A 57671-nucleotide genomic window follows, 5' to 3' on the forward strand; every position below is an offset into this window, starting at 1 on the left:
CGGTACAACACCGCCATAAGCACGGTGAATCTCGATCTGGCTGGAGATGATGCTCGACAGCACCTCGCAGCCATCTTTTATAACGGCTACTGCCGTCTCATCACAGCTGGTTTCTATGGCTAATATAAGTACAGATTGTGCTGTACCTGCTTCTGTCTTCATTTCAAGTCCACGCTTCCTTCCATGATGCTCTACTCTCCGTAAGCCGGCAGATCTGCCCACATAATGAGCGCGTCCTCGCGGTTGTCGGAATAATACCCTTTGCGAGTGCCAGCAGAGCGGAAGCCTTTTTTGCGGTATAAATTCTGGGCTATCTCGTTAGATGCCCGTACTTCTAGCGTAATGGAGATCATGCCTAAAAAAGCGGCTGTCTTCATCAGCTCGTCCAGCAGCCGATCTCCCCATTTGCGTCCCCGATAAGCCTCCAGCAAGGCGATGTTCGTCACATGTGCTTCGTCAACAATAGCCCACATTCCGGCATAGCCGATAATGTGATTTGACAGCTCCATGACCATATATTTGGCAAAGTGATTATGGGTCAACTCGTTGCGGAAAGCCTCCTCCGTCCAGGGCATCGTAAAAGCTTCCCGTTCAATTACGAGAATCTCCGGAATATCCTCCACCTTCATCAGACGAAAAATAGGCTCAACTTCCTGCTCTCTTACCGGCTCCGATTCCGTCATCGTTTGTTTAAGCTCCCTTCGCTGCTTCGGCGTAAATTGGCTTCCGCTTCTGACAGCTGCGTATAATTGGGGATTAGGGTATGTATATCGTCGCTGCCTACCTGCAGGCGTTCCTCGCCAAGAAATCCAGTCCAACGTCCCTCAAGCTCATAGGCTACAACGAGAATGTTGCTAAGTTCCTGCAGTGGTTGAAGCGATTCCGCGCTGCCGTGCAGTCCAGTGTCCCCGACAAACCAGATCAAGCGCGGACTTAACCCATCCGCTTGGGCCTGAGCAAGACGTGCCGCTAAGTGTTCGACCCAATCCGCCATCAAGCGGATGGCATCTGGCTCAAGACGGCTGGGACTGCCTGTCCCATCCGCGCAGAATAATGCTGTGTAGGCTTGGCCCCGGCGTGCATCCAGCAATGGAATTATCCAGTCCGGACCCACCCCTTCGACCTGTTCATTTAAAGTCAGGACAGCCTCAGTCTGGCTCACAAGGCCCGCAAGACGCCCACCCCAAGCTAGCGCCTGTAGCGTAGATATGCCCGCTACGGGTACATTCCAGGCCCAAGCCAGCGTCTTGGCAGCCGTAACTGCGATGCGTGTCCCCGTATAAGAGCCGGGTCCGACACCCACAGAAATCCCACCCAGCATAGCAGCGGTTGTTCCGGTTGCTTGCAGCACCTGCTCAATAATGGGCAACAGATGTACCGAATGATTCCGCTCACCGGAAGCATTGATCTCGTGCAGCAATCGCCCATTCTCTGTTATGGCTACACCAAGTGTAGCCGTAGATGTATCCAGCGCCAAAAACCGCTTGCGCGGCTCTTTATTTTCATTCGTCATCTTTCTTAACCCCACTTCTGGCTTAAGTCCCGGCAAAGTTCGCCATAAGGCTCGCCGATTCCGGTTACCGTAATGATTCGTTCATCCAATCCGGTCGTTTCCATGTGTATGTGCATATGCCGCGGCGGCATCAACTCTTGTATAATACTGCTCCACTCCACCAGACAGACACCCTGTCCATAGAAATACTCATCTAGTCCAAGCTCGTCCGCTTCCTGAAAGGATATCCGATATACATCCATATGGTATAGCGGCAAACGGCCTTTATACTCTTTAATAATTGTAAATGTAGGACTGCTAACGATATCCTCAACCCCTAAATAGCGGGCATAGCCTTGCGAGAATGCCGTTTTCCCTGCCCCCAGATCACCGTCCAAACCAATCACCAAACCTGCTGTGGATACAGCCGCAATCGCAGCCGCAAGCTGTTCGGTATCCTGCGGACTGTATGATCGGTAAGTGAAAACCGTTTCGACGTTATTGTCCAACACCAACTACCACCTTTTAAACAAAATACCTGCAAAATTATAATACATTTAATTATATCGGTATGATTCCCTCACCGCAACAACTGTCCTTACTCAGTAATTCAAGCTGAAGGAGGAGATATCCTGCTCTTCAATCTTGCGTCAGCAGATGCTTTGGTTCCTGAACGTTGAGAAAGTAGACTGTGCAGGATCATCCCTAGAATAATCACAGCAATTCCTACCCACGACAACAAGGAAGGCCGTGATGTTGATAGAATCAGCATCTCGCCTGCTAATGCAAATAGAACCTCCAGCGACTGAGTGGCTTCCACTGCCGCCAAGCCGCTCATGCTGCTGCGGACCATATCGGTGGCACGAAAAAACAGGACAGTTGCTATTACTCCTGAAGATATGGCGACAATAACGGACTGCCCCACCTGACCCGCGGAAGGCAGACCTACATCAGCAAGACCGTAAATCCCGAGCAGAAGCCAGAACGGAAGACTCGCTAAGGTCATGCCAAGGATGCGCTGAAAGACATCCAGCCTGTCTCCGCAGAGTTCCATCATTTTACGGTTTCCAAGCGGATAAGCGAAGGACGCCACCAACACAGGCAGGACACCCAGTAGAACCTGAGTCATTGCCAGATGTTGTGCATGCTCTACTTGGAGCAGCGCCACTCCGGCTAGAATAATTAAAGACATACCTAACCCGCGAATAGGGATTCTGCCACGTATGTAAATTGGACCTTTCGGCCCCGTCATCCATTGCCCGAACAAGGGTGCGAGCAAAGACCCAGAGATAATGGTGATCTGCCATGTTCCTGCTGTCAGCCAGCCCGGAGCATAGGCTGCAGCATAACACAGCGGTGCATAGAATAAACCAAAACCTACTGTCCCCCATAATAGCCAGGCAGTCGGACGCTCTGCCATAACCAGCAGCAAGGGCTTCAGCCTGCGCCGTCCGGCCACGATAGCAATCAGGAAGGGTAAGGTGAATAAATAGCGCAGCGAGGCGCTCCAGGCCCAGCTTCCACCCGACAGCTCCATCCGTCGATTAAGCACAAAAGATACTGCGAAGAACAGCGCAGCGCACACGCCGAGCAATAGGGGACGCACACAATCATCTCTTTTCATTCCATATTTCTTTAATGTTATGGGTTTATATCTAACACCGTCAATCTTTGTTTCACCTATAGCTGCTTATAGCAAAAGGGGCTGACCCAAACGCCATGAAATGGCTACTTGTGCCAACCCTTGTTGTTTTTGAGTAGGATCAACGTTAACTCACATTTCCCACTAGTGCCCTTGTTCCTCCAGCCGTTCTACGCCAACTGTATGCGTATTGGTCGGGCTGGAGCCCAACTGTACCGTTGCCATTCCATTGTCCACATCCACATGCTCAATCCAGACCGGCTTTCCGTCCAAATGAACAGATATCATTTCTTTGGATGCATAAATATCCTGTGCCCGCTGTATATTCATTCCTGCACCTCCTCCATATATGGCGACTCCCCGATCATTTCCTCCGCATCCAGTTTTTCTGAATCGGCATCGAACTCGTCCTCCGGAACAGCTATGATGCTCTCCCAATCTACAACTTCAGCGGGAATATCCTGTTCCTTCAACACATCGCTCCAAATGTTCAACCGTTGTTCCATACAATCCCTCCGTTGCTCGCCCAATTAGTATGGGTACTTAGCTTATAAGCCCAAGTTTATTTTTTCCCATGCTTCTCAAAAAATGCATCAGGCTAGAAAAACCTTCTCCACCTCATACTAAGCCATAGTAGCCATTCTTATAATCTGGAGGAGATCTCATGCATACCGTTTGGAAAGGGGCTATCAGCTTCGGGCTTGTACATGTTCCGGTCAAAATGTTCTCCGCTACGGAGGATAAAGATATTTCCTTGCGTTACATTCATAAGGAATGCGGGAGTCCACTGTCTTATGTACGCAAATGTCCCGTATGTGACAAGGAAGTGGCTTGGGAAGAAATCGGCAAGGGTTATGAGTATGAGAAGGGCAAGTTTGTATTGTTTGATAAAGAGGAGCTGGACCAGCTTACGGAGGAAAGCAGCAAGAGTATTTCGATCCTTGATTTCGTGGATTTGACGGAGATCGACCCCATTTATTTTCAAAAAACATATTATTTGGCTCCTGACCAAGCAGGTGCTAATGCTTATCGTCTCTTGATGGAGGCCATGCGGCAGACAGGTAGAATAGGCATCGCCAAAATTTCGCTTCGTTCCAAGAGCAGCCTCGCAGCCATCCGTGTGCTGGAGAATTGTCTGGCCATCGAAACGATCTATTATCCGGACGAAGTCCGACCAGCTTCACAGGTTCCTAATCTGCCTGAAGCTGGAGTAGTGAATGATAAAGAGCTTGAGATGGCAAAAATGCTTATCTCCCAATTATCCACTCCTTTTGACGCGGCTAAATATACCGATGACTACCGCCAGCGGATGCTTGATTTGATCTCCCATAAAGTTGCAGGTGAGGAGTTCCATATTGCTCCAACGCGACAAGAGAATAATGTGATCGACCTAATGGCTGCCCTTCAGGCTAGTATAGAGGCGGTTCAGCATATCCCTTCTGAACCAGGGCCCTCAATATCCAGCAATACAAGCACCAAGCTACAGACAGCCACTGGTAAAAAGAAACCGGCTAAAGCCAAAGCAGCAGCATCTTCCGATGCGCAACGCACTACTCCAGCCGTTGCGGAACCTGTGGTGGAGCCTGCTGCGGAGGCGAAATTTAACAATGCCACCGGCCCGATCCCGGTTATTGCACCCAAGCCGAAACGTCGCAGTGCCAAAAGCAAAGAAACGGTGTCCTAGGAGGTCCGCTAAATGAAGCTTTCGCCAGTTACCCCCTTTGAACCCGTCTTGGCTGGTCAGTTGCCGGTTGGCAATCAGTGGATCGCCCAGATCAAATGGGATGGTGTGCGTATGCTCTCCTATTATGACGGGGATGGGACTGAGCTCATCAATCGGCGTGGAAACCGCCGTACAGGGCAATACCCCGAGCTTAATGATGCTCGTGCCTACAGCAAAGCCGATTCGATCATTCTTGATGGTGAAGTGATTGCACTTCTTAAAGGCACACCCTCATTTCATGAGGTGATGCGGCGGGACAGCTTAAAGAATGAGGCGGCGATTCAGGCCACCAAACATCAGGTTCCTGTCGTTTATATGGTGTTTGATATTCTGTATTGCAATGGCCTATGGCTGTTTGATCAATCTTTATCTCTGCGGCAGCAGCGCCTAAGCGAGATGCTGCTGCCGCATCCCCATGTTCAACTGGTCCCGAGCTATAGCGATCCTGCCGAGCTGTTTACTGCTGCACAAAGTAAAGGTCTGGAAGGAATCGTATGCAAGGATATTATGAGTACTTATGCACCAGGTGGTAAAGACAAACGCTGGCAGAAACGTAAGATCATTTCCGATATTACAGCGGTAGCTGGAGGGGTTACTTTTCGTGACGGTACGGTAAATGCCCTATTGCTGGGCTTATATGATGATGCTGGCAAGCTGCATTATATCGGGCATGCCGGTGCAGGCCGTCTGACCGTGGAGGATTGGCGGAGCCTTACCGTACAGGCAATCAGCTTAGCCAGTGAACAAATGCCCTTTGCTACTATTCCGCAGCGAAGCAAGGGCGCTTACTGGATCAAACCCCAGCTCGTATTCAAGATTCATTTTCTGGAATGGAACCGTTCAGGAACCCTCCGTCAGCCAGTTATTCAAGCTAGGGTCGATATCCCTGCACAGGCTTGTCGTATAGAGCAACGCATCACAGGAATTCCGCAATGAATCCCCAAGAAAGGAGGAGCATATTATGCCAGCAGCCATTAAAGGCTCCATTACCGTGAATGGACAAGCGATCGCTATTACGAACCCGGACAAGCTTTTATGGCCGGAAATGGGCATTACGAAAAAAATCTATCTGCAAAAGCTCGCTGCACTCTCGCCTTACCTCCTGCGCTATTGTCAGAACCGCCTGCTCACGGTTATCCGCTATCCGCATGGCGTGCCTGGTATGTCCTTTTATCAGAAAAATGCCCCGGAGCCGCTCCCTTCGTTTGTGAAGACGGCGACTCACGAGAATATTACCTATATTATGCTGCAAGGTTTACCCGAGTTGCTCTGGTTGGGCAATCTCGCCGCCTTGGAGTTTCATCCTTCGCTGCATTATGCAGGAAGTGAACTGCCCTGTGAATGGATGATTGATCTGGACCCCTCCCGCGAGGTTGAACCGCGCATCATGGAGGCCACCGCCATTGTTGGTGATGTACTGAGATCACTTGGATTGCACTCCGTCCCCAAGACCTCCGGTGCCACTGGAGTCCAGATTATTGTACCCATTCATCCAGGAGTCACCTTTGACGGCCTGCGCCGAATAGGTCACTTTGTCGGCCGCTTCGTGACCGAGAAACATCCTGAGCTGTTTACTCTAGAGCGCTTGAAGAAAAATCGTGGTGACAGAATCTATTTTGACTATCTTCAGCACTACGGTGGTAAGACCCTAGCCGCTCCATATACACCTCGCGCACGACCGCTTGCGACGGTATCCACGCCCTTGTTGTGGAGAGAGGTTGAACAGAATGTATCACCGACTGACTTCCATTTGCTGAACATCGAGGAACGCCTTGGCAGCAAAGGTGATCTTATTCAAAAAGTGCCTGCGCAGCCGGTGGAGGATATTATCTCGCAGTTGTCTTGAAGCTGCCAGGTGCAGGGATCAATACACGCAATAAGCCCGCAGCATCAGAATCATGCTGCGGGCTTATCAGACAACCAACTTAATGGACAGAAGGTATTATATGTGAGAATACGGCACAACGAAATTCCTTCACCGTATTTATTGCTCTATCGTTCGTAAATATATACCTTCTTTTATAAAAGCTCAGAAATGACTTCGCTAATGAATGGATTTTTTCTTGAATCGTCCACCCTTAACATCATGAATATTACCAATCGCGACGAATGCATCAGAATCCCAATCCTCAACTATAGATTTGAGTTTTGCCTCTTCCAAACGTGTGATGACCACAAAAATCACTTTCTTGTTATCACCGGAGAATCCGCCTTCTCCTTCCAGATAAGTAACACCGCGTCCAAGACGCTCAGTCAGCGCTTCTCCGATATCCCGGAATTTATCGCTGATAATCCATACTGACTTCGATTGATCGAGACCCTCAAGCGTAACGTCAATCATCTTAAAAGCAATGTAATACGCAATAAGTGAGAACATGGCATTATTCCAGCCAAACACAAAGCCTGCTCCAGAAAGAATAAACAGGTTAAAGAACATCACAACCTCACCAACTGAGAACGGAAGCTTTTTAGCTACAAGAATAGCCACGATTTCCGTCCCATCCAGTGATCCACCGTATCTTACGACTAAGCCTACTCCTACACCAAGAATCACGCCTCCAAATACTGCGGCAAGCAGCGGTTCAACGGTAATAGGCTTTACAGGATGCAGCAGTTGAGTACCAATAGACATAAGAATTACAGCATATAATGTGGATAAGGCAAAGGTCTTACCAATTTGCTTATAACCAACAACGAGGAATGGAAGGTTTAGCAGTGTTAACAAAATACCGAGAGGAATGTTGAAAATGTGAGACAGCATAATAGAGATACCGGTAATTCCACCATCAATCAAACTGTTGGGAACGAGGAATATCTCAAGTGCAACGGACATCATAGACGCGCCAATGGTAATCATAATAATTCGCTGTGCTAGCTTCGCCGTTTTAAAGGCACCCGACTTATGCGGCTTCTGACGATCCCCATTCGCAAAGACTTCTTGGCTTACAGTCATAGAACTCCCCCTAGAGTAACAAATAGTTTAGAAACTTACAGAAGTATAATTATCAGCCATACTTAAGCAAATTTCATTTTATACAATCTATTATATCATAAACGAACCCAAAAAATGAATGTAGAGGTGAATAACCTTCGAAAAGATGCTGTTTTATCACTTATCCTGTCATAATAGCGGTGATAACAGCTGACACAAGCCCTCAACACGCTTGACAAAATAACTCCTGCTCCTAAACTGAAGTGGATCTATATAATCACTGTGCTTTAGATCCTGTTCAAAGCCGGAAGCAAGGGAGGATATTACCGCCGGACTCAACAGCACCGCCGACAACTCAAAGTTAGAATAGAAGCTGCGCATGTCCAGATTGGCACTCCCTACCGAGGCTAACAGCTCATCCACAACCATGACTTTGGCATGCATGAAACCTTTGGTATAGCGATAAAATTTCACTCCTGCTTCCTGTAAATTCTCCAGATAAGATAACGTGGCATAATAAACAAGTCTGTTATCGGGCTTGGCTGGGATTATAATCCTGACGTCCACTCCACGAAGCACAGCACTCTTTAGCGCCCGGCAAATTGCCGGATCGGGTATAAAATAGGGAGAGGTAATCCAGATTCGCTGTTTAGCCGAGCACATCGCTGCAAAATACATCTCCTGGGAAGCATCCATATCTCCATCAGGTCCGCTCCCGACAATCTGTACTGCCTCCCTCTCCTCACAGGAATGTTTTGGAAACAAGCGGGGATGGCTCATTCCATCATTGGTGGCCAGTCTCCAGTCCTTCAAGAAAATATACTGGATATAATAGACAGAATCCCCTTCAAGACGCAGATGCGTGTCACGCCAGAAGCCCATTTTGGGACTCTTCCCTAAATAATCATCACCCACATTCATTCCACCAGTAAAACCAACGAGTCCGTCTACAACCAGAATTTTGCGGTGATTGCGATAATTAAAACGACGATCCAGCAAAGAGGTCAGCGGGGGCAGAAAAAAATGAAACTCAACTCCGGCCTTTCTTAATGTCCGTATGAATCTGCCGCTCAACTTGTGACTGCCCAGACCATCGCATAACAGACGCACCTTAATTCCCTGACGCGCCTTGCGGATCAGAAGATCCTGAAACTGTTCTCCAATCTCATCATCCCGAAAAATATAAAATTCCATATGGATATGCTCCCGAGCGCCTTCCATCGCTTCCAGCATGGAGTCGTAGGCCTCCCGCGCATTTTCCAATACCTGGATTCTGTTATGGCCCGTAATCGGGCTTTCTGACAGCCTGGAGAGCAGGGTTAACAATTCCTCATTGTGCTCAAACTGTGAATTACCGCATTCTGCTGTACTTCTCACCGCGAAGCTTTTACCAGAGACATGATTGCGAATTTCACGAAACAGCGAAATACATCTGCGGTTGATTCTGCGACTTTGTCGGTAATCACGACCCAGGAAGTAATAGAAAGCTAGCCCCAGCGGAGGACAACAGAGGGTAATAAACACCCAGGCCACAGCTCTTTGTGGACGTCGGAACTCAAGAAACACAATTACAGCAATTTGAATAATAAAAAGACCGAGAATTATCACGAGTATTTTCATACTAGTCACCCCTCTTCTAGTACAGGTTTTGCCGTAACTCTCTTTCTTTATTCAAACAAACCGTTGTCATGTTCACGAAAGACACGGAATACATAGAGTAGTAGGACAATTCGGATGAGCCTGAGAAAGATCTTAAGCTACAGGGCGGCTGATAGGCCGCAGGAAGGAGAAGCCATGAAGAGTCAGCCAGATCATAACCGGATTACGCTGCTCGTTGTCCAGGATGCAGGGCGTCCAGTCAGACAGCTTCAGCTATCAAGACCGCTGGCGTTAGCCCTGCCGGCTGCGGCCGTGCTGTCCATCTCTAGTCTGGTCACCTCCATGCATTATCATGCCTCACAATCCATCTCCCAGTTGGAAGCAGAAGCAGCAGCACTCACACTGACCAATCTCCGTATGGAAATGAAAGTCGCCGATAAGGATCAGACATTGCTGCAGCTGCGCAGCCAAGTGACCGAGCTCTCTGAGGAAGCGGAGAATATCAAAGGCAAGCTTAAAGGTGTGAGTGAGCTGGAACAACAGCTGCAATCACTGATTAACAAAGGCAAGGCTTCTACCTCTGGCACAACCTCCGGTACAAAGGGATTATCCAACGAGACGACCTCATCAGCACCCTCCGGGGCTACCTTTGGGATTCCGCCTGCCACTCCCTTTTCTTCTCTGAGCGCAGTCAGCTTTCGGCTTGGAGCGATCAGCGCTGCACTTGGCAGTATAGTCACCCCTCAGGTAGGCGGCGAATATATCGCTGTCCACCAGAATGATCCCTTTGAGCTGGTGAATCAAACTAAGGATGATTTTGCCGAAATCAGCAGTCTGCTTGATGAGATGGTTGATAGTATATCCAACACAATTACTGAGGCAAAGGAAGCCAACACCGTACATGCGAATCTTCAGGCCAAAAAGGCACTGGTGGAAAAAGCCAAGCTAAAGCCAGCTGTATTCTGGCCTACTCTATCTAAGGTCATCTCCTCGAACTTTGGTTACCGCTCCGATCCCTTTAAGGGCGTATCGGCCTATCATGCCGGTATCGATATCGCCGGAAATATAGGAGATCCTGTCTATGCAGCCATGGATGGTCAAATTACGACTGCAGAACAAATGGGAGCCCGTGGTAAGTATATTATTATCACGCATTCGAACGGTCTTGAGACATGGTACATGCATTTGAACGGTATGGTTGTATCTGTCGGAGACAAGGTGGCCAAAGGGCAAAAGATCGGTTTATTAGGAAATACCGGGCGCAGCACGGGACCTCATCTTCATTTTCAAGTAGTGAAGCAGAACAAGCCGGTGAACCCCTTAACATATGTCAAACCCTGAAGGCCCTTAAATTCAAGAATAGAATGGAGGAATTAACAATGTGGAAGAGACAGCAGCGCACTTCAATCAAAGCTACAGACTCTCTGATCGGACACGGAGGAACACTGGAGGGCAAGGTACATTGCGATACCAATCTGCGGATAGAGGGGACATTTAGCGGTGAAATTCATTGCAGCGGTACAGTTACAGTAGGTGAACAAGGAATAGTCCGTTCCAGTATTAGTGCAGAGGAGATTGTCATTGCCGGTAAGGTATTCGGCAACGTGAATGCTGAGCGCAGGCTAATTATGACAGACACAGGTCAGCTCTATGGCAATATCCTGGCGGGAACGCTAAGCATTATGGAGGGCAGCCTGCTTAATGGAGCTGTGGCCATGAAAGAACAGCCCGCCCCTGAAACAGCGGGCGAGCCGGAGAACCATATCCATATGGACAAGACAGCTGCTAAACGATCCTCCAAATCACAAGGCACTCTGGAGGTTGGTTAAGCGGCGACATCTCTTTTGCGGAATACGATCCAGGAAACCAACATGAATAAGACATAATAGACTGCCAGCACCGCAATCGAGAAACCGAGTGTAGATCCACCCGCTCCGGTGTCCGAGTTTATATAAACCGACAGATCCATGTGATTGAAGATTAAATATCGTGCCCATTCAAACCGATCCGGATTAAAGAGAAGGCTGAAGATGCCGCTCGCAAATATAATAAACAGCGACAGCCCTATAGCCAGACCACTAGCACGAAATACACTGGACACCATGAAGGCGATCCCGGCAGTCAGGAACAGCTGAATAAATTGACAGAGGATAACGAGGAAAGAATATTGTGCCGGACTCCAGCTTGAATTCATACCCGCCACTCCCTCACTGGAACCTGACGAGAAAATGAGCGATGCTCCCAAACCGAAGGCAATCAGTACACCCGTACTGAGCAGACTGAATAATACCAATGCAATGTATTTAGAGAGCAATATCTTGGAGCGGCTCCACGGGCGAATCAACAGTAGCTTGATCGTCCCCCAGGAAAATTCGCCCGCCACGGAGTCCGAGGCCACAACAACTGTAAAGATCGTGTTTAGGAAAAATGCAATCGCTATACTCACCTGGAAATTATCCCAAACCCCCATACCTCCGGAATTAGAATCCCCATTGCCCGTGAAATAGACTAGCACCGGAATCAGCGCACTCATGACTGCCAGAATAATCAGCATAATCCATGTGCGGACTCGACTATATATTTTGATATTCTCATTATGTATGAGAGCAGCGAAATTACCCAATACCTTCACCTCCTGTGATCTCCAAGAATTGATCCTCCAGCGAGCGGGCAAGTGTCTTGATGCTGTACACTTTAATTCCGCCTGTCACCAGCTTTGCATTCCATTCGGCGATTTCCTCCCGTGTTGCTGCGAGGACAATGCCTCCGTTCTTTAAGACTCCGCGACCGATCAGTGCCAGTGCTGCTTCGGGCTCATCCACCTCAAACAAGGTTTCACCGATCGGCATAATGACATCTCCTACCGTCTTCAGCTGTTTCACATCTACCAGCCGTCCATTCTGAATGATGGCTACACTATCGCACATCAGCTCCATCTCGGACAGCAAGTGACTGGATACGAAAACAGTCGTCCCTTCCTCCTGGCAAAGGCGGCGCAAATAGTCACGAAGCTCCCGGATGCCCTGCGGATCTAGCCCGTTCGTCGGCTCATCCAGAATCAGCAGCTTCGGCCGGTGCAGCAGCGCCTGAGCTACGCCAAGCCGTTGGCGCATGCCCAATGAGTAAGTCTTCACCTTGTCATGAATCCTCGCTCCAAGTCCTACCAGCTCTACAACTTCATCAATCCGTTGTTTGCTCACACCTGACACCATGCGCGCATATTGGCGCAGATTCTGATATCCGCTCAGGAACTTGTACATTTCAGGATTCTCTACGATGGCGCCAATATTGGCTACCGCCTCTTCAAAATGATCTTTAATACTGCGGCCACAGATCAGAATGTCACCGCTGCTAATGGAGATCAAACCCACCATCATCCGGATCGTAGTTGTCTTCCCTGCTCCATTTGGCCCTAGGAAACCAAAAATTTGACCCGCTGGAATATCCAGCGTTAGATCGCTAATTAGCGTCTTGGCGCCCATTTTCTTGCTCACTCCCTGCAGGCGAGCTACAGGTTCCACTTTTTCTGCCGTGTTCGGCATAGTCTCACTTCCTTTCATCTAAAACACATTTTACCACATATATCCTTTTTTTGAAAATTGGAATTAAATTAATGGGAGTCACAGTTCTACTAATCATTGCTCCATTCCCCTAGCAGCTACAATTTGTTCTTGATGTTCTTTGCAATGGTCTGATATTTAAAAAAGTTATATAAAAATATCAATGTAATTATGGGAAAAATCCAAACCAAACTAATTCTCATGAATGCAAACGGAGTTTCAAATAGGAATGCGGACCAGAAATCCGAATTCTCCATTTGCCATAGGCCCTGGGTTAAATAAGCTGCTTTCGGATTTAAAAAAAATGTCACTGCATTATGATTAAAAAGAAATACAAACGGTATAATCGCCGCGGTCCCGTAATACGTCGCCAGACGTTTGTAAAGAGCAGCTTCAGAAGGATTGTCGGAAAAAAGTATATTCTGACCATCCTTCTCTTTGATTAAATAATGATGAGAATATCCTTTGTTTCCAGCAATATGCCTCCAGCCGAATTCTTCATACAGAGCTTCGTAATTCTCTAAGTGACCTTTGGTTTTCAATACTTGAAAGTCAATCTTAATGACTTGATTCCGTTGTTCGGTTGTCTTAAAAGTATAAATCCCCATTCTGTTTACCTTTATTAACTCATAACCCTTCTGAAGCCACACATTTAACCATTCTTCTTCTTTCCTAAAATTAACAAACAGCTTAAATTTCCACATCATAATCCATCTCCTTTAAAAGGCTTGTCATATGATTCATTCGTTTAGCATCCTGCCCTAAAAGTTCACGTCCTTTTGCCGTTAGTACATAAACCTTTCTCCGATTGTCACCATCTGCAATTCGTTCAATTAATTGAAGCTTCAGTAAATTTTCAACTGCACCATATAACGTCCCAGCGGCAATCCGTACGTCTCCCAGACTCATTTCTTCTACCTTTTGCATAATTAGATAGCCATGGGCAGGTTCTTGTAACACTAACATTATGTAATACGTTGTCTCTGTTAAAGGTAACAAAGAATTTCTATTCACTACGCTCCCACCTTTATATACAGTTGAACTATATAGTCATATTATATACAGTTCAACTGTATATTGCAACTGTATATAATATATTTTTTTATTGTTCTTAGTGAACTACGCAAGCCTCAAGAAGAAATATAAGGGTTATAAAAAGGGACCTGACCCCTTCCGCAAGCGGAAGCACGTCAAGCCCCTTTGTTAGTGATGCCTGTGATTCAGTTCGACCTTATTGATTGTATAAATGGCTGTATTTCAATAGCCATGAATTAGCCACCTACACGTGCGAGCTCGCGCATATTCGCTTCAAAAGCGGCCATCAAAGCAGCCTCACCCGTCAGTCCGCTTTCTTCTACCTTACGAATCTGCTGCATCATACGTTTATAATCCTTCGGAATTACACGGGCGAACTTCGGCAAATTATCTGCCCACTGTTCAAGTACCCGTGATCCAAGCACACTGCCTGTAAGCTCCGTATGACGGACAATCAGGCCCTGCAGCTCAGCAATTTCCTCTGGCTCTTCTACCCGCTCCAGCAATACCATTTCCAGGTTGCAGCGGCTGACAAAAGTATTGTCAGGGTCGTACACGTAAGCAATACCACCTGACATGCCCGCCGCAAAGTTGCGACCAGTCTCGCCAAGCACTACCACGCGTCCGCCGGTCATGTATTCACAGCCGTGGTCGCCCACGCCTTCTACAACAACATTTGCCCCAGAGTTGCGGACACCAAATCGTTCGCCGGCGATACCGCTGATATAAGCTTCGCCGCCTGTTGCTCCGTAAAGCGCCGTATTCCCGATAATAATGTTATCTTCAGCTGCAAAAGTAGCCAAAGGTGATGGTTTGATGATGATCTTGCCGCCGGATAGACCTTTACCGACATAGTCATTGGAGTCGCCTTCAACCGTAATCGTAATTCCCTTCGGCATGAATGCACCCAAACTTTGTCCTGCAGAACCAGTGAAGTTCAGACGAATCGTATCGTCAGGCAAACCTGCTGCGCCATATTTACGTGTCAGTTCACTGCCCAGAATGGTACCAACCGCACGGTTAACGTTCCTAATGGGCAGAGAAGCCTCTACAAGCGTTCCGTTCTCCAAGGCAGGTTCTGCCAGCTTCAGCAGTGTGGAGACGTCTAGCGTCTCTTCAAGGCCATGGTTCTGATATTGGCTACGGTAACGTGTGCTTCCTTCTGCTAATTTTGGAGTGTGCAGCAAGCTGCTAAGATCTACACCTTTTTTCTTCCAGTGATGCGATGCCTGCACAGCATCCAGACAATCCGTACGACCTACCATTTCTTGAATGGTACGGAAGCCAAGACTGGCCATAATTTCCCGCAAATCCTCGGCGATAAAGGTCATAAAGTTAACGACATGCTGTGGATCTCCGGTAAAGTTCTTACGAAGCTCTGGATTCTGAGTAGCTACACCAACCGGACAAGTGTCCATGTGACATACACGCATCATAATACATCCAACTGATACAAGTGGTGCTGTGGCGAAGCCATACTCTTCGGCACCCAATAATACGGCTACCGCCAAATCGCGGCCACTCAGCATCTTACCGTCTGTTTCCAATACAACTCGGTCACGCAGATTGTTCAGCATCAAAGTCTGATGAGTTTCAGCCAGACCCAGCTCCCATGGAAGACCTGCATGACGGATAGAGTTCATAGGCGATGCGCCTGTCCCGCCGTCATAACCGCTGATCAGGATAATATCAGCACGCCCTTTGGCCACACCGGCCGCAATCGTGCCTACACCAACCTCAGATACAAGCTTAACGTTAATCGCAGCACGTGGATTGGCATTCTTCAGATCATAGATCAGCTCCGCCAAATCCTCAATGGAATAAATATCATGATGCGGTGGAGGTGAGATTAGACCCACGCCTGCCGTAGAGCCGCGAACCTCAGCAACCCAAGGATATACCTTACGTCCTGGAAGCTGCCCGCCTTCTCCCGGTTTAGCTCCTTGTGCCATCTTGATCTGGATTTCATCTGCGTTAACGAGATAATTCGAAGTGACTCCGAAACGTCCCGATGCTACCTGTTTAATGGCACTGCGGCGGGAATCGCCGTTGCTGTCCGGAATAAACCGCGCCGGATCTTCACCGCCCTCGCCGGTATTGCTCTTGCCGCCGATTCTGTTCATCGCGATTGCCAGCGTCTCATGCGCTTCCTTACTGATCGAACCGAAGGACATTGCCCCTGTCTTAAAGCGTTTCATAATAGAGGCGGCTGATTCTACCTCATCCAGCGGAATGGACTCATAAGGTGAATTGAACTGCAGCAGCGAACGAAGGGTCTGAAACTTCTCGCTTTCTCCCTGAACAAGCGTAGCGTATTTCTTATATAACTCGTAATCGCCGCTGCGTACAGAGTGCTGAAGCATATGAATCGTCTGCGGATTAAACAGATGATCCTCCCCATCGCTGCGCCATTGATATTCGCCACCGGAATCAAGTACCTTATCATTGCCGTCCTTCTCGGTGAAAGCACGGTTATGGTGAGTAAGAGCCTCAATAGCCACTTCCTCGAGACCAATTCCGCCAATACGGGAAGGCGTCCAGGTGAAATACTGGTCCACGAATTCAGAGTTCAAGCCCACCGCTTCAAAAATCTGCGCACCACGGTACGACTGAATCGTGGATATGCCCATTTTGGACAATATTTTGACAACGGTCTTAGTCGCCGCTTTAATATAATTCTTCACAGCCTTCTCATGCGAGATTCCACGCAGCAGGCCTTGGCCGATCATATCATCCAGACTTTCGAAGGCCAGATACGGATTTACCGCACTTACGCCATAGCCGAGCAGAAGCGCATAATGATGAACTTCACGTGGTTCACCGGATTCCAGCAAGATGCTCACTTTAGTCCGTGTTCCTTGCAGGATTAGATGGTGATGCAGGCTGGACACGGCAAGCAATGCCGGAATCGCCGCATTCTCACGGTCTACACCGCGGTCGGACAGTATAAGAATGTTATGTCCCTTGGCCATGACACGGTCAGCGGCCTCGTTCATGCGTTCAAGGGCGAGCCGCATGCCTTCTCCGCCAAGCTCAGCCGGGAACAGAATTGGAATCGACATCGATTTGAAGCCTGCACGGCGGACATGGCGGATCTTGGCAAAATCCTCATTGGAAAGAATTGGTGTATCCAGCGTGATCTGTCGACAGCTTTCCGGTTCCGGTTTCAGCAGGTTGCGCTCAGGTCCGATTGTCGTAGTTGTAGACGTAACCAGCTCTTCGCGAATTGCATCGATTGGCGGATTGGTTACCTGGGCGAACATTTGTTTGAAGTAATTATAGAGCCGCTGCGGCCGATCCGACAGCACAGCCAGTGGAGAATCATAACCCATCGAGACTACGGATTCCGCACCCGTTGATGCCATGGGTTCCAGCACCTTGCGTAAATCTTCAAACGTATAGCCAAAAGCCTGCTGAAGCTGTTGTACATTGTCGTGCTTCGGATTAGGCAGCTCCGGTGCATCCGGAAGATCGGCCAAGCTGATCAAATGCTCATCCAGCCACTCACGGTACGGCTGCTCGGAAGCAATCGACGCTTTAACCTCTTCATCAGAAATAATGCGGCCTTCCTTCGTATCTATAAGCAGCATACGTCCTGGTTTCAAGCGGTCTTTGTAAAGGATGTTCTCTGCGGGAATATCTAGCACTCCTGCCTCGGAGGACAATATAATCATATCGTCTTTGGTTACATAATAACGTGCTGGACGCAGACCGTTACGGTCGAGAATAGCGCCAATCTGCACGCCGTCAGTAAAGCCCATCGCTGCTGGTCCATCCCATGGCTCCATCAAGGTGCTGTGATATTCATAGAAAGCCTTCTTCTTCTCATCCATACTATTATGGTTGCTCCAAGGTTCAGGAACCATCATCATGGCAACCTGTGGCAGGGAGCGTCCGCTAAGGTACAGGAATTCAAAGGTATTATCGAACATCGCTGTATCCGAACCATCTGGGTTAATCACCGGTTTGATCTGACTTAAGGATTCTCCGAAGACTTCACTCTTGAACAGTGATTGACGAGCGTGCATCCAGTTTACATTACCGCGCAGTGTGTTAATCTCGCCATTATGGATCATAAAGCGATAGGGATGCGCCCGCTCCCAGCTAGGGAACGTGTTGGTGCTGAAACGGGAGTGAACCATCGCGATAGCCGATTCCAGCTCTTCACTCTGCAGGTCCAGATAGAATTGTCCTACTTGCACAGTAGTCAACATACCCTTGTATACGATCTTGCGACAGGATAAGCTTGGCACGTAGAAGGATTCACTTTCTTCTACATTGCCATAACGGATAGCAAGCTCGGCGCGTTTACGGATAACATACAGTTTGCGTTCAAAATCCATATCATCAGAAATCGCAGTTGAACGAGCGATAAATACTTGACGTACATAAGGTTTGGCGGCTTTAGCCGTTTTGCCCAGCATTTCATCATAGGTAGGCACGTCACGGTAACCGAGCACTTCTTGACCTTCTTCAGCGATAATATCGCTCAGAAGAGCTTCATGGCGAGCGCGAATCTCCTCGTTATGTGACAAAAAGATCATGCCCACGCCATAATGTCCTTGCTTCGGCAATTCAAAACCAAGTTTCTTGGCTTCACCGGCAAAGAAACGATGCGGAATTTGCAGCATGATACCAGCTCCGTCACCAGAGTTAGGTTCGCTTCCTTGGCCTCCCCGATGCTCCATATTAAAGAGCATAGTTAAAGCGTTAGTTACAATATCATGGGACGGTTTGCCTTTAATATGGGCTACAAACCCCATGCCACAAGCATCTTTTTCGAACTGAGGATCGTAAAGGCCCTGTTTGCTGGGCAGTTCAGTGTGTCTCATCTCACGCAACCTTTCTATTATAAAGTGGAAGTTATCTCAAGAAATATTTCACATTAAATCTTAATAAATATTCAAGGCAGATTGGTTATATTATTTTATCATCGACCTGACATGAGCGCAATTTAAACTTTTTTATGAGTTTGATTAACAAATGCTTTTGCAGCACAGCTTTAGTGAATAAAAGCGTAAAAAATCTCCCCAGTGCATAAATATGCACAAAAACCGAATAAGCACTTATGCAATGTAAACGTTTTAATCAATGTTTACCCTGCTTGTCACATTGCAAAAACGTTCATTTATTAGCTTACAACAAAAGAGCACCCCATTGGGGGCGCTCTTTTGTTATATTTCCAACTTTTTAAAAATATAAGAATTTATATGTTCACACGATAACTTATCCTTATATTTCTTGAAGAAACGGATACCATCCCTAAAAAGGACAGCAAAGCCGTTTCTTCTTGATTGTCGAATTATACAGTCAACACTTGTTCACTTGTGACTTCAACTTCACTTTCCAGATCTCGGGTCATGAAGTACGCCAGTGTAAGTGCGAGGAAGACAATTCCATAAATGGCAAGTGTACCTGCATCTGCCCACATCGCACTGTAATCACCAGTAGAGATCACGGACTTGAAACCTCTGACACTATACGTCATTGGCAGTAATGGATTGAAGAACTTCATCCAGTTTGGAATCAATTCCAGTGGGAACGTACCCGCGCTTGTCGTTAATTGGAATATAAGAAGTACGATAACAACGAAACGTCCCGGTTGATCCAGCCAAGTTACCACGGCTTGAATCACCCACATGAAAGAGATACTTGTAATAAAGGTGAATGCGTAGAAGAGGGGTACATTCTGTACATTCAGCCCCAGACCGTACAAGACGACAATGGATGCTAAGAGTGACTGGATCAAACTCATCATTGAGAAGGATAATGTCCGACTGATGAAGCGGTTAAAGCGGCTTGCACCGATAACTTCCGACCCACGCATAGGGATAACCAGTGTGCAGATCAGGGCACCGACGAACAACCCAAGTGACAGGAAGTATGGAGCAAAACCCGTGCCATAGTTCGGCACTTCGTTGACTACTTGCGTCTCAATTTCTACAGGCTGAGCGAACATTTGCACCATTGCATCTGTTTTCTTCACAGTACTTGTCTGTGCTGCAGCATCCGTGAGCTTGCTTGCCAATTCACTCGATCCGGATTTCAGATCATCCATGCCCTTCTTCAGCTCGCCTGCACCATCAGACAATTGCTTCGAGCCATCAGCTACGGAACTGATACCGCTGCCCAGCTGGCCTACGCCGCTCAAGAGCGTCGAGGTTCCGGCTTCGAGCGCTTTACCACCTGCGGCAAGCTGAGTGCCGCCTGCGGCAGCTTCACTAAGTTTCGCGCCGAACTGCTTCATTCCTGCGGCAAGTTTATTGCCGCCGGCTGCAAGCGTGGATGCACCTTGAGACAGCTGCTTCTGACCATTCAGCAGCTGTGTGCTGCCTGCATTAAGCTGCTGAGCACCCGCGTGCAGCTGAGTTACACCCGCATCCAGCTGCTGCGCACCTGTGTGCAGCTGATCTGCACCAAGCACTAGCTGTTCCTGACCACTGTGCAGCGCAGTTGCGCCCTCGGCTAACTGCTGCTGACTCTGCTGCAGCTGTTCGCTTCCAGTAGCGACTGCTGCGCTAGCTGCCAGCAGCTTTTGTACGGCTGGGCTAGCTGCCAGCTGTGGATCGGATTTCGCCAGCTGCTGCAGCCCATCGGATACCGCTTTAGCGCCTGCGCTTACCTTCACGCTGCCATCTGTCGAAGCCTTCAAACCCGCTGCAAGCTTCGCACTGCCATCCACAGAGGAGGTCAAGCCTGCTTGCAGCTTTGCACTGCCATCCACAACAGAGGCAGTTCCTGCTTGCAGCTTGGTAGTGCCTTCTACTGCTGACTGTGTTCCAGCCTGCAGTTGTGCAGCACCCGCTGCCGTCTTCTGCAAGCCGTCACTTAATTGCTTGCTGCCGGCAGTGCTTTGCGTAACGCCATCCTGAAGCTGCTTATGTGCAGCAGACAATTGCTGCAAGCCGCCGGCCAACGTGCTGCTGCCGGATTCCAGTGCCGCTGCACCGGTATTCAGATCAGTTACGCCTTTAGTAAGCGGCGCTACACCATTCAGCAGCTTCCCAGTACCATCTGTCAGCAGCAGAAGATTCTCCTGCAGCTTGACAGCACCGTCATCCAGCTTCCCTGCACCATCGGCGATTTGGGTTGCTCCATCTCCGGCTTCACTGATCCCGCTGGAGATTTCTGTAATCTTATCAAATACTGATTCTGTATAAGCTTCGGTTACCTTAGCCGAAACCTTTGTCTTAATATCCTTTACAGCCGTACCGCCGATCTGGCCAGCCAGAAAGTTGTAGCCTTCATTCGGCTCATAAATAATCTTAGCCTGCTGTGGCTCATCATCCAGAAGTGTCGTAGCTTTCGCAGAGAAGTCTTCTGGGACCACAATCGCCATATAATAACTATTGTCCTTAAGTCCGGCATCTGCTTGCTCGCGGGTGACAAAATTCCACTGGAAGCCATCGGTCTTTTTGAGCTCTGCAATCATGTCATTTCCGGCAGTAAGCTTTTGGCCTTCATATTCGGCACCCTTATCTTCATTCACAACAGCGACGGGCAAATCACTCATTTTGCCGTATGGATCCCAGAATGCTTTCAGGAACAATCCACTATACAGCACTGGAATGAACAGGACAACGAACATCGGAATAAGCACTTTCGGATTTCTAAGCGCCGCACCAAGGTCCTTGGTAAATACGGATAATGATTTCATTCTGGTTCTCTCCTTATGCTCATATGCTCTCTTTAATTGCTTTGTATGAAATGCTATTTTGTGAAATTTTCAGTAATACTGTATGACCATTTCCCCCACTTAGTCAGTCATGGGCATAAAAAATTACCGAGCGCTATCCTTGTTGGCAACTACTCGCTTATTGATTCGTGAGCCTCACACTTACAGCGCCAGTCCTTCAGCCAAAAATAAATGAAAGTACGTCTTGATTTCCTCTTTGCTCAAAGGTTCGTGTATCTTGTTCAGTACAGCAGTCAGTACAATATATAGTCTGAACATTACCATTGATATAATTTTGGAATCACAGGGCTTAATCTCTCCCTGACGAATCGCGAATTCCACCTCCCTTTCCAAATACTCAAGAACAACGTTCTCGATCTTGTCTAGTCCTTCTTGCGCCTGCGGCGTTCCGACTTCGCGATTCTCCTGGGAAAGCTTAATGAATAGCTCGTGTTCGCTTCGAAAATCCAGCAGAGCATCCAGCACACGGTGCAGATTATCAAAGAAGGGTTTGTCACGTTTGATTTCCCGTTCGGCAATCGACTTCATTTCTAACGTTACATCGCGCAGGATCTCATCAAACAACTGCTCTTTATTTGTAAAAAAGGTGTAAATAGTTCCCTTGCCCACGTTCGCTATTTTAGCGACCTGATCCATTGTAGTTGCTTTATAGCCGAATAGTGAAAAAGATTTAGTCGCGGCCTTCAGCACTTGCTGCCTTCGATCTATCACAGCCATCTATACACTTCCTTTCTCCAGAAAATATCGTTGCCATGCGCTATTGACCATTTTACTAATCCGGTCACTTGGTCATTTATTACTTTAGCACTTTGTCGTTGCCTTTGCAAGACTCCGGGCAAATATTTATATTTTTAATTTTTGCAGTGTTTTAACTTTCTATTTACGTCTAATTTGTATAATGTGAGAAGTGAAGCGTTTTTCCTAGTATAATAAGAAGAGACTTAGCAATTCTATCGAGTAGGAAAGTAGCAGGTGAACTTATGCGAAAGAAAAGAGTACTGCTGTTTTCGGAAGGCTTCGGTACGGGCCACACAGGGGCAGCCTATGCTCTAGCCGAAGGAATCAAGCTGCTGAACCCCGATGTTCAGTGCCGAGTTATTGAACTGGGTAAGTTCCTTAACCCGACTGTAGCTCCTTGGATTCTTTCCGCTTACCGAAAGACGGTCAGCAGTCAGCCAAAGCTGGTCGGCATGATGTATAAAACACAATATGATAAATCACTGAACCGGTTGACCAAGCTGGCGCTTCACCGGATTTTTTATACACATGCCTCACAGGTCATTGAGCAGCTAAAGCCGGATTTGATTATCTGCACCCATCCCATCCCGGGGGCCGTCATCTCCAGATTAAAGCGCCGTGGACTCAACGTGCCGCTCTATACATTGATCACCGATTATGATGCCCACGGCAGCTGGGTCAATTCGGAGGTTAATGGCTATCTAGTGTCTACTCCACGGGTCAAGTCGATCCTGACCGGTCGGGGAATCGCTCCTGAGCTTGTCACAGTGACCGGAATTCCGGTTCATCCAAAGTTCTGGGAACGTTCCAACAAGACTCTGCTGCGTAAAGAACTGGGTCTTTCCGATATTCCGACAGTGCTCATAATGGGCGGAGGCTGGGGATTGATGTTCGGCAAAAAAATCATGAACTCCCTCACAGCGAGGATGGGTGAGATCCAACTCATATTCTGCATGGGCAGCAATGACAAATTAGTAGCAAAGATGCGAGCTAACCCTCTACTCCAGCATCCCAATGTAAAAATTCTTGGCTACAGCAGTGAAATCAATAAGCTGATGGATGCTTCCGACCTGCTGATTACCAAGCCTGGTGGGATGACCTGTACGGAAGGTCAAGCTAAGGGAATCCCTATGCTCTTCTATAAAGCCATTCCCGGCCAGGAAGAGAAGAATTGCCAATACTTTGTTGAGCTTGGTTTAGCAGAAGTGTTGGATGCCACCGTAGTGAACAAATGGTTCTCGATGCTGCTTCGTGAATATGCAGACCTGGAAGAGCAGCGCAGACGCAGGCTTGCACCGGACCGCCATCAGCCGAGCAATTGCGCTACAACTGTACTGGAGATGCTGGGCAAAACAGCAGATAGGGCTAGAGAAGCCCAAGGTTTACGGGCACAAGCCCGAAATGAAGAACCTGTATATCTGACACCTTAAGGAACAGAATAACAAAAAAGCAGGCAGTCCGAGTTTCTCTGGACCTGCCTGCTTTTTTTGTTATGATCGCCGTGAGATTAATTAGACTTCTATACTCTCCCCCGCCTTAAGTGGAAAGCCTTCGATTCCCTCCTGCTTCAGACGGTCACAGAAATCAGCACCGTCCTGAGCTATAGCAGGGAACGTATTATAATGCAAGGGAATGACCTTCTCTGCCCGTAGCCAGCGTGCAGCCAGCAACGCATCATCAGGTCCCATAGTCAGCATATCACCGATGGGCAAGGCGGCAATATCAATTGCATTTCTTTCTCCAATCAGACGCATATCTCCGAATAATGCTGTATCACCAGAGTGGAATAAAGTTTTGCCCTCAATCGTCAACAGAATGCCCGCAGGCTGCCCGCCGTAAATCCAGAATTCGCCCTCTTGAATAGAAGAAGAATGAAAGGCTTGAGTATATTTGACGGTAATGGCACCATAAGTATGACTGCCGCCAATATTCATATGCTTAACCTTTGCTCCCTTAGCCTGGCAATAGTCCGCAAGCTCATAGACAGCAAATATTGGGCAATCGTTACGTTTGGCGATCTCTAGAGCATCTCCAAAATGGTCGGAATGAGCGTGAGTAAGCAGAACGGCATCTACAGAAATCTCTTCTGGTGAAATACCGGAATTCGGATTACCTGACAAGAAAGGATCAATGATAACTTTGGCACTCTCTGTCTCCACTAGCAGAGCTGAGTGGCCGTAATAGGTGATTTTCATGACTGCTGTTCCCTCCTGATTCATATAGTTTAGTTTACCCTATATATAGCTGAGGCTAACAGATTCGTCAAATCATTTATAAAAAGTATGATCCCCGATCGTCTTGGCATACTCCCGCGAATTCTTCACTGTAAGATCTTGGGCGAGCTTTAGCGACAGGAAGAAATAGGTGTCATCAGTGACTTCTTTCACTCCGGAAAGTGCAGCATTTACTGCCTTTATACTATCTCCATTGGGCGTCACCCGTTCAAACCGTCCGTTCGCTACAGGACTGAACTGGCTTTTTTGAAAGATTACTTTGTATATCGTGTCGGGAAAATTGGCTGACCGCAGCCTATTCAGAACAACGTTGGCGACTGCCACCTTGCCCTGGTACGGTTCGCCTTCCGCCTCTGCCATTACAATCTTCTGCAGCAGAAGCAGGTCTTCTTCGGATACTGCGTATTTCCAGGTGGCCTGACTTTGCTGATCCTGGCTTAATAGCTTCGTCCGTGAGAAGAACAATATTGCGGGGGGATGTTGCTGCGTGATCACGGCCTTTTTGACAACGGCCTGCTTCACTTTTGTTGCTATTGCTGTCTGTTTCTGCACCTTCTGCGCTGCTAGCGAAGTTGTGACTACAGCAGCCTTCACGTGAACACTGGCAGGTTGTGCAGTAGCTGCTTGCGCAAGTTGGTGTCGGCTAACCCATTCCGTTCTTTGTTCCGGCTTCCAGGCGGGACTAAGATGAACGGCTATGTTAGTAAGACTAGAATGAACAGTACTATTTATCTTTGTCCCACTAGATAACGCTACGTGTGGCACAAGAGCAAGCACGGAAGCCCGACCGACTGACTGCAGCTTAACCAATTGAACTTTTTGCAGCTTCCCCTCCGTGACTTGACCAGGATATAGCAAGCTTATAGCAGAGAAACACACTAGGATCACGCCAACAAGTAGCGCAATACAGCGGTTTTGTTTAAATATTAACATTTTATTCCTCCTATTTTACGGCACATTCCTATTTGTATGTAACCGAAAATGGAAGCTTTGAAAACTTTCCTGTCGATTTTTTTAGAAAAATGTTATGTTTTCAATAATTTCATACATAGGAATGGCATGCATCATGGTAGCATACACCATAATACTATCGATCGTCCAGTAACTGCCTATAAGGCTAGACTCCACTTCAACCTCCTGCATACGCAAGTCTTGAAGCCAGTCAGCACTAAAAGGAGTGTCGCCGCGGTATTTTCGAGCCATGGTAAGATGGGGATTATATTCCCTCGCTTCGGCCGTAAATCCCAAGGGAAGTGTAGCCAAAGTTACTTTCTGCTGCAGCTGTTTCAGCTTGTCCATATCCCCGGAAAGACCCGCCCATAATACTCGTGGAGCAGCCGGGGTACCAAATGTCCCCCACTCCTGTAACGTCAATTCAAAGGGTGTACTTTCCGCAGCCACCTGCTTCAGCGCCTTGATTATAGCAGGAATATCCTCCACAGGGGTGTCACCCAAAAATTGCAGCGTAATATGATAATCCTCAGGAAATGTCCATTTGGCAAACCGCAATTGTTGTGACAAGCGGTTGCTGATGCGTCCCATAGCTTCACGAACCTCAGCAGGTAATTTGATTGCAACGAACAGACGCTCGGTTTGGTTGGCAGGTTTCTTCATTTCCATCGCAATTTCACCTTTTCGAGTAGATTTGTTATCCTTAAACCTATACATTGTCCACATTTATTAAATAGTATACCGGGAGGGAAACAACTTGACTAAATCCATCATCTATTTTCAGCCACTTACATCTCAGCAGCAAGAGAGTATTAGAGCCGTTGCCCCAGGTTATACATTACTACAGGGAAACTCCAAGAATCCTGATCTGCAGCAACTTGGAGAGGCGGAAATTGTCATCGGCTGGGCCAAAGGCATCAGCGATACACTGCTGCGCCCAGATTCAGCACTCCGCTGGCTGCAGACCTGGTCTGCCGGAATTGAGAAGCTACCGCTTGAACGCTTGGCAGAACGTGGCATTCTCCTAACCAATGCCACTGGAGTTCATGCCGAACCCATCTCAGCAGTGATCTTTGGCTTCATGCTGCTCTTTACACGGAACCTGCATATAGCAGTTCGCAATCAACAGAACCGCCTGTGGCACTCGGATGGCAGTGAAAGCGAGCTCTCCGGCAAAACAGCCGTTATAGCCGGCACTGGAGCTATTGGCAGTGAAACAGCCCGAATTGCCAAAGCCTTCCGAATGAAGACGATCGGTGTCAGCCGTTCAGGCCATCCAGTGGCTGATTTTGATCAAGTATTCACCACCGATCATTTACAGGAAGCCGTAAGCCAGGGTGATTTCATTATCAACTCGCTCCCGCTTACCGATGAAACACAACATTTGTTTAATTCCACTATCTTCTCCGCCTTTAAGCAGGGATCCTATTATATTAACATCGGCCGGGGCGATACCACTAATACAGAAGACCTGATTGCAGCTCTAACTAGCGGACATCTCCGTGGAGCAGGGCTGGATGTATTTGAGACAGAACCTCTACCGCAGGATCATCCTCTCTGGGCTATGGAGCAGGTTATCATCACTCCCCATTGTGCTGGGGTAACAGACCGCTATACCGAACGGGTCGTTGATATTTTCATCCACAATATGAAATCATATTTAGAAACAGGAACACCAACACGTAATTTGATTGATTACAGCCGCCAGTATTAAATTCCTATATTTTGAAAAATAGGGTGTCCCAGTAGCCATTTATCAGCTACTGGGACACCCCATTCCCTTACTTCACACCTGAAATCGGGTTACAGATTCCTTCAGCTCTCCAGATAACTTCTTCAGATACTCAATGGCTGCTGCCACTTCACTCGTGGAGTGTACCTGCTCTTGGATAGAAGCGGCTGTTTCCTCTACTGCTGCTGCAGATTGCTGAGATAATGCCGAGATATGCTGGCTGAATTCATTCATGGATTCACTGGACCCCGTCATCTGCTGCAGGTCAGTACCCATCGTTTCGATCGTTGCTGCCATGCCCTGAACCGAGCGGTTAATTTCGGCTAAAGCTTCACCCGTTTCAACAATTTGACGGCTGCCTTCCTCTGTCTTCTTGACCCCTTCACGCAACGATCTAACCACTTCTTGTGACTCCTGCTGAATCCCTTGTGTAATCCCGGTAATCTCCGAAACGGTCCGCTGCACATCCTCCGACAGCTTGCGAACCTCTGTGGCTACGACTGCGAAGCCACGGCCGCTCTCCCCAGCTCTCGCCGCTTCAATAGCAGCATTAATCGCCAGCAAATGGGTTTGCTCGGAAATGCTGCGGATAGAACCTACCAGCCGGAAGATCCCTTCATTCTTACGATTCAGCTCTTGTACATTCTCCATCGATTGCGATACAACTGCTGAGATCTGCCCCATCTGAGCCACTGAGCTTTCCATTAATACTTGGCCGCGGTCACCCTTAAGCAGTACCTGCTGAGAATGAAGCGTAAGCTCATTGCCTTTATTTGAAAAAGCTTCTATCAGCATATTCAGATCTTCTATAGCTTTGGAAGCATCTACAGCCGCTTCAGCTTGACTTCCAGCGGCGGTTGCTAATTCTTCCATAGTGGCAGCGATCTGAATGCCACCTTCCTTCGTTTCCGATATCGAACCCACCAACATTTCGCTCTGATCTCCGATGATTTGTGAGACATTGCGGATACGATTCACAATCTCCAGCAAAGCTCTGTTCATTTCGTTCACAGTCTTAGCCAACAATCCGACTTCATCCTGATTAGCGATAAAAGTATCCTCTGCGGTCAAATCACCTCCGGCAATTCGCTGTAAATGCCCGGTTACTCTTTTTAGGGGATTGATAAAATTGCGGCGAATGAAACTATTGATCACTCCAATAACTAGCAGAACCAGCACAATCATTATAATGATCAATGTAAGAGAAGTATGGAAAATACGAACTGACATTGCACCTTTGGCCGCAGCCTCATCCTGACTATTCTTAACCAGAACCTCCAGGTCGGTCTGCATCGAATTAAAGGCGGATATTCCCTTATTGGATACTTCCAATGCCAGCTCATCATCCTCCGAGGTACTCAACTTGATCGCCTGGTTGTTAATGCTCAAGTATTCAGTCCATTTAGCGCTCACCAATTGAAATTGCTGCTTCTGAGCTTCTATTTCCAGTGTTTGCGAATAGCTCTTCATGGTATCTGCTACCTTACGGATAAACTGGTTCCGTTCCTCATCCAGCTTCTCTTTCTCCGCCTGATCGGAGCTTTGAATATGCTGCATACTAATAGACATGATATGCTCGGTGTAATAATTAAGATTGTGGATTCTCTCCAGCGCAGGGATCATCTGGCTGACGAGATCATCCGTATTCTTCTGCATGCCATTCATTTGATAAATTGAAGTTAATCCGGAAAGCAAAAACAAGAGCGCCAATACGGCATAGCTGGCAGCCATCTTGAAACTGATGCTTTGTCTGCTGTTCTGCACCACGTTTGTAAATTTTCCTCCGAACCTCTTGCCAGCCGAGTCCTTAACTCCCGGACTTTTTTTCATATGTACGCCCCCTAAACCTTTTCAAAAACATTTCATATTCTTACATAGTGTTACTTTTCATTTTCATAAACAAGCAAAAAAATAGATGCTATCAATATTTCAGCACATTGCACAAACAAACATGAACAGATGCCAATCCTTTAAGCGTTCCAGCACCGGCGTTGCCTCTTTATCGCACCATTAGCAAACGGCCGGGCTGTGCTCAGAACTAACTAATCCAAATCGTAAATCGAACCGACCTTCAGACCGTATAGCTCATTGTAGATTTTTTCGGCAAAAGAATCCGTCATTCCGGCGATATAATCAATCACCATATGCTCCCAAGTCCAGATCGGCTTGATCTGCAACTGATCCTTCTCAAAACGCTGCAGCCAGTCCGAAGGAATGATCGCCTTTGAGGTTTCCGGATCAAGGAAAGCCGCCCATAACCGACGCAAAATCCACTCGCTTCTCTTCTGCAGCCGCTGAACACGCAAATCACGAATCATCGTAACCCAGGCAAAGCTTTTCAGCACACTTACCGTCCGCAGCATATCCTCGTCTTCTTGACCTTCCTTAATAAAAGTGACCTTCTTCCAATCCCCATCCGGAATAACTCCGAGGCTGGCAACAAAGGTACTCACCCAATAAGCCTTAACTTCACGGCGGGTTCGAGAATAATCATTTTCACAGGTAGGCATCTTCTCTTCCCAGACTCGAAGGAACGAACTTAATACCTCTGCAACTTTAGCGCGGATGCCCTCTTCCTTCCAGTCCTTCCAAAAGAAATCTTCCAGCGTCGTGATCTTTTCCACAACTAACCGTTGGGTGTAGGGATCATTCATAAAGTGCTCATGTACCTCAATCTTACCGGCCTTTATGCCGTCTTCCAGATCATGTGCCGAATAGGCGATATCATCGCACAAATCCATAAGCTGGGCTTCCAGCGTCTTCTTGCCGGCAGGGATGCCCCACTGGCTGCGGATATTTGAGATATAGTTCCATTCATGCAGATACATGCCCTTTTTGAGCACGGTGCCGGGAAAAGGGTATTTGTTAATTCCCAGCAGTACAGCATCAGACAAGTTGAGTCCGTCAATATTCTCGCGTTTCTCCAGGAACATAATCAGACGAAAGTTATGAGCGTTGCCCTCAAAATGTTCATACCGCCGCTTCATATTCTCATGAATCAGCTGCCGTTGTACCGGGCCCGCATCTGCCCGTTTAGCTTCCTCGTTCGTCTTGTCTTCGATGAGCTGCTGCAGAATACTGTCGAGCACCTCTTCCCCTTTATGCCCGAACGGCGGATGGCCAAAGTCATGAGCGATAGCCGCACATTCCACCACCTCCGTATCAATAACAAGACCGGGATTCTCTGCTTGCCCTGTTTCTACCTCCGGGTAGGAACGCAGCAGGCTTTTGGCGGCCTCACGAGCAATCTGCGCTACCTCCAAGGAATGGGTAAGGCGCGTCCGGTAATAGTCCCCGGTACCTGCACCAAACACCTGTGATTTCCCTTGCAGCCGACGAAAGGTCGGCGAATGAATCAGACGCGAATAATCGCGTTCATAGGCGGCTCTTGACGTTTCCAGCCGAGTAATCTCCGGGTACTGCCTGTGCTCTCTTTTCTCAATAAGTGTCATCTCTTTGCTGCCCCTATTCATTATGCTGTATTAGTGTTAATTATAAGTCATTTCCATATAAACTTTCACGCTAAATTAGAATGGGCCCTCCAAATGGGAATAATTCACCAACCTAAAATAAAGATTTACGGAGATATTATTTAAAGGGGAAAAAAACTTTAGGAGGAATTCACTTTATGAAGAGACTATCTGTTGCTATTGTCTCAGCTTGCTTATTCTTATCTGCTGCTTCTGCTGCTTACGCAGCTCCGACCGCACCGCCTGAGAAGCATGAGCAGAAAATACATGCAGAATCGATACACAAAGAAAAAGCTCAGCACAAATTGCATGAGAAGGAAAAGCACATGAAGAGTATTAAAGCGAAAAGCGTTAAACACAAAACTATCGATAAAAAAAGTCTCAAAGCCAAAAGCATTAAGGCTAAAAGCATTAAGATAAAAGCAACCGAGTTGCCAAAAACAGGCTTCGGCGGTGCAAGCGAACAAACCGAGTAGAAAGGATGAAAGAGGGTGGATATCCCCCTCTTTCTTTTCTTAAACCATGAAAAAATGTATCTATACGCTAATATCAATCATCATCGCTGTAACTTGTGCGGGATGCAAGGACACACATCCAGTGAAGGTTAGCGGGAATAGCAGTCAAATTAAGCCTTTGCAGACCCTGGATCACAAAATAGCTGCACCCGATAAATCCATTCTACTGGAAAATAATATAAAGCCAGCTCTACCCAAGCCTTTTCTCCCTACCTCACTTGTTATTCCAGCAATTGGAGTAAGCGCGCAAATCCAGCCGGTAGCGGTCCTTACTAACGGACAAATAGGTGTACCCAAGGAAACGGATCTCGTTGGAATTTCCTACCCAGGTGTCCTACCCGGTGAACAAGGAAATGTCATCTTGGACGGGCATGTAGACAGCTATACGGGCCCGGCAGTTTTTTTTAATTTGAAAAAGCTAAAGCGCGGAGACGCTATTATTGTCTCCAATAACAGCGGACGTAAACTGACTTATCTTGTAGAGTCGGTGGAGATCTTCGTAACATCCGAGGCTCCACTTAAGCGAATATTTGGTGAAACCAAAGATCCCCGGTTAAACCTGATTACCTGTACTGGAAGATATAGCAGAAAGAAAAAAGAACATGAGAAAAGACTGATTGTCTTTACGAAGCTGGAAGGTGAATTATGAATCTGATTAAGAAATTAGTGTTGGTTATAATTTGTCTCCTTGCTTCAATTTATCTCCCTATTGATACAACGAAGGCAGATGAAAGCAAGCTGAATGAAGAGGTTGAAACGACACTTAAGCAAATGTTTGCGGAAAGAGCATATACACTGGTCGACCGCAAGACGGATCGGCTTCAGAAATATTATTTTACAAATCAAGCACTGAGCAGAAATGCTTATCAGAATGAACGCAACCGGACGGCTTATATTAATGAGTGGGCTAATAAAAGGTCCATTAAACTGGTGGAAGCCAACAGCAACATCCGCATTATCCGCTTGAATATTACTGAGGAAACCGCAAAAATTTCATTGGTGCAGTCACTTAAGATCAGTTATGTGTACTGCGACAAAATTCTACCCGCGCAATCCTTTGGAGTAGGTACGAGGCATTTCATGACTTTGAAAAAAAGTAACGGAAAGTGGACCATCGAGCGTGAATGGTATTTGGATCCGCTTGATGAGAATCCGAACAAAATTGCGGAAGGTTCAAATGGATTAGCTCCATCTGTAAAGCACAAGACAGTTACACACAACAGCAAAAAATACAACCGTACCCGTGCCGTCGAATATGCAAATAAATATGCAGGCACTGCTTGGGGAGCCGGAAATAAAAATCGTTACAATAATAAATACTTAGATTACACAAGTAAAGGCGGGGATTGTACTAATTTCGCTTCCCAGGTTGTCGGTGATGCGGAAGAAGGCGGCGGTTTGCCGATGATCGGCGGTTGGCGTTATTTCTACAAATCAGGAGGCACCAAGACTTGGGTGCAGACTGATTCCTTCAGTCATTTTCTCCTGCGCTCCGGGTATGCGAATATGATCGCTAAAGGCGATTACAATGGGATTGTGTCTCCTTCGAAGAGATATGCTGAAGGCGCTATCTCACAGCTTCAGCCTGGCGATTTAATTGGCTATATTTTGCACCAGGATGACACCGATCATTTCTCTATAGTCGTTGGATTTGATGAATATGGTTATCCGCTGGTCAATTCCCACACCGCCGACCGCTACCGGGTTCCATTTGATTTGGGATGGGATCGAAATACAAAATATACGCTTATCCACATCAAGGATTAAGGAATAAACCAGCTTGTCAGCATAACGCGATTTCAATGTCATAAAATAAACAGATCACAAACATTGACCGTTATGCTGGAGGAATTATGAATGTACCCCGTCTGTTTAAACAGTCCGCAATCAGAACCGTTGCCATGGTTATTGTTAAGGTTATCGGCCTGATTGGACGTATTATTTTAACAAGAATAGTAGGTGCAGAAGGAATCGGGCTGTATCAGATTGCCTATTCCTTCTTTGGTTTTGTTCTGATGCTTACCGGAGGATTGCCGACCACCTTGGCTATTGTAACAGCAAAAAAACCTGCCCAGGGCTGGCAATTCCTTAAATTAGTATCGGTCTGCGCAATCCTGACTAGCGGAATAATCAGCCTGGTAGTGTTCCGACATTCTTCCAGCATCGCAAATTTGCTTGGCAATCCTGACCTGGAATACGCCATACGCGGTCTAGCACCCGCTCTATTTGCCGTGCCTCTACTGAGCTTGTTGAGAGGTTACCTGCAAGGTCTCGAAAGAATTAGTATTATAGCTTTGTCTGAGGTGACAGAACAGGCTTTCCGAATATTCTTCCTGCTGCTGATTGTTAGCCAACTTTTACCGTTAGGGGTCAATGGAGCGGTTGGAAGAGGGATGTATGCTACTTTTATAGGCGCGTTTGCCTCCTTTTCCTTACTAACCCTTTACATTTATTTGGATAAAACAAGTTCGCCTCGTTCCTCCCATCCAACACCGTATCTTCCATTGATGTGGTTCTTAAAAAGCTCCCTCATGATCTCCTTAACACGTATCTTCATTCCGGCTTCGGAATTTATAGACGCCATCTTGGTCCCTAACCGATTGCTTGCAGCCGGCTATAGCACTTCCGAGGCGACGGCGATGTATGGAGTGATTTATGGAATGGCAGCTATTGTCGTCTATACGCCTACGCTCATAACAGGAGCCCTAAGTCATACTGTAACGGTACAGATTGCAGCGGAGTGGCAGCAAGGTAATCTGAAGAAATTCAATAGGCTTACACAGATGGCCTTAAAAGTAAGTTGGCTGTGGGGATTGGCCTCGGCGTTATTTTTGTTCCTTTATGCCAATGAACTTTCATTGTTTATATTCAATACTGAAAACGCTCGTTATGCTATAAGGTATTTGGCTGGCATCCCCTTAATCGTAGGCTTTCGCGAAATATCAACCAGCATCCTATGGTCCCAGGATAACAAAAAAACTCCACTTTTCGGACTGCTGTCAGGATTGGTATGCTCCATCCTCGCTCAATACTTTTTGGTTAGGATTCCCGGCTTCGGTTATATCGGTGCTTCGATAGCCATAATTTTGATGGAATTTGTCTCTTCGGCTTGGAATTTCAAGGCTTTACAGAAAAGCAAAAAAAAGATCAGCGATCTCCTCCACTTGATTATGGATGTCGGCTTTTTATCGGGCATAATAATCGGGATATCCCGATTATCACCATCGATGGGTGACCTAGCTATAAGTTTGCGGCAATTCCTGATTGAGACATTTCTATTTTTTATCGTTACCGGAGTTTATATATATTGGCGCTGCGTACGTTATAAGAAATAATATGGCCTCTCTATGAATATTCAATCCAGCCTTTAGAGCATTCTAAAGTTAAAAAACAGGTGAATCATGAAAACATGCACCAGAATTATAAGTGTGACGCTCATGCTCCTCTTATGCTTTACTACTTCTGCCCAGAGCAGTCCCAATGTGAAAAACCGCAACTATTATGAACAGCGCGGGGATATGATCTGGGAAGTACATACTAACCAAAAGGTAATTGCCCTTACCTTCGACGATGGCCCTGACCCCTCCGAGACGGACCAGATACTCAAAGTACTGCATGAATACCATGCGAAATGCACTTTTTTTGCCATTGGAAAAAGAATAGCTGCTTATCCGGACGTGGCCAAACGGGTGATCGCCGAAGGGCATGAACTAGCCAACCACACCTATAACCATATTTATTTTAAAAAGCCGATTTCCGAGCAGCAAATTCATCAGGAACTAGCGCTGACTGAGAATGAAATTATAAAAATCTCCGGCAAACGAAGCGCTTTGTTCCGACCGCCGGGCGGCATGTATGATGAGACCTTAATTGATGTCTCCAACAGTATGGGCCTAAAGCCAGTTCTGTGGTCTTGGCATCAGGATACGCGTGACTGGAATCGTCCAGGGGTATACAGCATCTCCACAAAAGTCATTCGAAATGCACATAATGGCGACATCGTGCTGTTTCACGATCATGTCCATGGACAGTCGCAGACCAGACAAGCCCTCCAAATCATTTTGCCTGAATTAGAAAAAAGGGGCTTCCGATTTATAACGGTTTCGGAAATGATTAGATTATCCAACACCCAGCAAGTAGATATGTATTAAATGAACGAAACGCTGCTCCTCCTATGGCTTCTGTAATTGCACAGGACCCAAAAATAAGGTAGGCTTGTGCTAGTATGACACTCACTTAAAGTGCTGCTGTAGTAGTCAATACCTAGGAGGATTCATCCATGTCTGAGAACACATCTTTTACGACCGAAGAAATTGCCGGGTTGTTGAAAATATCTAAACTGAAAGTATATGATCTAATCAAAAAAGGCGAGCTGCCCTCTTACCGTGTTGGTAAACAGATGCGTGTCGATCTCTCCGATCTGGAGGCCTATAAACAGAATTCACGTAGTGAAACTTCTACTAATATCATGAATGCTAATGTAAGCCATTCGGTTGTTCAGCAGCTTTTCCCGCATTCAATTGCGTCTCAAGCTAAATCAGCCGCACGAAATATTGTGATTACCGGTCAGGATATGTCGCTGGATATTCTGGCCACACACCTGGAGCGCAGTCTGCCCTCTGCCCGTCCTCTTCGTTCTTACGCCGGTAGTCTGGACAGCCTGATTGCCATGTACCAAGGTGAATCGGATATCGTCAGTACGCATCTTTTGGATGGAGATACGGGAGAATACAACTTACCCTATATCCGGAAGCTACTTGTCGGCTTCTCTTACATCGTTGTTCACATGCTTGCTCGGAGCGCCGGATTTTATGTACAGAAGGGGAACCCGAAGGGCATTACGGAATGGTCTGATCTGCAGCAGGAAGGTCTTACCCTAATCAATCGGGAGCGTGGATCTGGCGCACGTGTGCTTCTAGATGAACAGCTACGGCTGCATGGCATTCAATCAGCAAGCCTGGCCGGTTATTTTACTGAGGAGAATAGCCATTTTGCAGTAGCAGGTAAAGTCGCTAGAGGCGAGGCTGATGTGGGTATCGGCACAGAAAAAGCCGCCAAAATTATTGACGGCATTGAGTTCATCCCCCTGATTCAGGAGCGTTATGATCTTGTTATGGTCAAAAAAACCGGTCAAGATCAATGGATCAATACGGTAATTGATATCCTTCGTTCATCAGCCTTCCAGAATGAGCTTGGCTCCATTCATGGCTATGACCTTAGTGATACGGGAACGGTCATTTTCGAGACCTGAACCACTCAACAATATAAGAAAGCCCCAGCTTTGCCAAAGGTTCAGCGGCAAAGCTGGGGCTTTCCTATTCAACTAATTAAGAGTGGCGGTTTACGAACATTAGCATTATAGCCGAGATAACAATAATGGAACACACCCACATCCAGGCTAAAGTCATGTTACCACCATCGACAGCAACATAGATGGCAGTAGGTACCGTCTGTGTTCGGCCCGGAATATTACCGGCTACCATAATTGTAGCCCCAAATTCCCCTAATCCGCGAGCAAAGCCCAGAACATAACCAGCAGCCAACGAACGGCCAGCCAATGGAATGGTTACATAACGCAGTACCTGCAGCTCACTGGCTCCCTGCGCACGCGCTGCATCCTCAAGATCCTTCTCAACCCCCTCGAATCCTGCTTTAACGGTGCGGTAGACGAGAGGAAAGGCTACGACGACTGCCGCGATAACGGCTGCGCCCCATGTAAACAAAATGGTCTGCTCTGTGAACTGCTCATACAGCTTGCCAATCCAGCTCCGGCGGCCCAAGATAACTAGTAATACAAAACCTACGACCGTCGGTGGCAAGACTAGAGGCAGCAGCAGCACTGTTTCCACCAGGCTTCTGCCAGGAAACTTTTTGTGTGCCATCGCTCTGGCAGCAATTGCTGCCAAAATGAACACGATGATGCTGGTAATCACTGAGATCTTGACCGACAACCAAACCGGAGCGAAAAAATCGGTCCAATTGATGTTCATATACCTTCAACCCGCTTATGTGAGAATTTAGTAGTGAGCTTAGTAGTTAAGGAAGCAGAAATCCGTAGCTTGTAAAGATATCACTTGCTGTTTTAGTCTGAACGTAACTATAGAACGCCTTTGCGGCTTCTAGATTCTTGGTATCCTTAACCACTCCAGCTGGATAATTAATTGCTTTATGTGCATAAGGACCTATGGTTAGGGCAATTTTCACTTTATTTGAGGTAAGCGCATCTGTCTTGTATACGAAGCCTGCATCAGCATTCCCCGTCTCTACATAAGAGAGAACCGCACGGACATCCTTAGCAAATATCAGCTTGCTTTGCAGTGTATCCCACACTTTCTTGGTTGTCAATGATTGCTGTGCATATTGACCTGCAGGTACTGATTCCGGTTGTCCGACCGCGACTTTTTTGAATGATTTATCCGTAAGCTGTGTAATAGTCGTAATCTTAGTCTTTGAATCGGAAGGAACGACCAGAACGAGTTGATTTTTGAGCAACATCTTGTGATCTGCAATCAGACCTCCATCTACCAGTGCGTTCATCTGCTTATCTCCTGCTGAGAAGAACAGATCTGCTGGAGCACCTTGTTCAATTTGTTTCTGCAACGTGCCGGAGGCACCATAATTAAAGACGAGGTCGATATCAGGGTGCTGCTTCTCATACAGCACTGCTATCTTGTCAAGGCTGTCCTGCAGACTTGCTGCGGCAGATACTATGATCTCCGTCTTTTTGGTTGCCGCTTCCACATTCCCCTGAGGTACCGATGTTAAACCCACTGCCACTAAGATGGCGATCGCCAGCAATCCATTTGCCCATTTCTTGAACATTTCCATTCCTCCCAATGATTTATCTATATGTTTAGAAGTCATTCTAGCATATACCCTTTCATTTTTCTATACTTTTAGTTATGTTTGTTTATAATTAGATATGAATAGACATATTTAGCGTTTAAAAATTCTTTAGTAGCATAAAAATAACCCTCTCAGCAATTTCTTGCTGAAAGGGTTATCTGCAAATTTTAATTCTTCATCCGTGGGTCCAGCACGTCACGCAGACCGTCACCCATCAGATTAAAGCCCAGAACTGTCAACATAATGGACAGACCTGGAAAAATAACTGTCCAAGGAGCCTTCTGGATAAACTGACGAGAGTCTGAGAGCATCTTGCCCCATTCAGGATCAGGAGGTTGGGCACCCAGTCCAAGGAAACCAAGTGCGGCTGCTTCAATGATCGCTGTTGCGATACCTAGCGTGCCCTGCACGATAATTGGCGTTAAACTGTTCGGCAGAATATGAGTGACCAGAATACGGGTATTAGTCATTCCGATTGCTCTTGCCGCTGTAATATATTCTTCGGATTTCAAGCTGAGTACCTTGGCACGTACGAGACGTCCATAAGTCGGAATATTAACTATGGCAATTGCGTACAACGCATTCTGCAGGGATGGACCCAGAATAGCTACAATAGCTATAGCTAGCAGTATGCTCGGAAACGCCAGTAGAATATCGAACAAGCGGGAAATCAGCATATCAATCCATTTACCATAGAAACCAGCCAGAATACCAAGAATGGTACCCACAAAAATAGAAGCGATAACCGAGAAGAAACCAACCCATAACGAAATCCGTGCGCCATACATAATACGGGTGAATAGATCTCTTCCCAGATCATCCGTCCCGAACCAATGCGCAGATGAAGGTGGCTTCAGCCGGTTAACCAGCACCTGCTCTTTAAAACCGTACGGTGCAATCAATGGTGCAAAAATTGCAATCAATACAAAAAATACAATAATATAAAGTCCGACCATTGCCGTCTTGTTCTTGCGAAAGGCCTTCCACGCATCGCGCCAAGGACTGGATACCTTTTCGGCAGGTACATTCGGAGGAGTTACATTTACTGCTGTCTGTGCCATAGGTTCACCCCTCACTTGTAGTTGATGCGTGGATCTATAGCGGCATACATAAGATCCACAAGCAGATTGATAAAGACAAAGATAAACGCAATGATCAGAATACCCGTCTGAATGACAGGATAGTCACGCGAACTAATCGCTTCAAATATATACCGTCCCACGCCCGGCCAAGCAAAGATCGTTTCAGTCAGCACAGCGCCACCAAGCAGCGCACCCGTCTGCAAACCAACCACGGTCAGCACGGGAATCAGCGCATTCTTCAGCGCATGCTTGTACACAACCAGGAATTGCGACAAGCCTTTTGCTTTTGCCGTACGGATATAATCGGAATTCATTACTTCCAGCATGCTAGAGCGTGTCATCCGGGCAATAATGGCCATCGGAATGGTCCCCAGAGCAATACTTGGCAGGATCAAATGCTTAATTACTATCCATAGCTGATCCCAGCGTCCCGCCAATAAGCTGTCAAGAACATAGAGGTTAGTGATAGTCTCTATTGGGTTACGCTGGTCCATCCTTCCTATAGAAGGCAGCCAATGCAGCTTTAATGCGAATATCAATTGTTCCATTAGACCAAGCCAGAAGATCGGCATGGACACTCCAATTAGAGCGATAATCATCGCGGTATAGTCAAACCATGAATTTTGCCTCCAGGCACTCAGAATACCTGCATTCACCCCTACGAAAGTGGCAAACAGCATACTGGCTGCCGTCAGTTCAAGAGTAGCCGCCAAATAAGGCACAATTTCTTTGGAGATTGGCGTTTTGGTACGAATCGATGTCCCAAGATCACCGTGCAGTAATTCACCCATATAGTTAAAATACTGTTGCAGCCATGGCTTGTCGAGACCCAGTTGTTCCCGCAACGCCTGCTTGGACTGCTCCGTAGCCTTTTGACCGAGGATCGTCTCTGCCGGATCGCCTGGAATGGCATGAATGATAGAGAAGACGATAATCGTCATCCCGATTAGAACGGGAATTAGTACCATGATTCTTTTTAATAGGTAGGAGTTCAAGTTGGCTCACCTTCCAAAGGTGTAATTATAAAACAGCTCCACAAAGTGGAGCTTTTGCTTCAACGCTTATTTCAACTACTTATGCTAGGACCCCAGTATTCGATAAACAACATACTTGCCGCCACTATTAGCGGCGGCAAGAGAAAATATAGTATAGACTATTCGAAGTAAACCTCACTGTAGTATTCCGTACCTGTTGGTCCAGGAACGAAGCCTTTCAGATTAGCTTTAGCAGCTAGAAGCGGCGTAGTATGCACTAATGGAATCCAAGGTGCATCCGCTTTGATAATAACCTGTGCTTGCTTATACAGATCGGACCGCTTGGTTTGATCGGTTTCTTTCTGCGCATTAATCAGAATGGTATGCAGTTCTTCATTGGCATAGAATGCACGGTTGTTACCAGGGATTGCATCCTTATCCAGCAAAGTGTACAAGAAGTTATCCGGGTCGCCATTATCGCCAGTCCAGCCGAGCATGAAGATATCATCCTTCTCGCCAGCCTTTGTATCATCCAGGTAAGTTGCCCATTCTGGAGATTCGATAACGGTTTTGACACCGATTTTCTCCCAATCTGCTTGAATGGCTTCCGCAACCTTCTTGCCATCAGGCATATAAGGACGGGATACCGGCATTGCGTACAATGTTACAGTATCCGGCAAACCGTTAGGGTAGCCAGCTTCAGCTAGCAGCGCCTTCGCTTTGTCCAGATCAAAATCATAATCCTTCACGCTGTCATTGTAGCCCCATAGGGATGGCGGCATTGGGTTAACCGCAGCCGTTGCCTGTCCTGCAAAGAAAGCATCAATGATAGCTTGTTTGTTTACGGCATAATTAAGTGCTTGTCTTACTTTAACGTTATCAAAAGGTTTCTTCTTGAAGTTAAAGCCGAGATAAGCAACATTGAACGGTGGACGTTCAATTTTTTGCAATTCAGTGTTTCCTTCGAGAGTGGACAGATCATCCGGACTCAAATCCTCCATCAGGTCGATCTCACCGTTCTGCAAAGCATTAAAGCGAGCCGAGTTATCAGGAATGGAACGCACGATAACCTTGTTCAGCTTAGGAAGTCCTTCTTTCCAGTAGTTAGCGTTCTTGTCCAGCGTAATGGAATCGTTACGTTTCCATTCCTTGAAGACGAACGGTCCTGTTCCTACGGGTTCATTCTTAAAGTTCTCTTTCTTCTCTTTAATTGCTGTCGGGCTGGCAATACCAAAAGAAGTCATGGCAATGTTTTGCAGGAAAGGCGCCTGCGGTTGGTTAAGAACAAATTGTACTGTAGTTGCGTCAACTGCCTTTACTTCTTTAATGACACGGCTACCATCAGGTCCGAACATGGAATCAAAGTAGTCAAAGGAATCACCCTCAAATTTGAATTCACTTTTCGGGTCACTCCAGCGCTGGAAGTTGAATACTACAGATTCGGCATCAAAGTCTGTCCCATCGTGGAACTTCACACCTGGATGGAGCTTGAATGTGTAGGTCAAACCATCAGGAGCAACTTCCCAGCTATCCGCAAGTGAAGCTTGCACTTCGGAAGTGCCTGGTTTGTACTCCAAAAGGGAGTCGAATACTTGGTGAGCAATCTTCAAAGATTCACCATCGGTAACGATAGCAGGATCGAGTGAAGCGGAATCCCCACCACGACCTACAATTAATGTATCCTGAGCAGTTGCCTCAGGTGAGCTCTCCGGTGCGGTAGTTGCTGCTGTATTTGTTCCCGCAGTCGCTTCTGTGCTTGCGTTGTTGTTCCCTCCGCAACCGCTTAATGCTAATACTGCACTTAACACTACTACCAGTGAAAGACTACTCCATTTCTTCATCTTTAGAAAACTCCCTTCTTCTATTAAAGATATAAAAGCGTTTATTTGGAGCAGCGCCAGAGCACTGCCATAAACCAAGGCAAATATCGAGGGCCTACTGCTTAATTAGCAATTAAGCCAACAGTGTCTTAACTTCCCCCTCATATAAATGGCAAGCAGTCAGATGTCCGGGTTCAGTCTCCTGTAGAGCAGGTCTTAGATTCCGACATACATCCATCACTCGGGGACAACGTGTGTTAAACGCGCAGCCGACCGGTGCGTTAGAAGGACTAGGCACCTCACCTTGCAGGATAATCCGTTCCTTGCGAATATCCGGGTCCGGTTCAGGCACAGCCGACAATAGTGCTTGTGTATAGGGATGAAGCGGATGAGAATACAGCTTATTCTTGTCGGTAATCTCAACAATTCTGCCCAAGTACATCACTGCAACCCGATCGCAGATATGCTTCACGACGCTGAGATCATGGGCAATAAATATATAGGTTAATCCGAATTCACTCTGTAAATCCTGCATCAGGTTAATTACCTGAGATTGAATGGATACATCAAGTGCAGACACTGGCTCGTCCGCTATAATTAGCTTTGGCTGCAGTGCAAGTGCTCTGGCAATTCCGATCCGCTGACGCTGTCCGCCCGAGAACTGATGCGGATAACGCTGCAGATGCACTTTTGCCAAACCCACTACATCCGCAAGTCGCTCTACAGTAGCTCGACGTTCTTTGGCATTGCCTACACCATGAACAATCAACGGTTCTTCCAGAATACGCTGTACGGTATTGCGCGGATCAAGTGAGGAGAACGGGTCCTGGAATACAATCTGCATCTCGCGACGCCGTTTGCGCATCTCTTCCATAGACAGCTTCGTAATATCCTGGCCCTCAAACCAGATTTCCCCGGCCGTTGGCTCAATCAGGCGCAGCAGTGAACGGCCTGTTGTAGATTTACCACAACCACTTTCCCCTACCAGACCAAAGGTCTCCCCTTTGTTTACCGAGAAAGAAATATCATCTACAGCCTTAACGAATCCTTGAGCTTTATTAAAAAAACCTTTGTTGATTGGATAATACTTCTTGAGGTTCTTGACCGTAAGCAGGCTCTCACTCATACCGCGTCCTCCTGTTGACTTTCATGCAGCCAGCATCTGCAGCTGTGACGCTCCTCCTGCAGGGTAAGCTGAGGAAGAGATTGATGACAAATATCCATAACATGCGCACATCGCGGTGCGAAGCGACAGCCTTGCATGTCTTTACTGAGAATAGGCACATTGCCTGGGATGGAGTACAACCGTTCACGTGTCTCTTCCATTCTTGGTACAGACTCAATTAGTCCTCTTGTATAAGGATGAAGCGGATTTTTGAATATATCATGCACACTGCCTTCCTCTACAACCTTACCGGCATACATAACAGCAACCCTGTGGCACATTTCCGCCACAACTCCAAGATCATGAGTAATCATCATTACCGCAGTCCCTTGCTCTTCGTTCAGACGACGAATTAGATCTAGAATCTGTGCCTGAATGGTTACGTCAAGCGCTGTCGTTGGTTCATCAGCAATCAACAGTTCTGGATTACAGGAGATCGACATCGCGATCATGACCCGCTGGCGCATACCTCCCGATAACTGATGAGGATATTCATCAATTATGGCTTCAGGCCGCGGAATACCAACCTTACGCAGCATTTCTATCGCATGTTCACGTGCTTCTTTTTTTGACATTCCACGATGTAAACGCACGGTTTCTATAATTTGTTGGCCTACAGTAAACAGTGGATTAAGCGAAGTCATGGGTTCCTGAAAAATCATAGAAACCGAGTCACCCCGAATTTTGCGCATTTCTTTTTCCTTAAGCGGTACGATATCCTTACCTTTAAAAAGAATACGTCCACTTACTATTTTACCGGGAGGATTTGGAACCAGCTTTAATATCGACAGGGAAGTGACGCTTTTGCCGCAACCCGATTCTCCAACAATTCCCAGTACCTCGCCAGGATTAATATAAAGATCGACGCCATCAACAGCAGGAACCTCACCGCGGTCGGTAAAGAAATGGGTATGCAGATCTTCAATCTTCAGAATTGGCTGAATCAAGATGAACCCTCTCTTCTATTTAAAAATTGAACTAAGGTCAAATGGTCAAAAAAAGAAAACCTCTCCTATCACAGAGAGATATAATGACTCAAACCTAACATCAAATGAGAATATTAACGGTTTAAAGCAACAAAGTTGTTATTTAATGTATAACTTACTATATAAATCGGTGATGCACAAGAGCGATTTATCATAATAGCTAACACTATAGATTTTATATGATTTATTCCAGTTGGACATTATCCAAATAATGTTATTTATATAACATAAGCCATTTCTCCAATTGGTTCCTTAACGCTTCCCTGTAATACGAAGGCTCGATGATCTCTGCTTCCTCTTCAAATCTCATAACCCAGCGGACAAATCCTATATCCTGATCAATAGCTACCTTAAAATGGATATGCCTCGCCTGACGATCCACCTTATTCGGTTTGATGTCCATTTCCTCATCCTTAATTCTATCCATCATTCGTTCGGAAAACCTGACTTTGAACTCTACCTGTAGGCTATCCCGATCCAAAGACCATTTCTGCTTCATAAAAGCCTGCAAATCAAACTGCTGCTTGGAAAACCAGCGATTCAAGGGCTTCACACTCGAAAAATCGTTAATATGAAACGTTCGAATATCGCCGACACGATGACAAAAGCCGATGAGATGATACCGATTTTCCAATGGAACCAGACAATACGGGTCAATCTTAATCCCTTTCTCTTCATAAGCATTTTCACTATAATCCACCTGAATACTCTTCTGTTTCAGCAGCGCTGCCAGAATAGCAGTCAGAAAGGGTGGCTGCTCTACCTGGGAGTTGCTTCTTTCTGGCCAGATCGTCACTGCTTCTCTTTTAGCACTCTCCATCTTTTCTTCCCGTTCAGCCTTATGTTTGTATTCGGTCGCCAATACTTTTTCATAAGCGCTCTCAAAATCCATAGGCAATAAAGGTTTGATATCTTTCATAATGTTGAGAAGTTGTGAAAATGCATTGGACTCTTCTTCTGACCAGTCCAAGGGATAAAGTGCAAAATTCCCAATAAAAGCGTACCCCTTTCCGTGTCCTAGATGGGTAATGGGGATATGCATCGCGCTAAGTGCATCCATATCCCGGTATATCGTTCGCTCACTGTTGCCGCAGCGTTCTGCTAATTCACGCGCCAATATTCCTGGTTTGGCTTGAACTAGCGTAATGATGCGCATCATTCGGATTAATCGATCTGTCATATTCAATTCTCCTTGATATATGGTAAAATAGGCCCATTATTTTACGAAAAACTAGTCTTTTATATCTACGACTAGTGGTTTGATAACCGTGATTTATAATAATATAATAGAACTATTTTACTATATTACCACAATTAGATGTCACATTTTCCGCCACCCACTTTTACATAATGATGAAAAGTGTGATCATATGTATAATTCTAATTTTCGTTTCTGTGCATCACATGAGGCCCATTCTATATTGTATTTGTCCGACGGCTATATTGTCTCTTTGAAGTACAAATTCGCTCTGCCGATATAGTATTTCTGCTTCTTTAAGCAATAAATGATCTCCTGAACGAACCGCCAATAGCAGCAGCTTATCGGCATGGCGACGGAGCTTCTCGTGGGCTAGTAAGAGTTGACCCGTTTTCCGCAGCTCTACTGCATCTTCGAGCACTTTCTTTGTCTTCAATAATTCCAAATGTTTCTCTACATAAAAGCTGCTGGAGTCTTCCAGAACACTTGTATGATGAGTGTATTCCAGACCCAGTTTTTGTACAGGCAGTTCTCGTATACGTTCTCCCTGCCGCTGTTTATATTGCCACTGCAGCCAGAGGGCTTCATATCTGCCAGCAGGCATAGCAGTCAATGTAAATTCCAACACGACATAATTGCGTTGTCCAGATTGTAATTTACCTAGTTTGAGCAGCAGCGAACGCCCTTCCCCAGCTTCCACTCTGCAGCCATAACTTTGGCTGAACTTTACATGGGGTTCAAGCCAAATTCTCAGCTCGATTTCACGCGCAACTACCTTACGGCTTCTTTTCTGATATTCCACTTTTGCAGTGATCCCTTTCCACTCGACAAGCAAAGCTATATTTCGGGCTCCACCTGCAAAAATACGCTCTTTACTCCATGTAAATATGGGCTGGATACTTGCTTGCATATTTCCACCTCTTTCTTTTTTTGGGTCTTCTATTAATGTACCAATATTGGCGGACAACTCCTTGTCATGGAATATACGTTCGGCTTTATAATATCGACAAAAAAAGAGCCAACCTACTAAAAAAGTAGACTGCCTCTTGGGGCAAAATATTATTTTGTCTAATTTTGACGAAAGTCAGACAGCTATCTTAGCTGTTAACTTTGCTGACCTCGCCCTTAGCATCTTTGAAGAAGAACCCCAGTGCCCACTTGGCGCATAACAAAGAGAGTCCGAAAAACAATAGGGTCCATACTACGGCTGGCAGCGGTGTAAGTCTCGCAAGATTACTAGCATCTCCAGCACGATCTGGTGATATTATCGACAAAGACAGCAAATACAGAGTTCCTGTTACAGACTCTTCCAGTGTCAGAAAGGCCAGCAAGAGGTAATAGTATTTGCTAACCTTTTTCCAGAAGACCAGCATCGCAACATTCAGTACAATAAAACCACTTAACCAAAGAACACCGAAGCCACCACGCACATATAACAGCAGCATAATTAACGCCACTCCGGTGGCCAGTACCAGTCCCCATTGGTGTCGACCTTTGGCATATAAATAGAATAGCAACAGTGAAAATAATGAAGCTAGTGGATATCCAGCTAATGATACTAATATCGCCTTTCCTCCAGCTTGAATCGCAGAATACGTCACACCGCTATGATTAGCGTACAGCTCTATGCGCAGAACTTTACCCGAAAGCAGCAAGGTAACCAGCGCATGACCAAATTCATGAATCATCGTATCCAGATTGCGAAACAAGGACGAAAAAGGAATAAATCTCGTCAAAAGCGCTGAGCCGGCCAGAAATAATATGGTTTTGAGCCATTTATTCATTAAACCATCCCCTCCCGTCCAAAGTATACGACATTTCAAACCCTCTGCTCAATTAATCAGGAACATTGTCTTGTGCCAGAAGCTGTCGGACGCTGTCAAGCTATGATAAAATAAGGGTAATATAAGCCTATACTAGGTGGTGAAATTAATGAAAGAAAGTAGCTGTCGAAAGTTCATGAAACTATTAGGTTCGGCCCTGCTTCTGCTTGGAATATCTGCTGCCCTTCCGGTTCCTGCCGCCCACGCTAATTATTTCAATGATATATATAATGGACTGCAAAAATTCTCGGAGTTACCAAGTGACGTGAATCAATTACAGGAAAGTTACCGGCAGACAACAGAAGAGCTGCAGCAGACCAAAGACGAGCTTGGGAATACGCAAGATCAATTAGGTGAAACGTTGAAAGAGATGGATACGTATCGTACTCAGAATGCCGCCTTGCAGGAACAGAACCTCCAGTTGACCAAGGTGGTAGATGAATTAAGGGATGACCGTGTTGCACGCGAAAATTATTTGCACAAAATCAAGATGACCGTCTTTACTGGAATAGGCCTTGTATTAGGTTATTTTATTCTGACACGGTTGGTTCGTTTCGGTATGCGGCACCGTTCTAGAAGAGGAGATCGGCTGCGGTAATTGGCGGAACAACAAGGGGGATTGAGTATGAACGTCGATATCCAGGATGAAGGAGATAGCGGCAGTGGACAAGCCGTAGCCTTCACAATAGGAGAGAATGAAGAGGTTCATGTACTGCATCCACAGCAGATTATAGCGTATCAGGGTCCCTCATCAGGACGGGCAGACAGGTTCATGGATGTAAAGGGGATGTACCGCAAGCGTAAGCTGATCCGTTCTGATCTGTCTGGTCCTTGCCGGTTCGTCGCAGCCCTTCCCCCGGGATATCGCATAAAGACGCTACAAATGGATGGAAAAAGCGATCTGCTCTACGATTTCAAGCATCTTTTCTTCTATAGCAAAGGTATTACTATGCAGACCCGGGTGCTGAGTATAAAGAATATGTTAATCACCAGAGATATTATCAAGGTTAAATTCTCCGGCCATGGCACTATCGGCATACTGACTGAGGGAACTGTGTGTGAAGCAGAGCTTGATCCCTTAGAGCCGCTATATATAGATGCCGGCAGTGTCGTTGCTTATCCAGAGAATGCCCAGCTTGAACTTACTGTGTACGGCAACCATCTGGCTAGCCAGCATATGAGTTATCATTGGAAAATGACCGGGCATGGATCTGTGTTGTTTCAGGCCGGCCGGCAGAGTCGCCGCTTTGAACGGGATAATAACGATGATGGAATTATCAAGCGATTTTTACGTGAAGCCTTGCCCTTTGGGGGCGTATTTATTAAATAGCTATTGTGCTGATCTTCGCTAAAAAAAGCAAGTCCCCTTATCGGCGACTTGCTTTTTTCTGCATGGCTTCGAATTCTCTCTTAGCCTTGGAAGGCGTTTAACATCCAGACATGCTTCTCAACACTACTTCTAATGCCAATCAACAGATCAGCAGTCGGCTGATCTCTCAGTTCTTCCGCAGCTGTGATTACACCTTGTAGTTCCTCGGCAACTGCAGTAAAGTCCTTAACCAATTCAGTCACCATTACCTTAGCATCTTCGCCACCGCGTGCTTCCTGAAGCTCGGAAAGAGCTAAATATTGTGTCATGCTAGAAGCTGGTTGCCCCCCAATAGCCAGTAAGCGCTCAGCCAATGCATCAACATAGCCGGTAGCTTCATTGTAGAGTTCTTCAAATTTTGCATGCAGCGTGAAGAACTGTGACCCGCTAACATACCAATGATAGTGGTGCAGCTTTACGTAGAGCAATGACCAATTTGCTGTTTGACGATTCAAAGCAGCTTGCAGTTCTGTCTGGCTTTTCAATTGTGTACTCATTAATAAAACCTCCCGGAGAATAGTTTGTTTTTGTATTATATTTAGACTCATTCTAAATCTATATATAATTTAACATACAATTATTTTTTTTGCAATCTATTGCAAAAATTTGGTTGTTGCAAATTCTAGCATAGCTTTCTTTCATTTTATAACCTGTTAGTAACGTCACATTCTGCAAAAAGCACCCAAATTGTAACAATTCACCTCACTATGGAAGGAAAGATTACACAAGAAGAATTTGGGCTCTAACAGCGAGCGTAAGAACCCTCCGAACCCGTAGCGACTTGATTCACGAACGGTCACTTAGATTGAGGTGATATTCGCCTCTGCAACTTTACCTTTAGCGCTCCTGAAGAATGCTTTCATTTCTTCGCGCTTGGCTTTGGGATTGAGCACATATACAGTATCACCAGTCATAATTATAGTGCTTCCGTGAGGGGTCACAATATTTCTATTTCTTATAATTGCCGTGAACAAAATATCGTCTGGCAATCCTATCTCCGCGATCTGCATACCGGCAATCAGCATATGTGACTTAATTTCGATATGATTAAATTCAGAGTCTGTCTTACACAAGGCCACTAGCTCCATAAGAGAAGGCTGCGTTTCATTCTCTTGTCCGACCAACTTTAACCGAGAAGCCAAAGGTGAAATCGTGGTCCCCTGGATAACAGCCGAGGTTAGAACCACAAAGAAGACAACATTGAAGAATAAGCGCCCGTTCGCGAGACCCGCCAGCAATGGATAAGTAGCTAGTACAATCGGAACAGCTCCACGAAGACCCGCCCAGGAGAGCAGTGTTTTTTCACGAAACGTGAATTTAGCAAAATACAAACTTACAAAAACCCCAATAGGTCTGGCTACAGCCATTAATATGACAGATAGCAGCAGTCCTTGCCAGGCAATACTCGCTAGTTCTTGCGGAAACACTAGTAAGCCCAGCAAAACGAACATGAAAATCTGCATCATCCAGGCAAAGCCGTGATTAAAATTCATAATGGTACGGTGATACATCAGCTCGGTATTGCCCAGCGTCAGGCCCATAACATAAACGGCAAGCAGACCGCTGCTGTGTACTGTTGCTGCTAAACCGTAGGTCAACACGGCAAAACCGATCGCCAATACCGGATACAAACCCGAGGAATCCAGATTGATTTTATTGATCATGTATGCTGCCGCTTTGCCGAGCAATATACCCAACAATAATCCGATACCCATTTCCCACGCAAAGGAAAAAAACAGCTTCCATAAAGCCGTGTCAGGATGCTGAATCCATTCGATTAATGAAACGGTTAAAAATACCGCCATAGGATCATTACTACCAGACTCTACTTCAAGAGTCGAGGTTAGGCGTTTATCAATGTTTTTGCCACCAAGTACTGAAAAGACTGCCGCCGCGTCCGTTGAACCCACTATTGCTCCAAACAAAAAGCTTTCTGTCCAAGGCACATCGAGCACAAACTTAGCGAATCCCCCTACAATGGCGGTCGTGAGCAAGACACCTATTGTGGATAAGGATAAGGCTGGCCGGATAACGGGGCGAATTTCCTTTATGCTCGTCTGCATTCCGCCCTCAAACAGAATAACAACCAGCGCGAAAATTCCGATGATCTGTGTTAAAGAAGCATTATTAAAATAAATGAAACGGCTTAATACCATCCCTGCGGCAATAAAAAGAACCAAAGCCGGCATGCCAAAACGGGTAGAAAATTTGGTGGAGAGCACGCCTACGAGCAGCAGTGCGGCCAGCAATAAAATAACATTGTCCGCAAGTTGAGTCATGAGTTAGGTTCACGCCTTTCTTGTACATTATTATTATTACCCTCATTCAATTCCTTTAAAAATAAAACAGCTTCGATTCTTACTCCTAAGGAGTGGAACCGAAGCCGTCTTCAATTATTCTCTGGAATAGATCTGCATTTCCTGAATGGACCAGTAATTCCCACCAGAGCCTGTCTGTACAATCCTGATGTACTGAGTCATCACAGCAGGGAAATGAATCGTTGTAATTTCCTTCTTGCCTTTGCCGGAAGTTATCAATCTCCAGTTCTTAGCATCGTCGGAGACATATACCTCATACCCTCGTGGGTAATCATAAGATGATAATGTGCTGTCAAGATCTATGGCTTCAATGCTGTGTGTCTTCCCTAAGTCGATCTGATATTGCTCACCAGGAACCTGATGTACACCAGTATCCCAACGTGTACGCCGATCACCATCAATGGCACTAAACGGATCAGAAGCCTCAATATTTACATTGGAGGATACCTTCCAGTCGGTACGGTCTAAAGGTACCAATCCGGTAGCAGTAATCTGTACGGTCGAAGACATCACCTTTGAGCCGCTTACTCTTACTGCATACGTGTACAACGTACCTTCACTTAAATTGGGGTCTGTATAATGCGTTTCCTGCACCTTTGAAGCGACAACCTTCATCTCTCCTCCGGAACCATCCGCCCGAAGCACTTCATAGTTGCCTCCAGGAGCTTCAAGCCAGTTCAACGCAACAGATAAGCCTTTTACTGCGGTGGCTTTAAAGCCTTGCGGAGCAGAAGCCTTCATCTCAGATGAAGGCTCCAAAATATATTGTACAGCTTCCCCTGGTGCTAAAGTCTCTGTAAAGGTTAGCACAGGCGTTGCTATCTTCCCAGTCACATAACTTCTTGCTGCTTCATACGTGTCTCCATTACCAAAACGTTCACCCTCGTAGACTGTTTTCTTAGGCATAGTTACATTTACAGTAACAGTCTGCGTTGTTTCCTCGAAATTAACGAAATTAACCAGTATCTTGTTCGAAGTGGCTCCACTGCCTGCAAGAGGTTCTAAAGTCGAGGTATCCACTGCGCGTACATAAACTAACTTATCAGCTAAAGCTGCCTTATTGGTAATTTGATAGCTTAGTGGTGCACCATGAGTGGCATAAGCCAGACTAAGTCTCCTCATAATACTAACGCGTGAATCCTCATTTTCTTTTGTATAATAAATCTCCGTTTTGGCCGGGTCATGCTCCTCCAGATTAAAGCCGTATTTGAATAAGCTAAAATTCTTAAAAAAAGCAGCATGCTGCACAAACATATCCGCATAACCAATATGGCCACGCATAATTCGGTCGAATACGGCTGCCGTACGTTCGGTAGCTCCATATTGGTAGTCATCCACATGACTATCAGAAGTGCCGAACTCGGTAGTCAGCATTTTTTTGCTGAGTCCGTTTGTAGCTCCACCAAAGGTCTTTAGATTCTCCGTAAAACTACCGCCATTGCTAAAAATATAGGAGCTCCCATAGGAATGTCCGTTAGTTAAATCAGTTACTTTCTCTAGCTCCATACGTTGCTCCGGATCACGTTCCCATCCATCCGGGTCGCCACACTCACGCACCGTTCCATTCTGATGTCCGCAGGAATTCTCATCGTAACTTGGCCAGTAAGCCCATCCTGGTGCAACGGTCTGTAAATGCGGCGCAATTTCTTTGCCCTTCGTATTCAGCCACTCGGCCACAGCCAAATTTACGGCCTTGGATCGATTGAATAGGCCCGGCTCGTTATCTACTTCGTAATACTGAAAATACGTGCCGTACTGTTGGAAATAATCAGTCAGCTTCTTCACCGCATCATCCGGCAACGAACCATCAGCCTTAAGCTTGATATCGCCGGTGTATAAATACAGGGCGACAGACTGCATATTATAATCCTTCAATTCCTTGTAATAGTCCTCCATATTGGAGCAAGAACGCCCTACATCGCTGGCACAGCTAGTACGCATAATATTGCCACTGTATGCTATACCGAGCCATTTCATAATATAAGGCAAATGAGTTACCGCACCTTCATCAAAATAAAACTGTTTGTTGTTCACCATGGTACCTGTCAGCGCATAGCTGCCATGAATAGGTTCTTTAATTGGAGAATTCAGCGATTCCAAACTAAGGTCATCCCAAGTCCACCATGTATACTTATCTTCCGAATCGGAAGCATAAATACTATGGGTTGTTCGCAGCTTTAGCTCATTGGTCCCTAGCTTCAGCTGCTCTTTAGGAATGTAAAGCTCATAGGTTTTGCGAAAACTATATTTGCTATCCGTACCTGATACTCCAGCAATTTGAATAATTCCTGATAGCTGCTGGTTAGAAAAGACGCTCATTTGCGGAACTGATTTGTAAGCATCTATTATACCTACGCGAAATAAAACCCCGTTGGCTGGGATCTTATCAAGCTGGTACGTAATCTTCAACTCAGGATTATTCACTCCGTCAAGACCAGATGGAATGCTCAACAAAGCAGCTGTCTTGACTCCAGACGATGCAACACTAAATACCTTCTTGGCATTAGAGGAGCTTGCCGCAGCAAACTCATGAGCTGATCCGTCATGTTGCCCAAGTCTCCATAATACAGTACCCACCGGCAATTCCGTACTATTAGCTGTTGACAGAGCAGGTATATCAAGATTGGCCTCATCAGTCTTTGTTCCTTCCGATCCAAAAACAGAAACAGACAACAGGAACATGACAGCCAAGGCTGCAAACTTTAGTAAGATTAGTAAGGGTTTATTTCTTTTTTTTCGCTTCGCTCTCATACCTTTGTCCCCACTTTCTTCTGAATTGTTTAACCCTAAAGCTTCTTCATGCATCAGGGCAGAAACAATGCATTTTGAGGAACTATAGTCTGTTTCTGAAGCGGACTTTCCCACATTAGACGAATGCTCGCGTCGCCACGATTTTCGTAATATTCAACCTTTATATCATAGACATTTCCTGCGGTCAGTAAGATACTTCCTTCACGGGTGACACCACTCTGCTTCTTCCAGCTGTCGATAATCAGCTTATTGCCGATCCAGACACGGACACCGTCGTCAGATGATACGGAGAACTTATATTTCTCACTATACATCGGCTTAATCTTGCCCTGCCAACGTACGGAAAAAGAATCTTTGCTTATTACTGCTGCCGGTGACCCTCCATGCCAATTAAAATTAATCATGTTGTCATTACGGGTTAGTAGCGCAGCACCAGCCAGCTCTGCGTTATTATAATATTCGCCGGTTAAACCATTACGGGTGACAACCGCTGCGCTTTCGTGCTTAGTACCTTTTGTACGGACATACTCATCTCTGGATACTGTGTAGTTATTATTCATGAAACTTTTGATTTGCTGCAGGTTGTTATTTTCTGTCAGCATCTTTCCCCATGTCATGGTGTAAACCCATTTACTCTGTGTTTGGGATAGTATGGAAGGGTCTGGTAGTTCTCCGCTCTCACCAATACCTATTGGTTTGCCTGCGGCAAGGTCAAGTAAACTCTCATAGTAAGTCTGTTTAAAATCGCTATTGTAAATATCTGCTGCCAGAATATCCACCTTGTCTGCTCCTGGATAATACGATTTATAAGGGTCCGCCCACTCATTAGGCGCATTTGGATTCCAGACCCACAGCAGATTATTCAGCTTGTGCGTGTTCACTAATCGATCGTACATAATGTCCCATAGCTTAGAGAAATTGTCCTTTTGTCCCCACCAGAACCAGTTGCCATTCATTTCATGATAGGGCCGCCACAATACCGGAACTCCTGCATCTCGCAGTTCTCCCAAATATACAGCAATCTCATCAAGATCAGCAATCAATCTCTTATATTGAGGAGTTCCGGGTGTAACGTAAGCATCAAAATTCACCTGGCTCAAGTTCATGGAAACATTAGACCATTCCGGAGAGGTTCCTGGTAGATTCTGATGGAACGTCATGGCTACAATCCCGCCGCCTTTATTCCATTTGATCGCACTCTCCACCACGGCTTGACGCTGGGAGGCAATTGTATTCTTGGGCTGGTTGTTAATAGCTCCTAACTCATAACCATGCAATACTGCATATTGCCCAGTGGTATTCTTCAGTTTATTGTTAAATTCGTCGGGAGTTTCCAGATAGTCATGCTGTCCAGAAATCATTCCCTTACCACTAAGGTTCACCAGATAGCTGAGCAGATCTTTGGCTTCCCCAGAAGCTGATGGGTTAGCTGGCGTATCAGGTGATTCGTTTGTGATTACTCGGGCCACAGGGAGGCTGCGTGCTTCCCCCCAAGGTATTAAAGATAAAATAATGATAATAGATATTATAGCGGTCAAGAGCCGGTACTTACGGTAAGTGTTCAAAGTAATCCTCCTTCTGGTAGCCAAGAGCCGCCGCAGGTCACAAAGGTGATTCCCCTGCTTTTTGGACAAGCAACTTCGGACCAATGAAGTCTATAGCTTAGTAGCCCTGCTGAGAAGCAGGGCCACTAAGCATCGAGTGAAAGGAATTATTATAACTGCTTAACCTGTATCAGCCTTAGTAATGAATACAGCTACTTACTTAGTTCTGAATGGACGAGGATAGGAAAAGGGCGCTTGAAGGAACTACTCCCTTCGCTTGACTTGGACTTCCCCACATCAGACGTGCACTTGCATCACCCTGATTCTCGTAATATTCAACTTTAATATCATATAGCTGTCCGGCATTCATGGTTATGCTTCCCTGACGCTCGGTTCCGCTCTGTTTCATCCAGCTGTCAATAACGAGGCTGCCGTTGATCCAGACACGGATACCATCATCTGAAGTTGTATAGATTTGATAAGTTTCACTGTATACGGGTTTAATCTTACCGCTCCAGCGTACAGAGAAGAAGTCAACGCCTAGTGCTGCATCCGGTGAGAGCAGACGCCAGTTGAAGTCAATTGCAGCATCTTTGCGTACAATTACTGGATTACCTGATAATTGCATATTACTAAAATACTCACCTTGTAGTCCATTCACAGCCGGTGCGACAACATTAGCAACCGTTGGCGTTGGTGTCGGCGCTGCTGTTGGTGTTGCCGTCGGCGCTGCTGTTGGCATTGGTGTCGGCGCTGCTGTTGGCATTGGTGTCGGCGCTGCTGTTGGTGTTGGTGTCGGCGCTGCTGTTGGTGTTGGTGTCGGCGCTGCTGTTGGTGTTGGTGTCGGCGCTGCTGTTGGTGTTGGCGCTGCTGTTGGTGTTACCGTCGGCGCTACCGTTGGTGTTGCTGCAAGCGACGATGACGATACTGCACTAGCAACAGATGAACTTGCATTAATGAACAATGCACTTGAAGGTACCGTTCCTTTTACCTGACTTGGGCTTTGCCACATCAGATTTACCCGCGCATCTCCTGCATTCTCATAATATTCCACTTTGATGTCGTATAGTTGACCAGCTTTGAGATCAATGCTTCCTTGACGTTCAGTTCCACTTTGTTTAATCCAGCTATCTATGACAGACTTCCCATCTACCCAGACGCGTATGCCGTCATCCGATGCAGTATAGATTTGATAAGTTTCACTATAGAGCGGCTTAATTTTCCCAGTCCAACGAATCGAGAAATTGTCGATACCGAGTGCTGTAACCGGTGCTGCCTGGCGCCAGTTAAAGTTGATATTAGCGTCATTTCGTACTAGAGCCGCTGTCCCTGTAAGCAGCATGTTCTTGTAATATTCACCATGCAAGCCATTCAAGGCAGGAGCCTGATCCCCCGAGGAAAACGTTGCCGTAGGAGCTACTGTCGGTGTTGGTGTTGGTGTTGGTGTCGGTGTCGGTGTTGCCGTCGGTGTCGCTGTCGGCGTTGCTGTTACGGACGGTATCACCCCCGATAAATATTTATCCAGAGTTATCGTATAGCTGTTATTCATGAAGGCTTTAATGGTATCCGTGGAGTTATCCTCGTAAAGCAATTTTCCCCAGTTCATCATATATACCCATTTATTCTGCGATTGCAGCAGCTTTGTCGTATTTGGCATTTGACCATTCTCTCCGATAGCAATCGGTTTGCCAGCAGCCAGACTGAGCAAGCTGTCATAATATTTTTGCTGATAGTCATTGTCATATATATCTGCTGCGAGAATGTCAACTTTATTGGCACCTGGATACGTTAAGGCATAAGGATCTGCCCAAGCATTAGGTGCATTAGGATTCCATACCCATAACAGGTTGTTTAATTGATGAACGTTAACAAAACGGTCATACATAATATTCCAGAGTGCAGCGAAATTATTTTTCTTTCCCCACCAGAACCAATTTCCGTTCATTTCATGGTAGGGTCTCCAGAGTACTGGAACCCCAGCATCACGTAAGCTTTTCAAGGATACTGCCACTTTGTCAAGATCGGCAATCAGACTGTTGTACTGCGTCGTTCCCGGTGTTACGTATTTGTCGAAATCCGACTGACTAATCGTCTTTTGAACATTGGACCAGTCATACGTTGTTCCCGGTAGATTCTCGTGAAAGGTCATGGCGACAATACCGCCGTTCTTACTCCAGTTGATAGCACTGTTAACTACGTTCTTCCGTTGTGAAGCTACGGTAGCTTCTGTTTGACCAGTAATTGCACCAAGCTCATAGCCGTGAAGAGCAGCGTATTTCCCGCTGGTCCCCTTTAATTTGTTGCTGATTTCATCCGGACTTTCCAGATAGTCATGCTGTCCCGTGATAATCCCTTGCCCCGAAATTGAATTGAGGTAAGTAAGCAGCTTTACTGCTTCAGGTGAAGCGCCTGCGTTAACCGGTGTCCCGGAGCTTGTAGCTGCTCCTGCAGTAGATGGTGCAATTCCCATTCCTAG

The 57671-nt window shown here is 46.3% G+C and carries 51 protein-coding genes (2 of these 51 cut by a window edge); 15 read left to right on the forward strand and 36 right to left on the reverse strand.

Annotated elements, in window-relative coordinates; all coding sequences use genetic code 11:
* The 7 genes from tsaD to H1230_RS27300 form a co-directional block, all read right to left on the reverse strand.
* Window positions 1-162: the beginning of a tRNA (adenosine(37)-N6)-threonylcarbamoyltransferase complex transferase subunit TsaD gene (gene tsaD, locus H1230_RS27270; RefSeq protein ID WP_239712940.1), read on the reverse strand. The gene continues 888 nt to the left of window position 1, outside the view; only the first 162 of its 1050 coding nucleotides appear in the window; the start codon lies at window positions 160-162; its stop codon lies beyond the left edge, outside the window.
* A gap of 29 nt (window positions 163-191) precedes the next feature.
* Window positions 192-683, reverse strand: coding sequence for a ribosomal protein S18-alanine N-acetyltransferase (rimI, locus tag H1230_RS27275; RefSeq protein WP_239712941.1), 492 nt, complete (start codon window positions 681-683; stop codon window positions 192-194).
* A complete protein-coding gene (gene tsaB / locus H1230_RS27280; protein ID WP_239712942.1) occupies window positions 680-1513 on the reverse strand; it encodes a tRNA (adenosine(37)-N6)-threonylcarbamoyltransferase complex dimerization subunit type 1 TsaB in 834 nt (277 codons plus the stop codon). The genes rimI and tsaB overlap by 4 nt, the downstream gene beginning before the upstream one ends.
* Before the next feature lie 5 nt (window positions 1514-1518).
* Window positions 1519-2001 (reverse strand): tRNA (adenosine(37)-N6)-threonylcarbamoyltransferase complex ATPase subunit type 1 TsaE, encoded by a 483-nt coding sequence (gene tsaE / locus H1230_RS27285; protein WP_239712943.1) that lies wholly within the window; start codon window positions 1999-2001, stop codon window positions 1519-1521.
* A 101-nt stretch (window positions 2002-2102) separates the two neighbouring features.
* Window positions 2103-3098, reverse strand: a complete 996-nt coding sequence (locus H1230_RS27290; protein ID WP_239712944.1) for a DMT family transporter — start codon at window positions 3096-3098, stop codon at window positions 2103-2105.
* A 180-nt stretch (window positions 3099-3278) separates the two neighbouring features.
* The gene (locus H1230_RS27295; protein ID WP_154116287.1) at window positions 3279-3464 is read right to left on the reverse strand and encodes an H-type small acid-soluble spore protein; all 186 of its coding nucleotides are present in this window, start codon (window positions 3462-3464) and stop codon (window positions 3279-3281) included.
* On the reverse strand, window positions 3461-3640 hold the full coding sequence (locus H1230_RS27300; protein ID WP_239712945.1) for a hypothetical protein: 180 nt from the start codon (window positions 3638-3640) through the stop codon (window positions 3461-3463). The genes H1230_RS27295 and H1230_RS27300 overlap by 4 nt, the downstream gene beginning before the upstream one ends.
* A gap of 158 nt (window positions 3641-3798) precedes the next feature.
* Between H1230_RS27300 and ku the strand changes: the two genes are divergently transcribed.
* Genes ku through ligD form a run of 3 tightly spaced genes read left to right on the forward strand, consistent with a single transcriptional unit; the run spans window position 3799 to window position 6703 of the window.
* Complete coding sequence (gene ku / locus H1230_RS27305; protein WP_239712946.1) at window positions 3799-4818, forward strand: non-homologous end joining protein Ku; 1020 nt, start codon at window positions 3799-3801, stop codon at window positions 4816-4818.
* Between the two features lie 12 nt (window positions 4819-4830).
* Entirely contained in the window at window positions 4831-5793 is a 963-nt protein-coding gene (locus H1230_RS27310; protein WP_239712947.1) for an ATP-dependent DNA ligase, read from the forward strand.
* A gap of 25 nt (window positions 5794-5818) precedes the next feature.
* The gene (gene ligD / locus H1230_RS27315) at window positions 5819-6703 is read left to right on the forward strand and encodes a non-homologous end-joining DNA ligase (protein WP_239712948.1); all 885 of its coding nucleotides are present in this window, start codon (window positions 5819-5821) and stop codon (window positions 6701-6703) included.
* Window positions 6704-6901: 198 nt separating this feature from the next.
* On the opposite strand, the gene H1230_RS27320 is transcribed toward ligD, so the two are convergent.
* Both H1230_RS27320 and cls read right to left on the reverse strand, forming a co-directional pair.
* Complete coding sequence (locus H1230_RS27320; RefSeq protein WP_239712949.1) at window positions 6902-7810, reverse strand: YitT family protein; 909 nt, start codon at window positions 7808-7810, stop codon at window positions 6902-6904.
* Window positions 7811-7978: 168 nt separating this feature from the next.
* The gene (gene cls, locus H1230_RS27325; RefSeq protein WP_239712950.1) at window positions 7979-9409 is read right to left on the reverse strand and encodes a cardiolipin synthase; all 1431 of its coding nucleotides are present in this window, start codon (window positions 9407-9409) and stop codon (window positions 7979-7981) included.
* Between the two features lie 174 nt (window positions 9410-9583).
* On the opposite strand from cls, the gene H1230_RS31455 reads away from it, so the two are divergent.
* Together H1230_RS31455 and H1230_RS27335 are read left to right on the forward strand one after the other, a co-directional pair.
* A complete protein-coding gene (locus H1230_RS31455) occupies window positions 9584-10729 on the forward strand; it encodes a M23 family metallopeptidase (RefSeq protein WP_275590999.1) in 1146 nt (381 codons plus the stop codon).
* Window positions 10730-10767: 38 nt separating this feature from the next.
* A complete protein-coding gene (locus H1230_RS27335; protein WP_239712951.1) occupies window positions 10768-11217 on the forward strand; it encodes a bactofilin family protein in 450 nt (149 codons plus the stop codon).
* On the opposite strand, the gene H1230_RS27340 is transcribed toward H1230_RS27335, so the two are convergent.
* From H1230_RS27340 to H1230_RS27370, 7 genes are all read right to left on the reverse strand, one after another.
* On the reverse strand, window positions 11214-12011 hold the full coding sequence (locus H1230_RS27340; RefSeq protein ID WP_239712952.1) for an ABC transporter permease: 798 nt from the start codon (window positions 12009-12011) through the stop codon (window positions 11214-11216). The genes H1230_RS27335 and H1230_RS27340 overlap by 4 nt on opposite strands.
* Window positions 12004-12930 (reverse strand): ABC transporter ATP-binding protein, encoded by a 927-nt coding sequence (locus H1230_RS27345; RefSeq protein WP_239712953.1) that lies wholly within the window; start codon window positions 12928-12930, stop codon window positions 12004-12006. The genes H1230_RS27340 and H1230_RS27345 overlap by 8 nt, the downstream gene beginning before the upstream one ends.
* Before the next feature lie 116 nt (window positions 12931-13046).
* The gene (locus H1230_RS27350; RefSeq protein WP_239712954.1) at window positions 13047-13655 is read right to left on the reverse strand and encodes a DUF2812 domain-containing protein; all 609 of its coding nucleotides are present in this window, start codon (window positions 13653-13655) and stop codon (window positions 13047-13049) included.
* Entirely contained in the window at window positions 13639-13962 is a 324-nt protein-coding gene (locus H1230_RS27355) for a PadR family transcriptional regulator (RefSeq protein WP_239712955.1), read from the reverse strand. The genes H1230_RS27350 and H1230_RS27355 overlap by 17 nt, the downstream gene beginning before the upstream one ends.
* A gap of 257 nt (window positions 13963-14219) precedes the next feature.
* Entirely contained in the window at window positions 14220-18815 is a 4596-nt protein-coding gene (gene gltB / locus H1230_RS27360) for a glutamate synthase large subunit (RefSeq protein ID WP_239712956.1), read from the reverse strand.
* A gap of 470 nt (window positions 18816-19285) precedes the next feature.
* Window positions 19286-21640: a YhgE/Pip domain-containing protein gene (locus tag H1230_RS27365; protein WP_239712957.1), complete on the reverse strand. Its 2355-nt coding sequence runs from the start codon at window positions 21638-21640 to the stop codon at window positions 19286-19288.
* A gap of 180 nt (window positions 21641-21820) precedes the next feature.
* On the reverse strand, window positions 21821-22396 hold the full coding sequence (locus tag H1230_RS27370; RefSeq protein WP_239712958.1) for a TetR/AcrR family transcriptional regulator: 576 nt from the start codon (window positions 22394-22396) through the stop codon (window positions 21821-21823).
* Between the two features lie 263 nt (window positions 22397-22659).
* Here H1230_RS27370 and H1230_RS27375 point away from each other — a divergent pair, with 263 nt between their 5' ends.
* A complete protein-coding gene (locus H1230_RS27375) occupies window positions 22660-23847 on the forward strand; it encodes an MGDG synthase family glycosyltransferase (protein WP_239712959.1) in 1188 nt (395 codons plus the stop codon).
* A gap of 81 nt (window positions 23848-23928) precedes the next feature.
* On the opposite strand, the gene H1230_RS27380 is transcribed toward H1230_RS27375, so the two are convergent.
* From H1230_RS27380 to thpR, 3 genes are all read right to left on the reverse strand, one after another.
* On the reverse strand, window positions 23929-24612 hold the full coding sequence (locus H1230_RS27380) for a metal-dependent hydrolase (protein ID WP_239712960.1): 684 nt from the start codon (window positions 24610-24612) through the stop codon (window positions 23929-23931).
* 72 nt (window positions 24613-24684) lie between these two features.
* Window positions 24685-25584 (reverse strand): cell wall hydrolase, encoded by a 900-nt coding sequence (locus tag H1230_RS27385; RefSeq protein WP_239712961.1) that lies wholly within the window; start codon window positions 25582-25584, stop codon window positions 24685-24687.
* An 81-nt stretch (window positions 25585-25665) separates the two neighbouring features.
* On the reverse strand, window positions 25666-26271 hold the full coding sequence (gene thpR / locus H1230_RS27390) for an RNA 2',3'-cyclic phosphodiesterase (protein WP_239712962.1): 606 nt from the start codon (window positions 26269-26271) through the stop codon (window positions 25666-25668).
* An 88-nt stretch (window positions 26272-26359) separates the two neighbouring features.
* Here thpR and H1230_RS27395 point away from each other — a divergent pair, with 88 nt between their 5' ends.
* Window positions 26360-27316 carry a D-2-hydroxyacid dehydrogenase gene (locus H1230_RS27395; RefSeq protein ID WP_239712963.1) on the forward strand — a complete coding sequence of 319 codons (957 nt, stop codon included), beginning with the start codon at window positions 26360-26362 and terminating at the stop codon, window positions 27314-27316.
* 72 nt (window positions 27317-27388) lie between these two features.
* Here H1230_RS27395 and H1230_RS27400 read toward each other — a convergent pair whose 3' ends face one another.
* Both H1230_RS27400 and H1230_RS27405 read right to left on the reverse strand, forming a co-directional pair.
* Window positions 27389-29164, reverse strand: coding sequence for a methyl-accepting chemotaxis protein (locus H1230_RS27400; protein ID WP_239712964.1), 1776 nt, complete (start codon window positions 29162-29164; stop codon window positions 27389-27391).
* A 212-nt stretch (window positions 29165-29376) separates the two neighbouring features.
* Complete coding sequence (locus H1230_RS27405; RefSeq protein ID WP_239712965.1) at window positions 29377-30786, reverse strand: deoxyguanosinetriphosphate triphosphohydrolase family protein; 1410 nt, start codon at window positions 30784-30786, stop codon at window positions 29377-29379.
* Between the two features lie 176 nt (window positions 30787-30962).
* On the opposite strand from H1230_RS27405, the gene H1230_RS27410 reads away from it, so the two are divergent.
* The 6 genes from H1230_RS27410 (at window position 30963) to H1230_RS27435 (ending at window position 36570) form a co-directional block, all read left to right on the forward strand.
* Entirely contained in the window at window positions 30963-31280 is a 318-nt protein-coding gene (locus tag H1230_RS27410) for a hypothetical protein (protein WP_239712966.1), read from the forward strand.
* 121 nt (window positions 31281-31401) lie between these two features.
* Window positions 31402-31968 carry a class F sortase gene (locus tag H1230_RS27415; protein ID WP_239712967.1) on the forward strand — a complete coding sequence of 189 codons (567 nt, stop codon included), beginning with the start codon at window positions 31402-31404 and terminating at the stop codon, window positions 31966-31968.
* On the forward strand, window positions 31965-33086 hold the full coding sequence (locus tag H1230_RS27420) for an amidase domain-containing protein (protein WP_239712968.1): 1122 nt from the start codon (window positions 31965-31967) through the stop codon (window positions 33084-33086). The genes H1230_RS27415 and H1230_RS27420 overlap by 4 nt, the downstream gene beginning before the upstream one ends.
* 86 nt (window positions 33087-33172) lie before the next feature.
* Entirely contained in the window at window positions 33173-34654 is a 1482-nt protein-coding gene (locus H1230_RS27425; protein ID WP_239712969.1) for an oligosaccharide flippase family protein, read from the forward strand.
* A 147-nt stretch (window positions 34655-34801) separates the two neighbouring features.
* Window positions 34802-35470 (forward strand): polysaccharide deacetylase family protein, encoded by a 669-nt coding sequence (locus H1230_RS27430; protein ID WP_239712970.1) that lies wholly within the window; start codon window positions 34802-34804, stop codon window positions 35468-35470.
* Window positions 35471-35598: 128 nt separating this feature from the next.
* On the forward strand, window positions 35599-36570 hold the full coding sequence (locus tag H1230_RS27435; protein ID WP_239712971.1) for a substrate-binding domain-containing protein: 972 nt from the start codon (window positions 35599-35601) through the stop codon (window positions 36568-36570).
* A gap of 76 nt (window positions 36571-36646) precedes the next feature.
* On the opposite strand, the gene modB is transcribed toward H1230_RS27435, so the two are convergent.
* The 10 genes from modB to H1230_RS27485 all read right to left on the reverse strand — a co-directional run bounded on the left by modB (window position 36647) and on the right by H1230_RS27485 (window position 47174).
* Complete coding sequence (gene modB / locus H1230_RS27440) at window positions 36647-37309, reverse strand: molybdate ABC transporter permease subunit (protein ID WP_239712972.1); 663 nt, start codon at window positions 37307-37309, stop codon at window positions 36647-36649.
* 46 nt (window positions 37310-37355) lie between these two features.
* The gene (gene modA, locus H1230_RS27445) at window positions 37356-38141 is read right to left on the reverse strand and encodes a molybdate ABC transporter substrate-binding protein (protein WP_239712973.1); all 786 of its coding nucleotides are present in this window, start codon (window positions 38139-38141) and stop codon (window positions 37356-37358) included.
* A gap of 191 nt (window positions 38142-38332) precedes the next feature.
* Window positions 38333-39226, reverse strand: a complete 894-nt coding sequence (locus H1230_RS27450) for an ABC transporter permease (RefSeq protein ID WP_239712974.1) — start codon at window positions 39224-39226, stop codon at window positions 38333-38335.
* Between the two features lie 11 nt (window positions 39227-39237).
* Window positions 39238-40242, reverse strand: coding sequence for an ABC transporter permease (locus tag H1230_RS27455; RefSeq protein ID WP_239712975.1), 1005 nt, complete (start codon window positions 40240-40242; stop codon window positions 39238-39240).
* Window positions 40243-40400: 158 nt separating this feature from the next.
* On the reverse strand, window positions 40401-42062 hold the full coding sequence (locus H1230_RS27460) for an ABC transporter substrate-binding protein (RefSeq protein WP_239712976.1): 1662 nt from the start codon (window positions 42060-42062) through the stop codon (window positions 40401-40403).
* 112 nt (window positions 42063-42174) lie between these two features.
* Window positions 42175-43167 carry an ABC transporter ATP-binding protein gene (locus tag H1230_RS27465; RefSeq protein WP_239712977.1) on the reverse strand — a complete coding sequence of 331 codons (993 nt, stop codon included), beginning with the start codon at window positions 43165-43167 and terminating at the stop codon, window positions 42175-42177.
* Complete coding sequence (locus tag H1230_RS27470) at window positions 43164-44153, reverse strand: ABC transporter ATP-binding protein (RefSeq protein ID WP_275591000.1); 990 nt, start codon at window positions 44151-44153, stop codon at window positions 43164-43166. The genes H1230_RS27465 and H1230_RS27470 overlap by 4 nt, the downstream gene beginning before the upstream one ends.
* A 253-nt stretch (window positions 44154-44406) precedes the next feature.
* On the reverse strand, window positions 44407-45372 hold the full coding sequence (locus tag H1230_RS27475; RefSeq protein ID WP_239712978.1) for a helix-turn-helix transcriptional regulator: 966 nt from the start codon (window positions 45370-45372) through the stop codon (window positions 44407-44409).
* Between the two features lie 220 nt (window positions 45373-45592).
* Window positions 45593-46300, reverse strand: a complete 708-nt coding sequence (locus H1230_RS27480; RefSeq protein WP_239712979.1) for a hypothetical protein — start codon at window positions 46298-46300, stop codon at window positions 45593-45595.
* Between the two features lie 187 nt (window positions 46301-46487).
* Window positions 46488-47174: a M50 family metallopeptidase gene (locus H1230_RS27485; protein ID WP_239712980.1), complete on the reverse strand. Its 687-nt coding sequence runs from the start codon at window positions 47172-47174 to the stop codon at window positions 46488-46490.
* A gap of 148 nt (window positions 47175-47322) precedes the next feature.
* Here H1230_RS27485 and H1230_RS27490 point away from each other — a divergent pair, with 148 nt between their 5' ends.
* Both H1230_RS27490 and H1230_RS27495 read left to right on the forward strand, forming a co-directional pair.
* A complete protein-coding gene (locus tag H1230_RS27490) occupies window positions 47323-47811 on the forward strand; it encodes a coiled-coil domain-containing protein (RefSeq protein WP_239712981.1) in 489 nt (162 codons plus the stop codon).
* A gap of 27 nt (window positions 47812-47838) precedes the next feature.
* Window positions 47839-48543: an AIM24 family protein gene (locus tag H1230_RS27495; protein ID WP_239712982.1), complete on the forward strand. Its 705-nt coding sequence runs from the start codon at window positions 47839-47841 to the stop codon at window positions 48541-48543.
* An 80-nt stretch (window positions 48544-48623) separates the two neighbouring features.
* On the opposite strand, the gene H1230_RS27500 is transcribed toward H1230_RS27495, so the two are convergent.
* The 5 genes from H1230_RS27500 to H1230_RS27520 all read right to left on the reverse strand — a co-directional run.
* Window positions 48624-49079 (reverse strand): Dps family protein, encoded by a 456-nt coding sequence (locus tag H1230_RS27500; protein WP_239712983.1) that lies wholly within the window; start codon window positions 49077-49079, stop codon window positions 48624-48626.
* Between the two features lie 303 nt (window positions 49080-49382).
* The gene (locus tag H1230_RS27505; protein WP_239712984.1) at window positions 49383-50861 is read right to left on the reverse strand and encodes a potassium/proton antiporter; all 1479 of its coding nucleotides are present in this window, start codon (window positions 50859-50861) and stop codon (window positions 49383-49385) included.
* 114 nt (window positions 50862-50975) lie between these two features.
* A complete protein-coding gene (locus H1230_RS27510; RefSeq protein ID WP_239712985.1) occupies window positions 50976-53651 on the reverse strand; it encodes a discoidin domain-containing protein in 2676 nt (891 codons plus the stop codon).
* 53 nt (window positions 53652-53704) lie between these two features.
* Window positions 53705-55216 carry a glycosyl hydrolase gene (locus tag H1230_RS27515; RefSeq protein WP_239712986.1) on the reverse strand — a complete coding sequence of 504 codons (1512 nt, stop codon included), beginning with the start codon at window positions 55214-55216 and terminating at the stop codon, window positions 53705-53707.
* A 199-nt stretch (window positions 55217-55415) separates the two neighbouring features.
* Window positions 55416-57671, reverse strand: partial view of a PA14 domain-containing protein gene (locus H1230_RS27520; protein ID WP_239712987.1) — the 3' portion only. It continues 78 nt past the right edge of the window; only the last 2256 of its 2334 coding nucleotides appear in the window; the start codon falls outside the window, past its right edge; its stop codon occupies window positions 55416-55418.

It is taken from the genome of Paenibacillus sp. 19GGS1-52 (assembly GCF_022369515.1).
Taxonomy (GTDB): domain Bacteria; phylum Bacillota; class Bacilli; order Paenibacillales; family Paenibacillaceae; genus Paenibacillus_AQ.

Coding starts and splice junctions, on each gene's coding strand:
- rimI (WP_239712941.1), bottom strand. CDS start 683: ATGACGGAATCGGAGCCGGTAAGAGAGCAGGAAGTTGAGCCTATTTTT.
- tsaB (WP_239712942.1), bottom strand. CDS start 1,513: ATGACGAATGAAAATAAAGAGCCGCGCAAGCGGTTTTTGGCGCTGGAT.
- H1230_RS27295 (WP_154116287.1), bottom strand. CDS start 3,464: ATGAATATACAGCGGGCACAGGATATTTATGCATCCAAAGAAATGATA.
- H1230_RS27300 (WP_239712945.1), bottom strand. CDS start 3,640: ATGGAACAACGGTTGAACATTTGGAGCGATGTGTTGAAGGAACAGGAT.
- ku (WP_239712946.1), top strand. CDS start 3,799: ATGCATACCGTTTGGAAAGGGGCTATCAGCTTCGGGCTTGTACATGTT.
- H1230_RS27310 (WP_239712947.1), top strand. CDS start 4,831: ATGAAGCTTTCGCCAGTTACCCCCTTTGAACCCGTCTTGGCTGGTCAG.
- ligD (WP_239712948.1), top strand. CDS start 5,819: ATGCCAGCAGCCATTAAAGGCTCCATTACCGTGAATGGACAAGCGATC.
- H1230_RS27320 (WP_239712949.1), bottom strand. CDS start 7,810: ATGACTGTAAGCCAAGAAGTCTTTGCGAATGGGGATCGTCAGAAGCCG.
- cls (WP_239712950.1), bottom strand. CDS start 9,409: ATGAAAATACTCGTGATAATTCTCGGTCTTTTTATTATTCAAATTGCT.
- H1230_RS31455 (WP_275590999.1), top strand. CDS start 9,584: ATGAAGAGTCAGCCAGATCATAACCGGATTACGCTGCTCGTTGTCCAG.
- H1230_RS27335 (WP_239712951.1), top strand. CDS start 10,768: ATGTGGAAGAGACAGCAGCGCACTTCAATCAAAGCTACAGACTCTCTG.
- H1230_RS27345 (WP_239712953.1), bottom strand. CDS start 12,930: ATGCCGAACACGGCAGAAAAAGTGGAACCTGTAGCTCGCCTGCAGGGA.
- H1230_RS27350 (WP_239712954.1), bottom strand. CDS start 13,655: ATGATGTGGAAATTTAAGCTGTTTGTTAATTTTAGGAAAGAAGAAGAA.
- gltB (WP_239712956.1), bottom strand. CDS start 18,815: ATGAGACACACTGAACTGCCCAGCAAACAGGGCCTTTACGATCCTCAG.
- H1230_RS27365 (WP_239712957.1), bottom strand. CDS start 21,640: ATGAAATCATTATCCGTATTTACCAAGGACCTTGGTGCGGCGCTTAGA.
- H1230_RS27370 (WP_239712958.1), bottom strand. CDS start 22,396: ATGGCTGTGATAGATCGAAGGCAGCAAGTGCTGAAGGCCGCGACTAAA.
- H1230_RS27375 (WP_239712959.1), top strand. CDS start 22,660: ATGCGAAAGAAAAGAGTACTGCTGTTTTCGGAAGGCTTCGGTACGGGC.
- H1230_RS27380 (WP_239712960.1), bottom strand. CDS start 24,612: ATGAAAATCACCTATTACGGCCACTCAGCTCTGCTAGTGGAGACAGAG.
- H1230_RS27385 (WP_239712961.1), bottom strand. CDS start 25,584: ATGTTAATATTTAAACAAAACCGCTGTATTGCGCTACTTGTTGGCGTG.
- thpR (WP_239712962.1), bottom strand. CDS start 26,271: ATGGAAATGAAGAAACCTGCCAACCAAACCGAGCGTCTGTTCGTTGCA.
- H1230_RS27400 (WP_239712964.1), bottom strand. CDS start 29,164: ATGAAAAAAAGTCCGGGAGTTAAGGACTCGGCTGGCAAGAGGTTCGGA.
- H1230_RS27405 (WP_239712965.1), bottom strand. CDS start 30,786: ATGACACTTATTGAGAAAAGAGAGCACAGGCAGTACCCGGAGATTACT.
- H1230_RS27410 (WP_239712966.1), top strand. CDS start 30,963: ATGAAGAGACTATCTGTTGCTATTGTCTCAGCTTGCTTATTCTTATCT.
- H1230_RS27420 (WP_239712968.1), top strand. CDS start 31,965: ATGAATCTGATTAAGAAATTAGTGTTGGTTATAATTTGTCTCCTTGCT.
- H1230_RS27425 (WP_239712969.1), top strand. CDS start 33,173: ATGAATGTACCCCGTCTGTTTAAACAGTCCGCAATCAGAACCGTTGCC.
- H1230_RS27435 (WP_239712971.1), top strand. CDS start 35,599: ATGTCTGAGAACACATCTTTTACGACCGAAGAAATTGCCGGGTTGTTG.
- modB (WP_239712972.1), bottom strand. CDS start 37,309: ATGAACATCAATTGGACCGATTTTTTCGCTCCGGTTTGGTTGTCGGTC.
- modA (WP_239712973.1), bottom strand. CDS start 38,141: ATGTTCAAGAAATGGGCAAATGGATTGCTGGCGATCGCCATCTTAGTG.
- H1230_RS27450 (WP_239712974.1), bottom strand. CDS start 39,226: ATGGCACAGACAGCAGTAAATGTAACTCCTCCGAATGTACCTGCCGAA.
- H1230_RS27460 (WP_239712976.1), bottom strand. CDS start 42,062: ATGAAGAAATGGAGTAGTCTTTCACTGGTAGTAGTGTTAAGTGCAGTA.
- H1230_RS27465 (WP_239712977.1), bottom strand. CDS start 43,167: ATGAGTGAGAGCCTGCTTACGGTCAAGAACCTCAAGAAGTATTATCCA.
- H1230_RS27475 (WP_239712978.1), bottom strand. CDS start 45,372: ATGACAGATCGATTAATCCGAATGATGCGCATCATTACGCTAGTTCAA.
- H1230_RS27480 (WP_239712979.1), bottom strand. CDS start 46,300: ATGCAAGCAAGTATCCAGCCCATATTTACATGGAGTAAAGAGCGTATT.
- H1230_RS27485 (WP_239712980.1), bottom strand. CDS start 47,174: ATGAATAAATGGCTCAAAACCATATTATTTCTGGCCGGCTCAGCGCTT.
- H1230_RS27490 (WP_239712981.1), top strand. CDS start 47,323: ATGAAAGAAAGTAGCTGTCGAAAGTTCATGAAACTATTAGGTTCGGCC.
- H1230_RS27495 (WP_239712982.1), top strand. CDS start 47,839: ATGAACGTCGATATCCAGGATGAAGGAGATAGCGGCAGTGGACAAGCC.
- H1230_RS27500 (WP_239712983.1), bottom strand. CDS start 49,079: ATGAGTACACAATTGAAAAGCCAGACAGAACTGCAAGCTGCTTTGAAT.
- H1230_RS27505 (WP_239712984.1), bottom strand. CDS start 50,861: ATGACTCAACTTGCGGACAATGTTATTTTATTGCTGGCCGCACTGCTG.
- H1230_RS27510 (WP_239712985.1), bottom strand. CDS start 53,651: ATGAGAGCGAAGCGAAAAAAAAGAAATAAACCCTTACTAATCTTACTA.